The sequence below is a fragment of the Pleomorphomonas sp. PLEO genome (assembly GCF_041320595.1).
Taxonomy (GTDB): domain Bacteria; phylum Pseudomonadota; class Alphaproteobacteria; order Rhizobiales; family Pleomorphomonadaceae; genus Pleomorphomonas.
The window spans coordinates 1,006,117-1,063,787 of record NZ_CP166625.1 but is presented as its reverse complement, the minus strand read 5'-3'; the positions used below and the strand labels follow the sequence as shown (position 1 = coordinate 1,063,787).

The following is a 57,671-nucleotide window of genomic DNA, read 5'->3' as shown; positions in this document are numbered from 1 at the left end:
CATGACAGCGTGAACAGCCAGATGGCCGCCGCCGCCTCGACCCCGAAACAGACAACGATGATGAGGCGTCGCGACACGCGATCAGCCACCGCGCCGGTGATCAGAACCAGGAGGAAAGCCGGCAGGAACTGCATCAGCCCGACGTAACCGAGCGCCATGGGGTCGTGGGTCAGGTCGTAAACCTTCCAGCCGACGGCGACCACCACGATCTGAATGGCGAACGTGGCGAACAGGCGGGCCAGCCAGTAAAGGAGATAGGGCCGGTGGGCGAAGGCGTTCGTCGAGGGTTGATGGCTCATGAAGTCACTCGGGCGGGCGCGGTTGGGGGCCAACGAACGGCGACTTGTGATCTAGAAAGAGGCGCGGAACAAGCCTTCCGCGGAGCCAAGCGGTTCTGTTGCCCCGCCAACCGTGGCTCATTCACACTTCTTCGCGCCGCGCCCGCCGCACGGCGAACCGGTGGCGCCCTTCGAAGAAGGCGAGCAGCACAAGAGCGAAGATGAGCGGCACCACGAAATAGATGAGGCGAAACAGGATCAGCGCGGCGGCAACATCCGGACGATGACCGATATCGAGTCCGGTGACCACCGTCGCCTCGAACACGCCGACTCCGCCGGGCGTATTGGCCGCCATGCCAGCCAGGAAAGCCAGCGAGTAGGTAACGAGATAACGAGCCGCGTCCGGAACCGCGTCGGGCGGCAGCAGGACATAAAGCGTGCCGCAGGCCGCCATGAGATCAACGGCACCAGCCAATACCATCAGGAAGGCGGGCTTTGCCCTGGGCATGCGGACCACCATGCCACTGACGCGGATTGCCCGGCGTTTCTTCGCCAGCCAGACGATGAATCCGGTCAACGCCACCAGAATGATCAGGCCGACCGACCGATCGATGTAGTGGTGGGGAAAAACGGGATATTGCGTCGTCGGCTCCAGTGTCAGGGCGAGCCCAAGCACGAACAGAATACCCGACCACATGGTCAGCCAGCTCATGACGATCAGCCGGGCGACCACCGAAAAACTGACGCCGACCATGGAATAGATGCGGTAGCGGGCACCACCGCCCGACAGGAGCGGAAAGCCGAGCGTGTTGGCGAACACATTGGCGATGAGGCCGCCGAACACCGCCCGCGTCAGGCTGATCGAGCTGGTGTAGTTGAGCGCATGGAGCGCCAGAAGATCGTAGGTGGCGAGAGCTGCTAGCCCACACAAAGTGAAAACGAAGGCCAGCACAAAGCGGTGAACCGGCAGCGCCAGAGCTGCGGTGCGGATGTCGGCGAACGATATCTTGGTCGCCATGTCCCACAGCACCCAGACCGCGCCGGCAATCAGCACCACGGCAACAACCGGGCCGGCCCACTTCAGCACGCGCGCAATACGCCCCGGCGACGCTTCCGCGCTGGTGTCATCATCGGTGGGATCGCTCAAATCCTGTCGTCTCCATCCGGGAAGGCAGCTCCCGGGGGCGCGGCCCCGGCCTCTGGTCCTTCATTTAGAACGCCGGCCCTCAAACGCAAATGCCTTTTCGGCAAGACCGTAACCATAGCCTTGCCGACTTACGATGTCGGCCTGCCTATCAGGGAAATGAGAACTTGATGCTACGTTCGTCAAAAACCTTCTTGACCAACTCACTGTAGAGCCGCCCGGTCGCCCATTGCTCGCCCGGAAGCGTCTTGATGCGCACCTTCAGGGCGACGCCCGCCGCCGAAAAAGAGACGACGCCCTGCATCTCGAGTGGCTCCAGGATGACGGCGCCGCGCGGCCCGTCCATAAGCCTGTCAAAGGCTTCCCGCATCGCCGCTTTTGCCTCATCCAGATCGGTTGGATAGGCGACGCTGACCGTCGAGGCGGCGAAGGCAAAGCCACGCATGGCGTTGGATACGCTGGTCACCGACGAAAAGGGAATGATGTGGTAGACGCCATCGGTATCGCGGATGCCGACCGACCGAATGGTCAGTCGATCGACGACGCCGGTGAGGCCGGCCACCGTCACCACATCGCCCTCGTTCATGGCATTCTCGAACTGGATGAAGGCACCGGTGATGATGTCCTGAACCAGCTTCTGCGAACCGAAGCCGACGGCCAAGCCGACGACACCGGCACCAGCGACCAGAGGCGCGATGTCGACGCCGAGCTGAGAGAGCGTCAGCATGGCGGCGATAATGATCAGCACGATCGAGAAGGCATTGCGGAACAATGACAAAAGCGTGCGTGTACGGGCATTGGTGATGCGGCCGAGCGACGGGTTGAGGCGATATTCCACCCAGCTTGACGCGGCGAGCCAAATGCTGCCGGCCGCGAGCACGATGATCGCCGCCGACAGAATGCGCCCGACCGCGTCGGTACCGCCTTCGGACTCGAACCAGGCAAGGAGATCGACAAGGCCCCAGCACTGCAGCAGCACCGCCACCACCACCAGTACCAGCACGATGCGCACGGCGCGGAAGACCATCGGCACCATCATGTTGAGCCGAGCCTCAAGCAGAGGCAGCGTCTTCTTGACGTCGGCCGGGAGGCGGACACCGCCGGAAATAGCGTTGGAGATCAGGCTGTCGACAAGGCCGCCGAGGGCAATGGTCAAGACCGTCTCGACCGTCGCCCAGGCCATGTAGTCGACGGCGTCGAACGGCCGGCTCACCCAGAGCACGAAGGCCACGGCAAGATAGACGATGACGACGACGTGCCAGGCATGGGCGAGAAGCGCCAGCGCCGTGCGCAGCACCGAACCCTTCACCGGCTCGATCAACCGGTAGAGCCCCGCCCGCACCTCGTCGCGCTTGGCCGTCACCAGCACCGTGGCGCCGACGAGGGTAATGAGCACCACTGCGAGACGGAAGCCGATGCCCACCGAAAAGCCGATCGCCTTGTTGACCAATGGGTGGGCGACCAGCACGCCATATCCGAGGAAGCCGATCAGGCGACTGAGCCAGAGGTACCAGAAACGCGCCGTCGCCGCCTTGAGATCGAACACCTTGAGGGCTGGCCGGCGATATTGCAGGACGGTGGCAAGACAGCTCTTCAGGAACTCGATCACCACGAAGGCATCGATGAAGAGGCTCTGCATCAGATCGATGCGGCCGCCGCCCGCGACGGCGATGGCATAGGCCGAAGTGACAAACCAGGCGAGGCCGATCACCGCCCAGTCGATGAAGAGCGCGAGACCGCTCCAAAGCACGCGGCGGGTTAATGGTTTATCACGGGCAACCCTCTCGACGGCGCCGAGCGGGAAACGGGCAAGAAAGCGAGCGATGGTCAACGTCGCGAAAGCGAAGACGACCAGGATCACCAGCGACACGCCTTGCTCGCGCACGCCATCCCAATTGATGTCGGCGCTGCCGTCGACAAGGCGCGTCAAGTTGCCAAGGCCACGGCCGATCTTCAACACCACGTCGACCACCTGCCGCGACAGGTCCTGCGTGACCGACCCGATCTCACGAGCAAGCGGCACCGTTGGCGTATCCGCCGCTTCCGTACTGGCCGCATCGGCGGGAGCCGCCGCCGCGTCGCCCGCCGTCGGCTGGGCCAAACGCTCCAGCTCGCCGATCAGCGCCGCCCGCGTAGCGTCATCCTTCAGGATGTCGGCCAGCGCCTTCGCCGCCTCCGGCGAGGTGACGGTCGCCGTTTCCGGCGCGGCTGGTTTGGTCGGCAAGACGAGCTTCGGCATGACAATGGCAGACGGCGTCGCCGGGGCGGCGGCCGGGGGCGCGGTCTGCGCCAGCGCTAAAGTCGGCAGAGCGAGCGTGAGGAGAAGCGCGAGGAGACGGAAAACGGACATGGTTCGCATCATTGACGACCGAAGTAACCTTCTGTCTTGCCCAAAAAACGGCAGGGCGCAAGCTAACCAAGCTACCACGGCAACGCCGCGTCAGCCCTCCAGTTCCTCGCGCAGCATCTCGAGCCGCAACCACTCCTCCTCGGCCGCTGCCAGCGCCACCTCGGTGGCGGTGAGCTTTTCGGTAGTGCCGGCAAACAGCGTGGGATCACGCGCATAGAGACCGGAATCGTCCAGCACGGCATGCAGGCGCTTGGCTTCCTCCGACAACTTGTCGATCCTACCGGGCAGCGTCTCCAGGGCGTGCTTGTCCTTGAAACTAAGCTTAGACCGGCCCTTCGCAGGGGCGGCAACGGATGAAGCCGCCTTCTTCGGCGTGGCCGCGGACTTTTCCGCCTTCCTCGCCTCGACGCCCTTCCCTCGCTGGGCCAGCATGTCGCTATAGCCGCCAGCATATTCGAGCCAACGACCATCGCCTTCGCTCATCACCACCGAAGCGACGACGCGGTCGAGAAAATCGCGGTCGTGGCTGATGGCGATGACCGTGCCGCCATAGTCGGCAAGCAGCTCTTCCAGAAGATCAAGCGTCTCGAGGTCGAGATCGTTGGTCGGCTCGTCGAGCACCAGCATGTTGGAGGGCTTGGCGAGAGCCCGAGCAAGCATCACTCGGCCGCGCTCGCCACCCGACAGCGCCGAAAGCGGCGTCCGTGCCTGTTCGGGCGCGAACAGGAAATCCCGCATATAGCCGACGACGTGACGTTTCTCCTCGCCGATCACCACCCAGTCGCCCTTGCCCTCGGTGAGCGCATCGGCGAGCGTGGTCTCGGGGTCGAGGCTGTCGCGCTTCTGCTCCAGCGTTTGCATGTCGAGGGAGATGCCAAGCTTGACGGTGCCGCTGTCCGGTTCAAGATCACCGGTCAAAAGTCTGAGCAGCGTCGTCTTGCCGGCGCCGTTGGGGCCGACGATGCCGATGCGGTCGCCGCGCGCCACCCGGATCGAGAAATCCTGCACGATCGGCCGGTCGCCAAATGACTTGGAGATCGATTTCGCCTCGATCACCAGCTTCGATGATGCCTCGGCCTCGGCCGCCACCATCTTCACAGATCCCTGCGGCCCGCGATGCTCGCGCTTGTCCTTGCGGAGATCGGCGAGCATGTCGACGCGGCGGACGTTGCGCTTGCGGCGGGCGGTGACGCCGTAGCGCATCCAGTGCTCTTCGGCTTCGATCTTGCGGTCGAGCTTGACGAGATCGCGCTCTTCCTCCTCTAGCACCTGATCGCGCCAAGCCTCAAAGTGTGAAAAACCGCGATCGAGCGTGCGCGTCACGCCGCGATCGAGCCAGACGGTGGTGCGCGACAGGTTCTCAAGGAAGCGACGGTCATGCGAGATCAGCACCAGCGCCGATTTCATGGTCTTGAGTTCGCTTTCCAGCCATTCGATGGCCGGCAGGTCGAGATGGTTGGTCGGTTCGTCGAGCAACAGGATGTCCGGCTCGGGCGCCAGCACATGGGCAAGCGCCGCCCGTCGCGTCTCGCCGCCCGACAGCGACGTCGTCGGCTCGTCGCCGGTCAGCCCAAGTTCATTGAGGAGATAGAGCGCCCGGTAATGAACGTCGCCAGGCGCCAATCCTGATTCTACATACTCCAGCGTCGTCTTGAAGGATGTGAGATCAGGCTCCTGTGGCAGGTAGCGCACCGTCTTGCCCGGTTGGAAGAAGCGCTCGCCGTCGTCGGCTTCGACGAAACCGGCGGCAATCTTGAGCAATGTCGACTTGCCTGAACCATTACGGCCGACCAGCGTTATGCGATCGCCCTCGCCGACCGTGAGGTCGGCACCGGTCAGAAGCGGCGTCGAGCCAAAAGTAAGGTGGATGTTCTTGAGGAACAGAACCGGGGGGAAAGCCATGTCCGATATCGTCTCCGTCAGCCGCGCAGCGCAAAGGCTTCGTCGGCAAGGCGCGCGACGATCTCTCTAATTGCCTTCTTGGCAGGACCGGCCGCCGCCACCTGCCGCGACACATTGGGCAACGTGCGCCTGGCCGCTGCCCGCCCGAAACGCGACCGGAGATCGGCCATGGTTGCACCCTGCGCACCGATGCCGGGAGCGAGGATCAGCGAGGTCGGCAGTCGTTCGAGTACCTTGTCGGCATCGTCGAGCGTCGCACCGACCACGGCGCCGCAAGGACCGTTGCCCGACTTGGCGAGCACGCCCCGATTGAAAGCCGTGAGATCGTCGGCCAGCGCGTTGGCCACCGTGCGATCGTCCTCCTGCCGGGCGGTCTGGAGCAGGATGCCATCCGGGTTCGATGAGCGCACGACGACGAACAGACCGGCTCCGTACTCGGCGGCACGCTTGACCACCGGCGCAAGCGATCCCGAGCCCATGTAGGCGCCAAGCGTGATGGCATCCACCGGCGTGCCCGCGTCCTCACCAATCCAGGCGCCGGCATAGGCCTCGATGGTGTGGCCGATATCCATCCGCTTAATGTCGGCGATGACCAGAGCATCGGCCGAACGGGCGTGGCCGATCACCTCGGCCGCCGACTTCAGACCCTGCCAGCCGAAGCGCTCGAAGAAAGCGATCTGCGGTTTGAAGATACCGACAAGATCACCCACCGCCTCCACCATCTCCAGGCCGAATACGCGCACGCCCTCGGCATCATAGGGCAGATCCCAGGCCTTCAGCACTTCCGGCGCCGGGTCGATGCCGACGGTGAGCGACGAGCGGCGGTCGGCAATCGCCTCGAAACGGTCGGCGAAGGGAATGGCGGACATGACGGATCTCCGGAAAATCACTTGGCAGGCGATATAGCGCATCGTGCGGAAAAGTGGGAACCGGTTTTCCGCGAAAGCGATCCGACAAGCCAATAACAGAGAGCGCATGGCGCTCTCGTCGGCATGAACGGTCGGAGAAAGCCTTTCGAGCGATCGCGCCTACTCGGGCGCTTTGCGGACATACCAGCTCTTCGGCCGCGTCAGGCCATGGAAGCCAAGCGGCGACAAGGCTGCGCCACGGCCGGTATCCTTGACGCCGGTCCAGGTCAGCGCCGGATCAAGGTAGTCACAACGGTTGACGAAGACGGTGCCGGTCTCCAGCTCGCGGCCGATCGCCTCGGCGGCATCCAGATCTTCGGTCCACAGCGAGCAGGTGAGTCCGTATTTGGAATCGTTCATCAAAGCCAGCGCCTCGGCATCGTCACGCACCTTCATGATGCCGACCGCCGGGCCAAAGGTCTCCTCGGTCATGAACGCCATCTGGTGGTTGACCGAGGTCAGCACCTGCGGTGCGATATAGGGCGTCCCCTCCCGATCGGCAGAGAACAATTTCGGATCGATGTGAGCTACGGCGCCGCCCCGCAGCGCCGCTGCGATCTGCTCCCGCACCGTGGCGGCACCGCGGGCGCGCGCCATCGGGCCCAGCGTCACTTGGGGATCGGTAGGATTGCCCAGCACGTATTTCTTGGTAAGATCGACGAGGCCGGCGACAAAGTCGTCATAGACCTTCTCATGCACATAGACGCGCTCGATGCCACAGCAGCATTGGCCGGCATTGAAGAAGGCACCGTCGGCGACGTTTTCAATGGCAAAATCAAGCTTGGCATCCGCCCTCACGTAGGCCGGGTCCTTGCCGCCGAGTTCGAGATTGATGGCGATGAAGGTACCGACGGCCGCCTGTTCCATCGCCGCGCCGCCAGCCACCGAGCCGGTGAAGGCGACCATATCCGCCTTGCGTCCGGCGATCGCCGTCGCCGTCTGGTCGTGGCTGAGCACAATATGCTGGAACACCCCCTCCGGCAGGCCGGCGGCGTCGAACGCATCCTGGAAGCGCTCGGCAACCAGAAGCGTCTGGTCGGAATGCTTCAGCACAACTGTATTGCCGGCCATCAGCGCCGGCATCACCGAATTGACGGTCGTGAGATAAGGGTAGTTCCAGGGCGCCACCACGAAGACCACGCCAAGCGGTTCTCGGCTGATAGTGCGGTGAGCGCCATGGTCGCCGAACTCGAGACCGCTATCGAGGGTACCAAGGCTTTCGGCGGCGATCTTCGCCATGTAACGGGTGCGCTGTTCGACACCGTTGAGTTCGAACGGCGTATAGCGGATCGGCCGGCCCATCTGCCACGTCAGTTCCTCAGCAATGCGCGGCCGCAGGACCAGCATGGCATCAAGCGCCTTGAGACAATAATCGATGCGCGTTTCGAGCGGCAGCTTCGCCCAGGCCTTTTGAGCATCGCGAGCAAGACGGAACACGCGGCTCATCTCCGCTTCCGTGGCAATTGGGCGCTCGGCATAGACCGAGCCGTCCACGGGGGAGACGAGCGTCATGACGTCGGACATGATGGGTGCTCCATTTGCTCTGGGGCGCGCATCTTGGGCGAGCCCCGTAAGTTTCCATCTCTGCACGCGGACGCCTGGCAATCAAGAGACAGACGGAACATACGACATGGGGCGCCCGATGAAGGCGCCCCATGTTTTTTGCGTGTTCTGGAATAAGGACTTATTCGGCCGGAGCAGGCTCCTCGGCATCCGGGCCAGCGCCGCCTGCGTGAGCGATGGCAAACTCTTCCTCAGGCGAGAGGATCAGCTTGTGACGGCCGATGAACGCAAAATAGGCGATCGCCGCGGCAAACCACACGGCCACCCAAAGCACGCCCTTGGAGAAGTTGGGGTCCTGCACCTGATAGTAGAGCGTGACCACCGCGATGAGGATGGTCAGAACCGCGCCGGGTATGCCGAGCGGGCTCTTGTAGGGGCGCTCGATATCCGGCTGATTGACCCGCAGCAGGATGAAGGAAATCGCCTGCATGATGTAGGAGAACATGGCGCCGAACACCGCCATGTTGAGCAGCACCGAGCCGATCGCCGAGCCGCCTTCTGTCGCACCGAGCGCGAACCAGATCACCATCATGACGAGAAGACCGACGATGGAGCCGCTGACCATGGCGACATGCGGCGTCTTGTACTTGGAATGCGTCAGCGAAAGCGCCGTTGGGAAGTACCCGGCGCGCGACAGAGAATAAACCTGCCGACCCTGGGCGTAGAGAATGGTGTGGAAGGAGGCAATCAGACCGGTGAGTGCCACGATGCCAAGGAGTACCACACCACTGTCGCCGTACACGGCGCGGAAGCCATCCAGCAACGGCTCGAGCGACGAGCCGAGATGAAAGGCGCCGACGCCGACAACCGACGGATTCAGCAGGACGATCATGAACGCCGAGAGGATCAGCGTCGAGATTCCCATGATGAGGCCTTTGGGCATGTCACGCTTGGGATCCACCGATTCCTCGGCGGCAAGCGGCAACTGCTCGATGGCGAGGAATAGCCACACGGCAAACGGCAGCGTGGCGAGTACGCCCGAGAAGCCGAACGGGAACCATTTGCCACCGCCCTCAGGCAGTTCGATCGCCGCGCCATCAGGTCCAACACCGATGTTGAGCGCCCAACGCGAGAAATCCATGTGCGGGATGGCGCTCACCCAGAAGAACACGAGGACGGCAAGCGATAGCACCGTCACCACCAGCGTCACCTTGAACGACAACTCAAGGCCGAACACGTTGAGCGCGAGGAAGATCGCATAGAAAACGATCCAGACGAGTGGTGAATAGGCAGCATCGAGGCCAAGAATGGAATTTACATAAGCAGTGATGAAGGTGACGATCACCGCCGGGGTAAGTACATATTCAACATTCTCGCAGAGGCCGGTGACGAAACCACCCCACGGGCCCATCGCCGTCCGGGCAAATGAATAGGCGGCGCCGGTATGCGGCAGCGCCGGGCTCATCTCGGCAATCGACAGTGAAAGGCCGAGATACATGACGGCGATAATGGCCCCGGCGGCCAGCATGCCACCCCAGCCGCCTGTGGCAAACCCAAAGTTCCAGCCGGAAAAATGGCCGGAAATCACGGCGCCGACACCCAGCGCCCATAGCGACCAGATGCCGGCATAGCGCGACAGATGCCGCTGCTCGAAATAGCTGGCGTCGGCTTTCTTGTAGCTGACGCTTCCTTCGGAGGTGGACATTGAGTTCCCCTTTTCGTGCTTTTAGGCTCCCCACGCACAGCGCTCATCACGATCGGCGCCCGTTCCCCGCCGAGGCGGTCCCTGCGAACGGTGCGGCGCGGAAGCTGCGATGCGCTTTGCAAGGATCATGCTACTTTCGGCCAATAGTCCCTGACCGCCGACTTGCGCAAGACCTGCCTGGTTGCTAGCCGATGGCATCGCGGTTCTCTACGGAAGGAACAAGCCATGGCACCGATCATCTTCGTCTTGGGCGGGGCCCGTTCCGGCAAGAGCCGATTCGCCGAACAGCGAACGCGCGCCTTCGCAGCGCAAGAGAAGATCTACATCGCCACCGCCGAATGCCGCGACGCGGAGATGGAAAGCCGGATTGCCCAACACCGGTCGAGCCGAGGCCTCGACTGGCAAACGATCGAAGCGCCATACCGCCTCGCCGAGATACTGATTGCCGAAGCTCGCGGCAATCGGGCCGTGCTCGTCGATTGTCTGACGCTTTGGCTAACCAATCACCTGCTGTCAGGAGCGGACCTTGAGGCCGAGTGCGAGGGCCTCGCTTCTGCTCTCGCCGGTGCCGGCGGACCAGTGGTGTTGGTGTCCAATGAAGTTGGGCTATCCATCGTCCCCGAAAATGCTCTCGCCCGCCAATTCCGCGACGAGGCCGGCCGGCTCAACCAAAAAATCGCCGCGGTTGCCGACGAAGCTTGGTTCGTTGCCGCCGGCCTGCCGCTGCGGCTGAAATGATCCTTATCGGTATTCTAGAAATTTGATCACGGGACCAGTCGGAAACGAACGGGTTGCCCTCAGACCAAGGATTCGTTTCGATTTCAGGTGAGTGTGATATAAGTTTAATCAAAATTAACTATATAAGGGCGCGAAAGCTCGAAGTGGTATTATCCGGTGTCCGATTTCAGCACGAAATCGGCTGTTTTCGTATGGCATGGCGTTTGCATTTTGGCATTTGCGAGTTCGCAGTTTGGGTTAAGCATTGCATTAAACGCATAGGCTTTCTGCTTTTTCCGGCGGCCTATCGGGTTGCAGGACTAGGGGAAATCCACTAGCTTGGTAAACGTTTTGTTATCTCGGAGTGATAGTTGCGGCGACTTTCGCCGAACCGTTTCCGAACTGGTTTTTAGATTTCGATTTTTTTGCTTCGGGGGATGTTATGCGTCTAACGGATCTTAATAGTGATTTTTCCAGGGGCGGCGCCGAAAGCTCGTCCGGATTGCACGAAGCCTCACGCGTGATGCAGTCGTCGACTTTTTCGCCGAGCCAGTCAGCGGCTGTCGCGGCGCCATATAGCGGTTTCGCCATCAACGATGGATGGTCTGAAGTCGAATACAATTGGCGGCCGGCCCATCTCGCAGCGAAAAGGTTGGTCGATTTCTTCGGTGCCGCCTTCGGATTGCTGCTGCTGTCGCCGCTGCTCATCGCCGTGGCCGCGATCATCAAGATCACCAGCGCAGGCCCGGTCTTCTTCCGGCAAGAGCGGACGGGACTGGATAACAAGCCGTTTCAGATCTTCAAGTTCCGCTCCATGTACACGGACCGGTGCGATCTGTCTGGCGTAGCCCAGACGGTTGCCGGCGATGCGCGTATTACGCCGATCGGTCGGATCATCCGTAAAACCAGCATCGATGAGTTGCCTCAGCTCATCAATGTTCTACTGGGCGACATGTCATTGGTCGGACCGCGTCCGCACGTGCCCGGCATGCTGGCGGCGGGCGTCCGCTACGAAGAGCTGGTTATTGGTTACGAGCGTCGCCACGCCATGCGCCCCGGGATTACCGGGCTCGCTCAGGCCGAAGGTCTGCGCGGACCGACAATCGAGGTGGAGCCGTCGGTCATGCGGGTCGTGCGCGATATCGAGTACATCCGCAGCTTCTCGATCTGGCTGGACATCCGCATTCTCTTCCGTACCGTGATTAATGAAATCGTGCGCGGACAGGGGTTCTAGTCTGGCCGATAAAGCAGAATAGAACGCCCTCCACCATTCAGGGAGGACGTTCTATGGAGCGATGCCGAGCAAATATCCCGCTTAAGTCGGGTTACAGTTTAACCCAGATACGGGGGTTAGTGGGCGACTGCATCGTCACAAAACGGTATCCAGTGCTATTCCATGGCTTGACGATTTGGTTGAGGTTGTCGAGCACGAAGTCGCCCCGATCAGTACGAACCATCAAGACGGCATGCGATTCACCCCGCCCAGTAACCACCGTAGTCATTAGTAGTGCCGAAGTTGGGAATCCCTTGCGCAGCAAAGCTGCCCGCTTAGTCAGAGCATAATCCTCGCAATCACCGGACGCGCCGCCGATTTTCCAGACGTCAGCGGATCCGATTTCTGGCTGCGGGTTCATAGCACCGTTGACTTCACGATTAACGCGGTCAAGCAGCGCTAAAGTTTCGACCGTGAGCTGGACATCACCAGCCGTTGAACCGACATTCTTGGCGCGTTGGACCTTGCAGGCGGACGGTATAACCGAACACATCACATAAAAGCCGGTCGGGCCAACTGTAAGCCCCTTTGTGTTGACACGGCCAGCGGTAGGCAGATCCAAACTCTGCTTTGGGATATTTAGAAAGCCAGCCGACGCCACCTGAGGAAGGAGAGCGGCGGCGGCCAGGACGATCATAAGGCGGACCAACTTGTTCATGGCGGCAAACTCCCGTCGAACTTTATGTGGACCGAGTACACCAGATTTTCTTTGAGAATTGGTTAGGCTAGATGGCCAATCAATAAGCAACGATGGTCACCGGAATTGAAGCAAATACAGCTCAAATTCTAGCCATTATCGCTTAGGTCCCATTAACCATGGAACGGGAGGGGGAATGCAAGTAGACTTGGATATGCTCAATCCTTCATTGCATCTCGGCCGCCACTCCGTAGACGCGGCGCCCCCTTACGGCAATATGCAATCTTTCTGCAATATCCAGCGGAAGTCCGTTGCAAATTGACCATATGCTTGAAAATTCGTTGAGAGCGGGAAAGTCCCCCTTGCATACCCACAACTACTTAATGTAATTTGTAAGAAAATGTGGCGACAGGCGGGGGCAATCGCTCCAATTTGATACAACTCGATAGGAGATAATAAATATGACCAGATCGTTCCTTTCGGCGTCGCTGGGTGCCGCCTTGGCACTTTCAAGCGCAACCGGTGCCTTTGCGACTGTGAATGAGAGCGCCGCGAATGCTTTGATTAGCTCGCTTTCGTCAATGCCCGCCTCAAGCGCGAGAGACGGCTTGATCGCCGAAATTCAGAGTCTTTCCGGCGCGTGCGGTGGGTCGAATTCGGGTGTGTGCATTGTTGCTCTGCAAAAGGTTGTCGCCGCCGCAAAAGCGGTCAGCCTGACCAGCACGATGAAAGCGGATGTTGCTTCGCTGACCCGCGATACGGCCGCGAACACCAATGGTGTTCTGACAAATGACCAGTACGCGGCCCTTTCTTCAGACGTTGATAGCTTGTCGCCCACGTCTCCGACTGGCTCGACCGGTGCGACCGGCGGTCCTGGTGCTGGCGGTGCCGGTGGTGGCGCGACGGGTGGTGGCCCGGGCGGCGGCAACGGTGGCGGCAGTTTTGGCCCGCAGCAGGCTGATGGCGCGGCTAGCCCAGGCGTCACTGGTTAACATATGCAGTCTGCATAAGAAAATGGCCGTGGTCTAGGTATCCAGACCACGGCCTTATTTTGAGCGCTGCATCCTCTCCGATAATGCGCACGGCTTTTCAGAGCCAGAACTACTTCCGGGTCGGAAGGTGGTTGGGAGGCGGAGCACTCTTTGAGCTTCCGAAAGCTCGGCGTAGTTAACCAAACAAGGCTTTTTCTAATGTTTCGTCGCTAGGCGACACCATGGAGCATCTTGTCCGCTTGGTTGGCGGCGCGATTTCGGTCATAGTGATAGCGTCGAAGTAGGTTCAAGGAAGTTTTCTCCAAATGGATTCATCCGAATTCGATGTTCGCAACGCAATTGGTCTCGTCCGCCGCCAGATTTGGCTTATTGTATCAACCGTACTGATTATCGTCGGCTTGGCAGCCGTCTACGTTTTCCTCCAGACGCCAACCTATACCGCCTCGACACTCATTCTGGTCGACCCCCGACAGAAAAACGCGCTCGACCCAGAAAGCCAGATGTCGCTTATGCCCACCGACAACGCGCGGGTGGAAAGCGAAGTCGAAATTTTAAAATCTCCATCGACCCAGCTCCAGGCTATTTCTCGTCTCGGACTGGTCAAGGACCCGGAATTCGGCGTTAAGCTCGGCACCGTCGATCGTCTGATGGTTTTCCTGAAAATCAAGACGATGGAAAACCTGCTGGCCGATACCGATAGTCAGCTGCAGTCGGTACTGGGACGCTTTTCCAACAATATTTCGATCGCGCGCCGTGGACTGACCTACGTTATCAGCGTCTCTGCCACTTCGTCTGATCCGGCCAAGGCGGCATTGATCGCCAACACCGTATCCAGCACCTACATCGACGCTCAGGTTGATGCCAAGATCGCCAATGCCCTGACCGTGCGCGATGCGCTCAATCGTCGCCTCGCCCAGGCTTCGACGACGATCAACGAATCCGAGAATCGGATCGATACCTTCGTCAACGAGAACATCGAGAAGGTTTCCAACGAAAGCGCGCGCGCCGACATTACAGCCATGCGCGCCAATCTTGACGCATTGAAGGCTCAAAGCATATCCGCTCAGTCGCTGCAGTCGAGCGTATCTACGCTCGCCGCCAACAAGGACTGGGACAGCATCGCGGCGCAGCTGAAGTCCGACACCGTCAGTCAGATCAAGGCCGAACGCGACAAGGTTCTCGCCGACATCGGCAACGCCGCGGCGGGGTCGAACCGAGAAAGCAACCTGCGCGCCAGCCTCTCACAGCTTGACAAGCGTCTCACCGATCAGGTCAACGTCGAACTCGGTACGCTGTCCGATCGCGTCAAAGTGGCGCAGCAGGAGCAGGATAAGCTACGGACTACCATCCGCGATACCGTACTCTCCAGCAATCTTTCCAATGACGTGATGGTCAAGATCTACGAACTCCAGCAAGAGTCGACGGTCGCCAAGACGCTCTACCAGGATCTGCTGCAACGTCTACGCGGCGTCGAGACCCAGGCCGATCTACAGCTGGCAGACAGTCGCATTGTGTCAGCGGCGCTCCCCCCGATGGGCCGAGCGCTCCGAAAACCCAACTCATTCTGACTTTGGCAATCGTCGCCGGCCTTGGCCTTGGCCTTGGCCTTGCCTTCCTCAACGAGAACTTCATTGGTGGCTTCACCTCGGACCAGCAGTTCGAGGCGGTCCTCAACGTGCCGGTCATCTCGTCCGTCCCCCTGTTGTCGCGCGCAGGGCGTTCGATTACCGAGCGATCGCAGGTGGCCAATGAACTCCTCGACCACCCCCTTACTGCCTACAGCGAGTCGATCCGGCGCATTAGGCTCGGCCTGGAAAACATGCTGAGGCGCAAGCTTCAGGACAAGAGCCGGGAAGGCGGTCTTATCGTCATGGTCGGCTCGGCCATCCCGGGCGAAGGCAAGACGACGACCGCCATCGCCATCGCCCGCGCCTTTGCCATGTCCGGCAAGCGCGTGCTGCTGGTCGACTGCGATCTACGCCGGCCTTCGATCGCTCCTTCTCTAGAGTTGACCCCGGAGAGCGGCCTTGCCGACTACCTGACTCTATCGCTCGATTCCCAATCGATCCGTCAGTTCGTCACCAAGGACAAGGTGCCCGGCCTCGACATGATCGTCGGCAAGAACACCCACAGAACGTCCACTGACAGTCTCATCGAAACCGCGCAGTTCAATCTTCTGATGGAACTTGCCAAAGAGCGGTTTGAGATCATTGTGCTTGATACGCCGCCGATCCTGCCCGTCGTCGATGCCCAGTATCTCGCCACGCGCGCCGACATCGTCACGCTGGTTGTCCATTGGGCCTCCACCTCCCAGCGCGACGTACGCTCGGCGATCAACGATCTCAGGACCACCGCCGGCGACGATCTGCCGATTGCCGCCGTGTTGTCCAAGGCCGAACTCGGCGTCGGCTCCTACCGCAACAAGTACAACAGCTATTATTACTACGCGCCTGAAAGCTGATCCGGCGCGCGGGGAATAATTTCAAGACGTAATCGGGAAAGGCGGCCGTCTCAGCAGAGGCGACCGCCTTTTGCTTAACAACAAAAACGCGGGAGCCTGCCTGACGCGTTGGTCTTCATTGACCTCCCGGTTGGTCGAGACTAAACCTGATCATCCCAAGCGTCTGACGGAGATCGTCGTGAGGCTTCTGCTGTCGTTGATCGCTGCGTGTTCCATCCCTTTTTCATCCGCATTCGCCGACGAGCCGCTCGCTAGCGTCAGCAAACCCGTTGCCGTCAGGGTTACGACGGCTAGGTTGGTGCCCCACAGCGAGACGCTTGCGCTAACCGGCGAGGTTCGGGCCCGCGCTTCGTCCCAGCTTTCCTTTCGTGTTTCCGGCCGGATCGCCCAACGCTTCTTCGAGGTCGGCGATCACGTGAAGAAAGGCGACCTTCTCGCTCGTCTCGATCCTAGCCAGCAGCAGGCTGACGTTGCCAATGCCGAGGCGGCACTGGCCGCCGCCGAAGCTGGCGCCCGGCAGGCGGCGTCAGCCTTTGACAGGCAGAAGACATTGCTCGACAAGGGTTTTACGACCCAGTCGGCCTTTGACGCAGCGACGAAGGCGGTACGGACCACGAGTGGGACAATCGATTCGGCGAAGGCCGCTCTCGACATCGCCCGGGCCAATCTCACCTACACCGAGCTTCGGGCGGATGCCGACGGCGCCGTTACCACTCGTAATGCCGATGCCGGTGAGGTCGTCGCCGCCGCGCGACCGATCTTCATCGTCGCCACTGATGGTCCGCGCGACGCCGTCTTCGACGTCTACGAACAGCTATTCCTACTGATTTCCACCCTGCCGGACATAACAGTTGGCCTCGTCAAGGACCCATCCGTGGCCGTGCCCGGCAAGGTGCGCGAAATATCGCCAACCGTCGAAACCCGGACTGGAACGGTGCGAGTCAAGGTCGACATCGGCAATCCACCGGCCATCATGAGTCTTGGTGCACCGGTCACCGGTCGCATCGCCAGTCGGCAAACGCGCGCCGTGCTTTTACCCGCCCGCGCGCTGAACGAAAACGACGGAGCCGCCGCTGTATGGGTGATCTCCTCCAATGGCGCCAGCGCCGAACTTCGGCCGATTGGTATCGCCGCCTACACCACCGACGGCATCGTGGTTGATTCCGGCCTTGCGGATGGCGACCGTGTGGTCACCAGCGGCGGCAAACTGCTCCGCCCCGGTGCCAGCGTGGAAATCGTCGGGGAGGACGCGCCATGATCCGCCAGTTGGCCATCGCAGCTCTCGCCGGCCTTGCGCTCGTCGCCTGCCAGGAGAAAGCCCAGACGCCGCCGGCGGTGCGACCGGTCATGTCGGCGCGTGTCGCTGTTGGCGACATCGACCAGCAATCCTTTGTTGGCACCATCGAGGCGCGCGACAAGACCGACCTGAGCTTCCAGGTGCTTGGCCGGCTGATGACGCGCAACGTTGACGTCGGCGATCTGGTGCAATCCGGTGACCTCATCGCGACCATCGACGCCACCACACTCGATCTCACCGCCCGTTCCGCTGAGGCAGCTCTTGGAAACCGCCGAGCCGAGCGGGAAAATGCCGCCGCGACAGTTGCTCGCGTCGAGGCGCTTCGGACGAGCGGCACCGCAGCCGAGTCTAGCCTTGACGACGCCCGAGCCGCTTTTGACGCCGCTGATGCCGCCGTTCGCCAGGCGGAGGCTGATCTCGCCAAGGCGCGCGACGCTCTTGGTTATGCCGAACTCAGGGCCGGCTTTGGCGGCGTCGTCACTGCAACCGGGGCAGAACCCGGTCAGACGGTGTCCGCCGGCCAAAGCGTCGTCACCATCGCCAAGCCCGACCCGCGCGATGCCGTCATCGACATGCCCGACTGGATGGCAGGCGCACTGGCGCCAGCGACACCTTTCATCGTCGCCCCCCAGATCGCGTCCGACCAGCCGATCGCTGGCCGACTGCGGGAAATCGCGCCGGAAGCGGACCCCGTCACCCGGACGCGCCGCGTCAAGATTGCCCTTTCCGACCCAACCAGCCTGTTCCGCCTCGGCTCCACAGTGGAAGTCCGCGCCGATCAGCAGGCAACTCCCGCCATCACGCTGCCGGAGGCGGCCGTACTGACACGCCAAGGCGGCAGCTTTGTCTGGGTGGTCAAGATCGACGAAGCGAGCCGCGCCGCACGGCGCGAAGGCAGCGTCGCGCTCCGGCCGGTGAACACCGCGCCAGCCGGCGATGGACGCCTCCGTATCGTATCGGGTCTTTCAGCGGGCGAGCGCGTGGCCATCGCCGGCGTTCACAGTCTTGAAGACGGACAAAAGGTTTTGGTACTGGCGAACGACCGTGATGATGCCCAGGGAGATGCATCGTGAAGAGGTTCAATCTCTCGGACTGGTCGCTCGATCATAAATCCCTCGTCTGGTATTTTATGATCGTCTTCACGCTGTTCGGCGTGTTCTCCTATATCAACCTCGGCCGCGAGGAAGATCCATCTTTCAGCATCAAGACCATGGTGGTCCAGGCCTATTGGCCGGGCGCTTCGGTCACTGAGATGACCCGGCAGGTCACCGACCGAATCGAGAAAAAGCTGCAGGAGCTGCCGAGCCTCGACTTCACGCGCAACCTGACACGGCCGGGCGTCACCACCGTGTTTGTCAATCTTCGCAGCGACACCAAGGCTGCCGATGTCGACGGCACATGGGTGAGGGTGCGCAACCTGATCTCCGACATCCGCTCCGAAATGCCGGACGGCGTGGTCGGCCCGTTTTTCAACGACGACTTCGGCGACGTCTACGGCAACATCTATGCGCTGACGGCTGATGGCTTCACCCCGCGCCAGCTGCGCGATTATGCCGAGGATATCCGCACCCGCATTCTCTCGGTGGAGAATGTCGGCAAGGTGGAGATCATCGGCGCCGAGGACGAGGTGATCTATCTTGAGTTTTCACCGCGTCAGCTGGCCGCCTACGGACTCGATGAAAAGGCGGTGCTGACGACGCTCGCCGAGCAGAACGCCGTCAACCCGTCCGGTACGATCGAGACGGGCTCCGAGCGGGTATCGGTGCGGGTATCAGGCGAATTCCGATCGGAAAAGAGCCTCGAAGCGGTCAACCTCCGCGTCAACGGCCGCTTCTTCCGGCTGTCCGACGTGGCAAAGATCAGCCGTGGCTATGCCGACCCGCCAACCGAGCTGTTCCGCTACAACGGCGAGCCGGCCGTCGGCATTGCCATCGGCATGAAGTCCGGCGCCAACCTCTTGAAGTTCGGCGACGCGCTCCGGGCCGAGATGGCCAAGATCGAAGCGGAACTGCCCATCGGCATCGCCGTGCATCAGGTCGCAGACCAACCCAAGCTGGTCGAAAAAGCGGTCTCCGGTTTCACGCAGGCACTGTTCGAAGCGATCGCCATCGTCTTGCTGGTCAGCTTCCTCAGCCTCGGTCTTCGCGCCGGGGTGGTCGTCGCGCTGTCTATTCCGCTGGTGCTCGCCATTACTTTCATGGTGATGGAGACCTCGAACATCTCGCTGCAGAGAGTGTCACTCGGCGCGCTGATCATCGCCCTCGGTCTTCTCGTCGACGACGCCATGATTGCCGTCGAGATGATGATCGCCCGCCTCGAAAAGGGAGATTCGCTCAGAACGGCGGCGACCGCCGTCTACACATCCACCGCCTTCCCGATGCTGACGGGCACACTGGTGACGGTGGCCGGTTTCGTTCCCGTCGGCCTCAATTCATCGGCGGCCGGCGAGTTCACCTTCACCATGTTCGTGGTCATCGCCGTGTCGCTGGTGGTCTCCTGGATCGTCGCTGTGGTGTTCACGCCGTTGATCGGCGTTACCGTGCTGCCGGCCAAGCTGAAGCATCAAAAGACGGAGAAGACCCGCTTCGCGCGCGGTTTCGAGCGCCTGCTGGTTGTCGGTCTGCGCAACCGTTTCATCGTCATCGGCCTGACGCTCCTTGTCTTCGGCACCTCGCTCTATGGCCTCACTCACGTCCAGCAGCAATTCTTCCCGGACAGTGATCGCTCCGAACTGATCGTCGACTTCACGTTGCCGCAGAACGCCTCCATTGAGGAAACAGGGCGGGTAATTGCCCGCTTCGAAAAGGATATGTTGGCTGGCAAGGACGGCGTCGACCATTGGTCGTCTTATATCGGTCGTGGCGCGGTGCGCTTCCTGCTCACCTTCGACCAGGAACCGGCAGCCCCCTATTTCGGCCAGCTCGTTGTCGTCACGCGCGACGAGGAGACACGCAACCGCCTCAGGGCGGAGTTCTCCGATTATCTCCGCCGCACGTTCCCCGGCGTCGATAGCTTCGTTCGCCTCTTGGAAATCGGCCCGCCGGTCGGCCGCCCAGTCGCCTATCGCCTGTCCGGGCCGGACATCGAAGGCGTACGCGACGCCGTCGGGCGGCTCGCCGCCGTCGTTGCCAGCAATCCTCATGTCGACAATGTCGCCGCCGACTGGGGCGAGCCGGGACGCGTCGTCAAGGTCGACGTCATGCAGGACAAGGCACGCCTGCTCGGCGTCTCATCGCAGGATATTTCCAACGCCCTCTATGGCATCATCGGTGGCGCCACCGTGACCAAGATCCGGGACGACATCTATCAGATTGATGTCATCGGCCGTGCCGTGTCGGAAGAACGCAATTCCATCGAGACCCTCAAGAACCTGCAGCTCGCCAGCCAGACCGGATCCAGCGTGCCGCTCGCCGCCGTCGCCAACCTCCGCTACGAGTTGGAGCAGCCGGTGGTGTGGAGCCGCAACCGCCTGCCGACCGTCACCGTCAAGGCCGCGCGCGCCGACGCCACGCAAGCCGACACCATCGTCAAGCAACTCAAGCCGGCGATCGATGCCTTTGCCGCCACGTTGCCGGCCGGCTATCGGCTAGCAATTGCCGGATCGGCCGAGGAATCGCAGAAGGCGATGACGCCGATCATTGCCGTCGTACCGCTGATGGCCTTCCTGATGCTCACCGTGCTGATGATTCAGCTTCAGAGCTTCAGCCGTCTCGTGCTGGTGGTGGCGGTAGCGCCTTTGGCGCTGATCGGCGTGGTGGCGGCGCTTCTCCCAACCGGCGCGCCGCTGGGCTTCGTCGCCATCCTCGGCGTGCTGGCCCTGATCGGCATTCTCATCCGCAACTCCGTCATCCTGGTTGACCAGATCGAGCGGCTGAGGGCGGAAGGTATGCCCGCCTGGAACGCGGTGATCGAGGCGACGGAGCATCGCTTCCGGCCGATCGTTCTGACGGCGCTGGCGGCCAGCCTTGGCCTGGTCCCGATTGCCAACGAAGTATTCTGGCAACCGATGGCCTTCGCCATGATCGGCGGCATCATCGTCGGCACTGCCCTGACGCTGATCTTCCTGCCGGCGCTCTATGTCACCTGGTTCGGCATCCGCGAGGAAAAAGCCCCGCCCGCGGTGTAGTCAGCCCGACAACGTGGTGCGAAAAGCGTCGAGGACCGCCTCAAGCGCTGCGATGCGGCGAATTTCCGCTTCCACATAGGCATCGTCCCTGAGGCGGGCTGGCCGGTCGATGGAAAGGCGGGCGACAATGCGCCCCGGCCGTCCCGCCAGCACCACCACCCGATCGGCAATGCGCACGGCCTCTGAGAGATCGTGGGTCACCAGCACCACCGTCACCCCACGCTCCTGTGCGTCGAGGCGAACAAGCTGCTGCATCTCGCGCGACAGACCGACATCGAGTGCTGAAAAGGCCTCATCGAGCAGCAAGACGTCAGGCTTGACGGCAAGGGCTCGCGCCAGCGCTACCCGTTTCTTCATGCCACCGGAAAGCTGATGCGGGTAAAGATCAGCGGCGCCCTGTCCCAGGCCGACCTTGACCAGCATCGTCCGCGCCTGGCTGAGACGCTCGGCGCGGGTAAGCCGCAGGCCGGCAAGACCGAAGGCGACGTTGCCGCGCGCCGTTCGCCAAGGCAGGAGAAGCGGATCCTGAAAAACGAAGGCCGGCCGGCCAAACGGCAGGTCGAGGCGGCCACTGTCGGGGTTTAAGAGGCCGCCCAGGATATGGAGCAGCGTCGTCTTGCCGCCACCGGACGGCCCAAGAATGGCGAGCACGCCGCCCCTTGGGACTTGCAGGTCGATCCTGTCGAGCACTTTTGTACCGGCAAAGCCATGCGATACGCCGCTGGCAACGAGCGCCCCCGCCTCGCTCATGCCGCCTCTCCCGGCAGACCGCGCCGCCATGTCTCGAAATACCGGCGCACCGGTTCGATGAGGAGGCGTTCAACGATCAACAGCAGCGCCACCACCACGACCACCCAGGCCATGGTCTTGGCCGTGTCGACCTCGGCCCGCGCCGCCGCGAGGCCGTCGCCGATACCGCCGGCCCCGGACAGCAACTCGGCCATGACGGCCACCTTCCAGCTCATGGCGAGCGCCGTGCCGAGCGCCGGCAGCAGATGGGACAGGACATGCGGCAGATAAACGTCGACGATCCGAGCGCCAAGCGGCACTCGGAAAGCGCGCGCCATGGTGCAGAGGCTGCCATCGACGGTGCGGGTGCCCTGCGTCGCGGCGGCAAACACCAGGGGACCGACCGCGACCGCGACTGAAAACGTGGCGGCAAGCCCCGAGCCACCGAACCACAAGAGCGACAGCACCACCCAGGCGATGGCCGGCACACCGATCAGGATAGTGGCAATCGGCTGCAACATGGCCCGCACCGACAACGAGCGGCCAGCAAGACCACCCAAGAGCGAACCGATCAATGTCGCCGCGAGAAAGCCGCTGAACGCATCGCGCGCCGTCGTCACCACCGCCGGCCAGAGATCGCCACCAGACGCCAGCCGCCCCAACGCGAGAACCGTCGCCAACGGCGAGGGCAGCACGAAGTCACCATAAGCGCGATGTCCGATTTCCCAGAGCGCGACAACACCGGCAAGCCCGAGCATCGCCCAGCGGCGCTCGCCACCGCCACCGGCCAGCCGGTGCCAGGGGATCCTCGGCATGGTCTCAGCTTCCCCAATAGAAGGCTGGTTCCGGCAGGCGTCCGGCGACGATGTCCGGCGAAAGGGTCATCAGTGCCTGGAAGTAGGCTTCGAGATCGGCCTTGGCGTCCCACGCCGACATCACTTTCAGGCGGAAACGCGGCAGTGAGGCCTCGATGATCGGCGCCGGCAGCTTCAACTGATCGGCGATGAGCCCCGCCGCGGCTTTCGGATTGTCGCCGACCCAGCCGGCCGCCTCCACCGAAGCGGCATGCAGCGCCGCGACGACGTCGGGATGGGCCTCAAGAAAGGCGTCCGTCACCGCGAGGCCGGCCTGCGGAATGCCGGCGGGACGGCCGCTGCGGACTGCGTAGAGCTCGGTAACGTCGAGGGCGCGCGTGACCGCAACGCCTGCCTGCTTTGCCCTGATCTCGGCGGCGCTCGCAGCCGGCTCCGGCAACACGGCGGCATCAGCCTTGCCGGCCAGAAGCAGCGGCACCGCCTCGGCCGACGTGCCGACATAGGAAAGGCTGACATCCCGGTCCGGATCGAGCCCTGCCGACTTGAGCACGAAGCGGGTGAGAAGATCGGGGGCATCGTTCTTGGCACCGACCAGCAACGTCTTCCCCCGAAGGTCTTCGATCCGTTCGAGGCGCACGCCCTGCCCGGCGAAGATGTAGAGCAGACCCCAGGTCAGAACGTTGACGAGACGGACGCCGGCACCACGGTTAAAAAGGTTGGCGGCGGCATAGCTCGGCGCGGCGAACAGTGAAATGTCGCCCGAGACGACCCCGGCCCGCATCTGATCGGCCGTGCGCCAGACATCGAAGCGCGCCTCCCCCACCAGCTTGGAGAGCGCACCCGAAGCCACAGCCCGAGCCAGCACCACCGATGGCGAAGCCGGCATACCCCATACCGTCAAGCGGTCGAGGGGCGCGGCAGCCTGAGCCGGCAGCGCAACGAGGGCAGCGGCGGTGGTCAGGCACTCGAGGAAGCGCCGGCGGCTCATGCCAGCTGGCATGGAGGGAACTGTCATGATGGAACCTGGATTTAAGCGGCGAGGCCGCGTCATTGGCAACACTAGACCAATTCGCGACCTGGGGGAAATTGCCGAACCCCAATGGGCGTCCGGAGCAAAAACCGATTGGAAACCAAGTTATTCCGAAGAGATACGGATGGGTTTCACCCATATACGCGATAACCCGTAATACGAAAGCTGAGAATGGGAAGCATCTAAATCGAAAAAGAGAAAAAGCAACTACATAAGATGCTTCGTTTGACTTTCCTCATTGCTGTTCACATGACAGATGCGTATGGGATGCTCGATACGGACACATTTCCCCGAAGGTCGCTCGCCTGTGACAGACTTGTGGGGGAACGCCCAACCAAATGGGGGTGGCAGCATGGCACAGGTTGTTTATGGCGTGTGGGACGGCATCGTCCACGATTATCGCCAGGGAAGGGTCGTGGAGGGCACAACGCCTCCCGACCTCAAGGATTTCGAGGTGTTCGACGAAAACAACCCGATCCGTGCCTTCGTGGCCGATCGCGGCTTCTTCGTCTTCGATGAGAAGGTCAATCTCATCGACACCTTCTGGCAGTATCTCAGCAAGGCTGCCGACGAGTCCTGCGGCAAATGCACCCCCTGCCGCATGGGTACCGTGCTGGTACGCGACGCGCTTGGCGCCATGCGCCGCGGCCTTGAAGGCGACCTCAGCCTCGACGAGATCGCCACCATGGCCGAGCAGATGCGCGCCACCTCGCTCTGCGGCCTCGGCCAGTCCTGCGGTACGGCCCTAGGCAAGGCGATCGCCGCCTTCCGCGACGAGTTCGAAGCGGAACTTGCCAAGAAAGAGCCGGCCCGTCCTCAGAATTCCATGAGCTACATGACGGCGCCGTGCATCGAGGCCTGCCCGTCCAAGGTCAACGTCCCGCGCTACATCGACTACATCCGCGACGGCAAGCCCGAGCATTCGCTGGGCGTCATCCTGCAGAAGTATCCGATGGCCGCCACCTGCAGCCGCGTCTGCGTCCGCTTCTGTGAGGCGGCCTGCCGCCGCAAGATGGTCGACGAAGCCGTCGGCATCAAGATCCTGAAGCGCTACGTCGCCGAATACCAGACCGGAGCGCATCCGCTGGTGTTCTCCAAGGACATGATCGCCAACATTCTGCCGGAAGATCAGCGCGTCGTCGTCGTCGGTGCCGGCCCGGCTGGCGTTTCTTGCGCCTATCATCTTCTGATGCGCGGCTATCACGTCGACATCTACGAAGCCCAGGGCGAGATGGGCGGCATGGCCGCCATCGGCATCCCGTCCTACCGCCTGCCGAAAGACGTTCTTCTCAACGAGATGAACGCCATCACCAAGCTCGGCGGCCGCTTCTTCTTCAACCAGCGCCTCGGCACCGACTTCTCGGTCGATGACCTGATGCAGCGTGGCTACAAGTCGGTGTTCCTCGCCCTCGGCTGCCAGGAAGGCACCAAGATGGGCTGTGAGAACGAAGACACCAGCCTGCAGGGCTACGAGTCCGGCATTGGTTTCCTGCTCAAGGTCCACGACCACGTCGCCGGCATCAAGACGCACAATATCGAGGGCGAAGTGGTGGTGGTCGGTGGCGGCAACGTCGCCATGGACTGTGTCCGCTCGGCCATCCGCATGGGGGCCAAGAAAGTCCATCTGGTCTACCGCCGCACCGAAGCCGACATGCCGGCCGATCGTGAGGAGGTAGTGGCTGCCCATGACGAGGGTATCGAGTTCCACGTACTGACCAATCCGCTGGCCATCGTTTCGGAAGACGGCAAGGTCGTCGGCGTCAAGCTGACCAAGATGGAGCAGACCGAGGTCGACGCCAAGGGTCGCCGCAACGTGCGGCCGATCCCCGGCAGCGAATACGTGATGCCCTGCTCGGTGGTGATCGCCGCCATCGGCCAGCAGGTCGACACCGGCTCGGTCAAGCCCGAAGACGGCGTCGAGATGAGCAAGTGGAACTGGGTGGTCGCCAACAAGGAATCGCTCGCCACGTCGCGGCCGGGCGTGTTCGCCGGCGGCGACTGCTACCTCGGACCATCAACGCTGATCGCTGCCATGGCCGACGGCCTCAAGGCCGCCCGCAATATCGACGACTACCTGCGGCGGGGCTCGACCCGCTTCTTCCCGCGCTCGCGGATGCGCAAGATCCTGGACAACAACAAGCTGTTCTCCAACGATTGCATCGAAGTGCCGGTCAAGAACGAGTACCGCGTCCACCATCCGGAACTGTCACCGGAAGTGCGCAAGACCATGTTCGGGGAAGTCGAGCAGATCATCAGCTCGGAGGACGCCTACAAGGAGTCCATGCGCTGCATGCGCTGCTACCGCATCTATTCCGTGATCACCGAACATTCCATCCCCGAAGGAGCGGCGTGAGACCATGTGCAACGTCGAAACCCTCATCCCCGTCGGCGCCGAGGCCACGATCAGCTTCAAGATCAATGGCAAGGCTATCACGGCCTATCCGAACGAGACGATCCTGTCGGCCGCCCGTCGGCATGACTTCTACATTCCGACGCTGTGCGAGTTGGCCGATATCGACCACACGCCCGGCACCTGCCGCGTCTGCCTCGTCGAGATCCAGATGCCGGACCAGACCGGCACCCACATGGTGACGGCCTGCAATACGCCGGTGAAGGAAGGTCTCGCCATTGAGACCCGCACCAAGAAGGTGCGCGAGATGCAGAAGCTGCAGGTCGAGCTGTTGATGGCCGACCATTTGCAGGACTGCGCCACCTGCACCCGTCACGGCTCCTGCGAGCTGCAGGACGTGGCGCAGTTCGTCGGCCTGAAGGAGAACCGCTTCTTCGATCCGATCCGCCTCACCTCCCGTGAAGTCGATCATTCGTCGCCGGCCATGGTCCGCGACATGACCAAGTGCATTCGCTGCCAGCGCTGCATCGCGGTCTGCCGCTACCACCAGGAAGTCGACGCGCTGGTCATCACCGGCACCGGCCTCAACACCTCCGTCGGGCTTCGTCACGGCAAGAACCAGAAGGACTCGACCTGCGTCACGTGCGGCCAGTGCGTCCTGGTCTGCCCGACCGGCGCACTTGCCGAGAAGGACGAGACCGATCGCGTCCTCGACTACATCTACGACCCGGAGATCACCACCGTTCTCCAGTTCGCACCGGCCATCCGCGTCGGCTTCGGCGAAGAGTTCGGCATGCCGCCGGGCACCAACGTCGAGGGACAGATCATCGCCGCCGCCCGTAAGCTCGGCGTTGACGTGGTGCTCGACACCAACTTCGGCGCCGACGTGGTGATCATGGAGGAAGGCACCGAGCTTCTGCATCGCCTCGCCGAGCGCAAGAAGCCGACCATCACCTCCTGCTGCCCGGCCTGGGTCAACTTCGCCGAGATTCACTATCCGGAGCTGTTGCCGCTGCTGTCGTCCACGCGCTCGCCGCAAGCGGTCGTCGGCGCCATCGCCAAGACCTACCTGCCGGCCAAGATGGGGCTCGATCCGAAGAAGATCCGTGTCATCTCCATCATGCCCTGCACGGCCAAGAAGGACGAGATCGTCCGGCCACAGTTGGGTGAGGACAACACGCCGGATGTCGACGTCGTGCTGACGACGCGCGAGTTCGCCCGTCTCCTGAAGCGCGAGGGACTTGATCTCTCCACCATGGAGAAGTCGACCTTCGACAACCCCTATATGAGCGAATACACCGGCGCCGGCGCCATCTTCGGCACCACCGGCGGCGTCATGGAAGCGGCGCTGCGCACCGTCTACAAGGTCGTCAACGGCAAGGAGCTCGACAAGATCGAGCTGACTCAGCTGCGCGGCTTCGAGGGCGTGCGCTCGGCCACCGTCGACCTCGGCGGCAACATCGGCGAAGTGAAGATCGCCATGGCCCATGGCCTCGGCGAGACCCGCGCCCTGATGGAAGCGATCAAGGCCGGCGAAGCCGACTTCGACTTCATCGAGATCATGGCCTGCCCCGGTGGCTGCGTCGATGGCGGCGGTACGCTCCGCTCCAAGAAGCAGTACCTGCCCTACGCCCTCAAGCGGCGCGAGACGATGTTCGGCATCGACCGCAACGCCAAGGTGCGTCAGTCGCACAACAACGAGCAGGTCAAGGCCCTCTATCGCGACTTCCTGGGTTCGCCGAACTCCGAGAAGGCGCACCATCTCCTGCACACCTACTACACCGACCGCAAGGCCGAGCTGGAGCTGACGGTCAAGGAGATCTGGGGCGAGATCAAGATGAGCACCATGATCTATTGAGATCTGGCGCTTTTCCAAACCTGAAAACCGGGCGGCGGGGCAACCTGCCGCCCGGTTTTTCATGATGCGTCAGTGCCCGACCCAAAACTCGCTGGGGCGCGGCAGATGGCGATGGTTTCGAGAACCGGAGCGGAGCGAACTTTGAGCAACTCCAGCAAAAGTGTCCGGCGGTTTTGCGTCCGGAGTTGCGTCGAACAGGAGACAGGGCATTGGCGGTGAACCGCCAATGCCTAGGGGTTCGTGAGCACCGGAAGCGCAGAAATCGAAGCTAGATGCCCGCCCCAGTAGAGTTTTGGGTCGGGTACTCAGGCAAAGCGGGAGAACACCAGCGCCGCGTTGACACCACCGAAGCCGAAAGCATTGGACAACACATGGTCAACGCCGGAGGGGCGAGCCGCGGCGCCAATGAGGTCGAAGCCCTCCGCCTCAGCCATCGGTCGCTCGATATTGAGGCCCGGCGGCAGCAGCTGGTTGCGGAGCGCCAACACCGAGAAGATCGCCTCGATGGCACCGGCCGCGCCCAGCATATGCCCGGTGGCCGACTTGGTGGAACTCACCGGCACGCCGCCGCCGCCCACCCCGAATACCGTCATCAGCGCGGCAAGCTCCGCCGCGTCGCCGACCGACGTCGAGGTGGCATGGGCGTTGACATAGCCGATGGCGCCGGGCTCGAGACCGGCCATGCCGAGGGCCAGCCGCATGGCGCGGGCCGCTTCCCGACCGTCCGACCAGCCAGCGGTGACGTGATGGGCGTCGGTGGTCGTGCCGTAGCCCGACACGATGGCGAGCGGTGTCGCCCCGCGTGCCTCGGCATGCGACAGGCGCTCGATCACCAGAGCGGCGGCGCCCTCCGACAGCACGAAGCCATCGTGATCGGCATCGAATGGCCGCGACGCATGCGTCGGCTCGTCGTTGAAGTTGAAGGACAGCGCCTTGGCCGCCGTGAAACCGCCGATGGCCACCGGGTCGACGCAACCCTCGCTGCCACCGCACAGGGCAATGTCGGCTTCGCCATTTCGGATCATGCGCACCGCATCGCCGATCGCCTGGGCGGAGGCGGCGCAGGCGGTGACCGGCGCGCCCGATGGCCCGCGAAAGCCGAAGCGGATCGATACCTGGCCGGTTGCAAGGTTGGGCAGGAAGGACGGCACCACGAACGGCGAGAGTCGCCGGACGCCGTCGCTCCGAACGGTCTCGCTCGCCTGGGTGATCGCAGGCACGCCGCCTACGCCGGTGGCAATCACCGTCGCCGTGCGCATCTGTTCGGCCTCGGTGTCGGGATGCCAGCCTGCCTGGTCAAGCGCTTCCGATGCCGCGGCCATGGCGTAATGGATGAACAGGTCGCTACGTCTGAGGTCGCGCGGGTCCATCACCGCCTCGGGATCGAAGCCGCCGGCCTCCTCTCGTCCGGGAACGAGACCGGCGATGCGACATTTCCAACCCTCGGTGTCGAAGCGATCATTTCGCCGGATGCCGCTCTCGCCAGCGATCAGGCGCCGCCAAGTGGTTTCAACGCCGGCGCCAAGCGGCGTCACCGCTCCCATACCCGTCACGACGATAGGCTCTTGCATGTCGGCCTCCATGTGTACAAACACTGTGCATATACACTCTTCGTTCGGCAGGCAACCCGACGCCCCTGTCAGTGGGAGAACCGCCGACTGATCTTGAGATAGGTTTCGGTCTCTTCCGGCGAGCTGCCGCGCATTAGGCCAGCCTGCGCCGTCTGCCATTCGACGATCAGCCGATCAAGCAGCGCATCGCCCTCGCCGGTGAGTTCGCTGACCCGCATATTACCGCCCGCGCCGTCCATCCGCCGCACCAAGCCCTTCAGTTCGAGGCGGTCCAGGTTGCGGATCAGACTGGTGCGATCAAGATGGATGCGGGACGACAGCGCCGCCGCCGTGGCGCCGGGATTGTAGCGGACGGCAGCAAGCAGCGAGAACTGCTGCACCGTAACCCCGAAGGGCTTCAGCTTGGCGTCATAGCGACGGACCAGCGCGCGCGCCGCCGCGACGGTGTTGAGAACGAGGCAGTTCGAAAGATCGTCGGGAAGCGACATGGTGCCATGCTTGCACGTGCCGGCCGCCGAAAGTCAAGCGCGCGAGCCGATACCAAAAGCCCCCGGCCACGGGGACCGAGGGCTCGTTTCATCAAGGTTTAGCCAGATCAGTTGGCGTTGAGTTCCAGCACCCGGTTCACCGCCGACACCACGGCGGAGAGCGATGCCGTGACGATGTTGGTGTTGATGCCGACGCCGTGCAACTTGCCGCCGGGATGCTTCAGCTCGACATAGGCGATGGCCGAGGCATCCGAGCCCTGCTGCAACGAATGTTCGGAATAATCGGCCACCGATACCGGTATGCCGACATAGACCGAAAGGGCGTGCACGAAACCGTCGATCGGGCCGTTGCCATGGCCTTCGATGGTGCGCGCAACGCCGCCATCGACGATCTCGGCGACGCAGATGCGCCGGCCCTTCACTTCCGTATCGGGGTAGGTGTGATGGTCGACGAACTTGAGGCGGCTCTCCGACTGGTCGACATAGAGCTGCATGAAGCGCTCGTAGATGCGCTGCGACGACAGCTCCCTGCCCTCACGGTCGGTAATCGCCTGAATGTCTTCGCGGAACTCCACCTGCAAGGCACGCGGCAGGTTGATGCCGTGATCGTTCTGCAGGAGATAGGCGATGCCGCCCTTACCCGACTGCGAGTTGATGCGGATGATCGCCTCGTAGGAGCGGCCGACGTCCTGCGGATCGATCGGCAGGTAGGGCACTTCCCAGACGCCGGTATTCGACGCCTTCATGGCCTTGAGGCCCTTGTTGATGGCATCCTGATGCGAGCCGGAGAAGGCGGTGTAGACGAGTTCGCCGACGTAGGGGTGCCGCTCGGGCACCTTCATCTGGTTGGAATACTCGAACACGTCGCGGATGCGCTCGATGTTCGAGCAGTCGAGGCCGGGATCGACGCCTTGCGTGAACATGTTGAGCGCCATGGTGACGACGTCGACGTTGCCGGTGCGCTCACCGTTGCCGAACAGCGTGCCCTCGACGCGGTCAGCGCCAGCCATCAGCGCCAGCTCGGCGGCGGCAACGCCGGTACCGCGATCGTTATGCGGGTGCAGCGAGATCAGCACGCAGTCGCGCCTGTCGATGTTGCGGCTCATCCACTCGATCTGGTCGGCGTAGATATTGGGCGTCGCCATTTCGACGGTGGACGGCAGGTTGAGGATCAGCTTGTTGTCCGGCGTCGGCTTGATGACCTCGATCACCGCGTTGGAGATCTCCAGCGCCACGTCCAGTTCGGTGCCGGTGAAGCTCTCCGGCGAATACTCGAAGCGGAAACCGCCACCGGCCTTGGCCGCCATGTCGGCGATCAGCTTGGCGCCATCGACGGCGATCTGCTTGATGCCCTGGACATCCTTGCCGAACACCACGCGCCGCTGCAGGTTGCTGGTGGAATTGTAGAAATGGACGATCGGCCGCTTGGCGCCCTGCAAAGCCTCGAAGGTGCGGACGATCAGCTCCGGCCGGCACTGCACCAGCACCTGCAGCGATACGTCATCCGGCGCACCGCCCTCTTCCACGCACCAGCGGGCGAAGTCGAAGTCGGTCTGCGAGGCGGAGGGAAAGCCGATCTCGATTTCCTTGAAGCCCATCTCCAACAGCAGATGGAACATGTGGGCCTTGCGGTCGTGCCCCATGGGGTCGACCAGCGCCTGATTGCCGTCGCGCAGATCGACCGAACACCAGATCGGCGCCTTGTCGATGACCTTGCCTGGCCATGTGCGGTCTTGGAGATTGATGGGCGTGAAGGGGCGGTACTTGGCGGATGCCTGGGGCATGCCTACCCGGTCGCGGCCCACTCCGTTCTGAAACGTATCGGTCATGATGGTGTCACTCGTCTGTGGCTGGCGCTTTAAACCGGCCGCGTCATTCTGCTGACGTCGACACAGGGCGTAAGGCGCAATTGGTCATGCGAAGGGTTGAGAACGAGAGAGCTCATGGCCAGCGGCGGGCTATCGGCCGCCGGGCGCTCCCTCACTGGACCCGGCAACCGCTGATAAGGCCGAGACGAAGAAGCGAGCCGAGCATCCGTGCGCGATCCCCGGGGGCGGTGCCCTCGGCGGAGATATGGCGCGAGATGTCAGGCGTCGTAGTCATGTAAACGGCTATACCCGTAGAAATGCGAGCTGACAAGGGCTCAGAGCCCCTGCCAGCGCGTCAGCGCTTCGCCAGGATCGACGCCGAGCCAGGAAAGCACCCGCGCGGCCATCTCCCTAATCATATCGTCGATGGTTTCGGGCTTGGCATAGAAGGGCGGCACCGGCGGCGCCACCATCGCGCCCATCCGGGTCAGCGCCAGCATGGAATTGAGATGCGCCTCGGTCAACGGCGCCTCGCGCGGCAAAACCACCAGCCGACGTCGTTCCTTCAGCATCACGTCACCGGCCCGCGTCAGCAGATTGTCGCCAAAGCCATGGGCGAGTGCCGAAAGCGTCCGCATCGAACAGGGCACCACCGCCATGGCGTCCGTGCCGAACGAGCCCGAGGCGATCGATGCGCCGAGATCGCCGATGTCGTGCACGAACGTGGCGAGCCGCCGTACCCCGGCAAGGCCATCCGGTCCGAGCTCGTGAGCGATGGTGCGTTCGCCGCCCGGGGTGACGACAAGATGCGTCTCGACGCCCGCCACGCCGAGCTGGCGCAGCACCTCGCTGCCGAGCGCCGCGCCCGAGGCGCCGCTGATGCCGACGACAATCTTCATGGCGCTGCCCCGAACAATTCGGCCCAACGGCTATCGACCGATTTCTTGACCGCCTCGTCCATTGCCATCACCCGCCCCCATTGGCGGCTCGTCTCGGCGCCGATCTTGTTGGTGGCATCGATACCGATCTTGCCACCGAGCCCTTCCAGCGGCGAGGCGAAATCGAGATGGTCCATCGGCGTGCGATTGAGAACCAGCGTATCGCGGGCCGGATCGGCGCGCGTCGCCACCGCCCACATCACGTCGGACCACGAGCGCACGTCGATATCGTCATCAACGACAATCACCATCTTGGTCATGGTGAACTGCGGCAACAGCGACCAGAAGCCCATCATCACCCGCCGCGCCTGACCGGGGAAGCGCTTGTCGATCGAAATGACGGCCACACGATAGGAACAGGTCTCCGGCGGCAGCCAAAGATCGCGGATCTCCGGGATCGCCTCGATCAACAGCGGCTTGAATACATCGGCCAGCGCATCGCCCATCACTGCCGGCTCATCCGGCGCACGCCCGGTAAAGGTTGTGAGGTAGGGTGCCCCCTCGCGCGCCCGTATCGCGGTAAGGCGGAACACCACATGCGGCTCGGGCGGATTGTAATAGCCGGTGTGGTCGCCGAACGGCCCTTCCATCGCCGTATCGCCAGCGGTGATCGTGCCTTCGAGAATGATCTCGGCCGAGGCCGGGACATGAAGGGGAATGGTGCGGCAGGGCGCCATCGGCAGTCTTGCTCCGGCGATCAGGCCGGCCAGCGACAGTTCCGTCACCCCCTCCGGCGCCGGCATGACGGCGGCGAGAATGGTGGCCGGATCGGCGCCGATCACCACGGCAACGGGCATCGTTTCACCGGCTTTCAGCCATTGCCGGTGATGCTGGGCACCGCCACGCATCGGCAGCCAGCGCATGATGGCGCTCTTCTCGTCAAGCACCTGCATGCGATAGGAGCCGAGATTATAGGTGTTGAGGTCGTCAGGCCCGGGCGCGCGGGTGACCACCAGCGGCCAGGTGATCAAGGGACCGGCGTCACCGGGCCAGCAGGTCTGGATCGGCAGGGCGGAGAGATCGACGGGAAGGTCGCGCCAACGACCGCGATCGCCGACGATCTTCGGCCGAGCGTTGAGCGCCGCCCGCGCCACCGGCCAGAGGCTGGCAGCATCGCCGAGCGAACGCGGCGGCTTGGGCGAGCGCAGGAAAGCCATCATCCGGCCGAGCCGGGCAAGGCCGGCCTCGTCGGTGCCGAGACCGGCGGCGACGCGCGCGCGGGTACCGAACAGATTGGCGATCACCGGCATCGCCGATGGTCGGCCGCCAACGGTAGGCGCCGAAAAGCGCAGCACCGGCCCGCCGGCCTCGATCACCCGCCGATGAATCTCCGTGACTTCAAGGCGCATGTCGACCGGTGCCGCCACATCGCGGACGTCGCCTTGTGATTCCAGGAAGGTGAGAAAGCTCGAGAGATCGGGAAAACGCGGCAGACTGCGGCTGAACATTCGATTTCCGACCTCTCGCTCGGCGCGCTCGAAGACCTTCGGTCTTTCCCCCAACTGGCGCCGGGCGCCGCTGAGACATAACACCCTTTCGCCAATCCGATAGATTGCCATACGAAAAAGCGGCGCGTCTTTGAGCTATGACAAAAACATGAGCGGTGGACTGTCCTAAGCTCCTCGTCTTCGAAATGGACATTGCGATGGCTGAACATTTTCGGGGCGAACTGCCCAAACTTCTCCGCTTGCTGGCGTCGCCGGCCGGCTTTCTGCCGCTTGGACCCGCGCTGACGCTGGCCGTTCGCCGATTCGCCCGTCGCAAGCCGGCCATCTTCGACCGGCTCGGCGACTACGGCAAATGCTCGTTCCTGATCGCGCCGTCCGATCTCGACGTCAGCTTCCTGATGGTGCCGGACGGGGTGCGCGCCGAGGTGAAATGCCTGCGCCGCCGCGCCAGCCAGCCGGCCGACGTCACGGTGCGTGGGCCACTCCTGGTGCTCCTCGGACTGCTCGACGGCACCTTCGACGGTGACGCCCTGTTCTTCAATCGCGCCATTTCCGTCTCCGGCCGCACCGACGCGCTGGTCGCGCTCCGCAATGCCATCGAGGACGCGGAACTCACACCAGCCGATTTCGTCGGCGCCACCGGCGGCCTCGGCCGTCTGGTCGACCGCTCGGTGATCGGCGGCCTTGGCCTTGCCCGTCGCTTTACCGGCTCGCCGATCTCCGGAGAATCTTCATGAGTCTGGAACTGGTCTGCCCAGCCGGGACACCGTCGGCCCTGCGCGCCGCCGTCGAAGCGGGCGCTCACTCGGTCTACTGCGGCTTCCGCGATGAGACCAACGCCCGCAACTTCCCGGGCCTCAACTTCTCGCCCGACGAACTCGTGGAAAGCGTCCGCTTCGCCCATGCGCATGGCACCAAGGTGCTGGTGGCGATCAACACCTTCGCCAAGGCCGGCGCCATGGATGCCTGGAAGGCAGCGCTTGCCAATGCCGAAAAGGCCGGCGCCGACGCGGTGATTCTCGCCGATCTCGCCGTGCTCGACCACGCGGCGACCCATCATCCCAACCTGCGCCTGCACCTCTCCGTGCAAGCCGCCGCCGCCACCCCCGAGGCGATCGCATTTTACGCCGATACCTTCGGCGTCAAGCGCATCGTCATGCCGCGCGTCCTCTCCGTCGAGGAGATCGCCAAACTCAACGCGGCGATCAACGTGGAGACTGAGGCCTTCGTGTTCGGCGGTCTCTGTCCAATGACCGAAGGGCGCTGTTCGCTGTCGTCTTATGCCACCGGCAAGTCGCCCAACCTCACCGGCGTCTGTTCGCCACCCGAGCACATCGCCTACTCCGAGGACAAGAACGGCACGGCGACCCGCCTCAACGGCTTCACCATTGACCGCTTCGGCGCTGGCGAGCAGGCCGGCTATCCGACGCTGTGCAAGGGCCGTTTCGTGGCCGGTGGCAAGACGTCCTATCTGTTCGAGGACCCGGTCAGCCTCAACGCGGCCAGCCTGATGGCCGCCTTGGCGAAAGCCGGCGTCACGGCGCTGAAGATCGAAGGTCGCCAGCGCGGCAAGGGCTACGTCGCCGAAGTCGTGCGCACCTTCCGCGCCGCCGTCGAGGCGATCGACGCCGGCGGCACCGAAGTCGAGGTGGGGCGCCTGCTGGCCGGCCTCGTCGAAGGCGGCCGCCAGACCTCCGGCGCCTACAAGAAGGCCTGGCGCTGATGCCCGAAACCAAGAAGTCGATTTCCATGACCAAGACCGGCCTCACCCTCGGCCCCGTACTCTTCAACTGGTCGCCCGACCGTCTTCGCGATTTCTACGCCCGCATCGCCGACGAAGCGGATGTCGATCGCGTTCACCTCGGCGAAGTGGTCTGCGGCAAGCGCCAGCCTTTCACCGACGGTCTTTGGCCGGAACTGATCGAGCGTCTTCAGGCCGCCGGCAAGCAGGTCGTGCTGTCGACGCTCGCCCTCCCCTATAATCCGCGCGAACGCGCCGCCGTTATCGACTTCTGCCAGATCGGCGAGCTTGCCGAGATCAACGACCTTACTGCCCTGCCGACCGTTGCCGGCAAGCCCTTCCTGGTTGGCCCCTTCGTCAACGTCTACAACGAGGGCGCGGCCGGCTTCCTGGCTGGACGCGGCGCGACCGGCATCTGTCTGCCGGTGGAACTGCCGATCGCCTCGGTCGCCGTCATCACCGCCGCGCTGCCAGAGGTGGAGTTCGAGCTCTTCGCCTTCGGCCGCCTGCCGCTGGCGCTGTCCGGCCGCTGCTACCACGCCCGCCTGCACGGCCTGCACAAGGACGGCTGCCAGTTCGTCTGCGATCGCGATCCGGACGGCCTGCCCGTCGACACACTGGACGGCCAGCGTTTCCTGGCCATCAACGGCATCCAGACGCTGTCGAGCGGGGTCGAAGCTTTCTGCCCGACGCCGGACGATCTAGCCAACCTCGGCATCCGGCGGCTGCGGCTGTCGCCGCACACCGTCGATATGGTGGCGGTCAGCCGCCTTTACCGAGCGCTGCTCGATGGCCGTGCCAGCCGGACCGAAACCCTTGCCGCGCTGAAGGCGCTCGACCTTCCCGGCGAACTCGTCGATGGCTTCACGCGCGGCCAGCCTGGGAGTGCCCGCGTGGAGATGGCATGACGAGGCCCGACCCGTTCCGCGTCGCCTTTGTCCTGGCGGCGCTGACGGCCATCAGGGCGATCGGACCTGGAATCGGCGACATTGCCACCCATCAGAACGAACTTATCTTCGGCTTCTTCAGCATCCAGCTGTTCGGCTTTCTGACCGTGGCGCTGCCGCGCTGGATCGGCAAGCCGATCACACCCATGCCGGTGCTCTGGGCGGTACTTGCCGCGCACACCGTCGCCTTTTTCTGGGGCTGCGTCGATCTTGAAACCGGCGGCGTTCTGCGGGCTCTGGCAACGCTGTCCGGCGTCGTGCTGCTGCTCTCCACAACGCCGCCCGGCAAGACGGCGGAGACGCTGCCGATCCTCGCTCTCGCCGCCCTCCATGCCGTGATCGGCATCGCCGCCTTCCTGCACAGCTGGCCTGAGGCCACCATGGCCGGCCTCGCCGTGATCGTGCTGATCTGCATTGAGGTGTCGAACCGCATCGGCATTGCCGTGCTGGCGGTGGCGCGTGAACGCGCCGGCTATCCCAAGCTTGCCCCCGTGCCGGCTTTGATCGCCCTGCCACAACGCGCTTTCACTATCCTGGCGCTCGCCCTCTGGGGCCTTGGCTGGAACGCCGGCTGGCCGGCGCTCGCCGCCTTCCTGTTCGGCATGGCCTGGTTTGTCCATATAGAGCCCTGGCGCATCAAGCCTTATGCCGGTTGCGTCATCCTGGCGGTCGGCCTCCTGTGGAAACGACTGGCCTTCCTGCTGCTGGCGCTGATGGATCTCGGCGTCGCCGACATCTCTCCGTTCGCCGTCATTCACGCCTTCGCAGTCGGTGGTCTCGCAACGCTGGCCATCGGCATCGCCACCTCGATCGTTCGCAAGAAAGACAAGCGATCGTTGATGCCGTCGCTGCTTGCCGACGTCATTTATGTGGCGATCGCTGGCGCGGCCATTGCTCGCGTCGGCGCGGCCTTGGATTTCGCGCTTTACGAAACGCTGATCCCACTGGCTCGCTGGAGCTGGGCGGTCGCGTTTTTGGGATACATCCTGTTCACGCTACGCGGCGCCATCTGGTCACCGCCTACGACCAAAGTATAGGGCCGGCGACATCTGAGGAGCCCGGCAAGCCTCACCATGCAAATACGGTAACCCAGACCATGAAAAACCAATGTCTGGAATAACATAGCCAAACTTGAAACGCTGAGCGGCTTCGGACTATTCTCTTTAGTAAGAGACACGTAGTTTGCCGTATGCGACACTGTTCCAACACGCGCACGTCCGAGCCTGTCCCTGGAAAGCCATGCAGACCGACAATCCGCTCATCGCCATCGTCGAACGCCTTCTGAAGGACGGCCATGGCCGCCTGCTCAGTCAGCGGTCGATGCGCGCTGGTCACATCGTCTACAGCGGTGATGAAGCAGCCGATGGCGATCTGCTGATCGTTCGCTCCGGCCGTCTGCGCTGCTTTACCTCCTTCGAAGGCAAGGAGCTGACGCTCTATATGCTCGAAGCTGGCGATGCCATCTACCTCAACTCTGGCACCATGCTGGAGGTGCGCACCGCCGCCGACATTGTGCTCGCCTCGCCCGCCGCCTTCCGCCAGTTGGCGCTGGCCGAGACGGAGTTGGCGCTGGCCGTACTGCCGGCCCTTGACCGTCTGGCTCAGAAATCGGTCCGAATGATCGAGGACATTGCTTTCCATGGCGTCAAGCACCGCCTGATCCGCGCGCTTTGCGATACCGCCGACCGGATCGGTCGTACCGCGGATGAAGGCATCGTCATCGACCAGTTGCCCAACGCCGAAGATTTTGCCATGCAGATCGGCGCGACGCGGCAATCAGTCTCCACCGTTATCGCCGAGCTTGTCCGCTCGGGCATCCTCTACCGCTTCGGCGGCGGCTCAATGGTGATCTCCGATCTCGGCCGCTTGCGCCGTGAACTCGCCGACGTCCGCTGACGCCCCATTTCAGGAGTTTTCCGATCATGTGCAGCGACTGCGGCTGCGGCAACAAGGCCGCCACCACCACCATTCCCGTCGTCGAGAACCTCTTGTCGGAGAACGACCGGATCGCCTCCCACGTCCGCGAGCATCTCAACGCTCACGGCGTGCTGTCGATCAACCTGATGTCGTCGCCCGGCTCTGGCAAGACGCAACTTCTCGAGGCGACCATCGCCGCGTTGCCGAAGAACATCCGTATCGCAGTCATCGAGGGTGACCTCGAGACCGAAAACGACGCCGACCGTATCCGTCGCCATGGCGTACCAGCGGTGCAGATCACCACCGGCGTCACCTGCCATCTCGACGCGGTGATGATCCACGACGCTCTGCACGTTCTCGACCTCGATAACATCGACGTGCTGTTCGTGGAAAATGTCGGCAACCTCGTCTGCCCCGCCGACTTCGACGTCGGCCAGCATCATGACGTGGTGCTGCTGTCAGTGACCGAAGGCGACGACAAGCCGGACAAGTATCCGGTGATCTTCCGCAAGGCAGAACTGGTGCTGATCACCAAGACCGACCTGTTGCCGGCCATCGAGGAATTCTCCACCGAACGGGCCCGCGCCGCCATCGGCCGCGTCCACGGTCCCGGCCCGGTCCTGGAAGTGTCGGCCAAGAAGGGCGACGGCCTCAACGCCTGGACACAATGGATCGTCGATCGCCTCGCCGAGCGGCGGCAGGCGACGGGCCACTCCTGATCGGTCGTCAGAGACCGTTTCGAAATTCGCTCCGGGGAGTCGGCTGGCGCGGCTTTCGAGAACCGGAGCGGAGCGAACTTCCTGTTCGTGAGCACCGGAAGCACAGAAAGTCGAGCTAGAGCAATTTCAGCAAAAGTGGGAACCGGTTTTGCGTTCGAAATTGCGCCCAGACAAAGAGCTAGAGCATTTCTGGTGAACCTGTTTTCACCAGAAATGCTCTAGACGACCGCCGGAGTAGAATTTCCAAACGGTCTCTCAGGTCTTCGCCGCCTCGAAGCTCTCGATGTAGAGCTCACGTCCGGTCAGCACGTCGGCGTCCGAGCCACCGCAACCCGAACAGACGAAGTGGTATTTCTCCACTTCGAACACGGTGCCGCAAGTTCGGCACTTCGCCGTCACGGCGACATCGTCGATGTCGAGCCGAGCGCCCTCTGCCAGCGTACCCTCTGCGAAGATCTCGAAGGCCAGCCGGATCTGGCGGCTGTCGATGCCGCGCAGGCGGCCGATCTTGAGCTTCACCGCGACGACCCGGTCGACGCCGTTCTGCTTGCCATGCTCGGTCAGAATGCGCATCAGGCCCTCGACCACCGCCGTTTCATGCATCGGCAATTCCTTTCAGATCCAGTCCATTCATCTATCCCAATCGCCATCGCGGGGGAAATACTTGTCCGTGAAATGACGGATTTTTTCGCCGCCTGCTGCAAGTCACTCGCAAATAAAGGGAATCCCGTGGATTCCGCATAGCGGGGATGCACAAAGATGTATCGGACATACTACTTAGAAAACCGCCGCAAACAGCCGTTTAAATCCTTTTGGAAGCCATCACATTCTCATGCCGGCCATCGGCTCCGCCCGGGCATAATACTGATTTTACTGATTATTTCAGATCGACAATATGTTGAGTATAATTATCAATTTTACTTTAGTCTACAAAGCATTGGCGCCGTGCAAATGCGTATATGTCGGCTAGCCGACATACCCTAGTGGATGCTGCGATTAACGTCATCTCTGACAGCTAAGATGCATGCCTGCGGAAGGATCTCCACTCATGCTATCCCTCACTCAGATCGACCCGACGGCGCTGGCCTGGATGGGCGCGATCTTCTTGTTCTTCGGCGAAGTCGCCGCTCTCATGAGTCTGCCGAGCCTGACGCGTGTCGTCATTTGGTCGACCGTCGCCGAGATCGGTTACGTCCTGATCGGTGTTGGCCTCGGCGGTGAAGCCGGCCTGACCGGCGCCTACATGCACTTCGGCTATCAGATCGTCATGCGCGGCCTCGTGGTCGCCGCCGGCTGGTACATCATCCGCCGCACCGGCTCGTCGCGTCTCGACGACCTCGCCGGCTCCGGCCACCGCATGCCGGTGGCCTCGACGCTGTTCGGCTTCGGGATGTTCTCGGTCATGGGGCTGTCGCCGTTCAAGGGATCCTTCTCCAAGTTCCTGGTGCTCTACGCAGCCATCGAGCAAGGCCATTGGGCCATTGCTCTGGTCGGCACCGCCGCCTCGATCGTCGCCGCCTACTATTATCTGGTGGTGATCCAGCGCGTCTGCTTCGAGCATCCGGCGCGCCGCATTGAGCTGAATGCCGCTCCGACCATCGCATTGCCGATCGCCTGGGCACTCGCCGCCGTCACCGCGCTGATCTCGGTGTTCCCGCTGCCCTTCCAGCATGTAGCTGAAGCGCTGGCCGGCGCCGTCGCCGGGGTTCCCGAATTCGAGTCGCCCTGGTCGCTGCTCGTCCTGGTGCCCTACATCGGCGCCTTCGCCGTCTACGGCCTCGGCCACGTCTCGATCCGCGCCCGCGACATCGGCGCCGTGATCCTCGCCATCGCGACGCTGGCCCTGGTGGTGTTCGACACCAGCCTCGACCCGGCCTCGCGCGTCTTCGCGCTGGTGTTCGCCGTCATCTCCGCCGTGATGATCATCTACTCGATCGGCTACATGGCGCGCGCCGAGTGGACCAATCGCTACTACTTCTTCGCCTTCCTGATGATCGGCTCGCTGCTCGGCCTCACCACCGCGCACGAGATGGGCAACTTCTACGTCTACTGGGAGCTGATGACCTGGACCTCCTACTTCCTGGTCATTCACGAGCAGAACCAGAAGTCGCTGCGCGCCGGCCTGATCTACTTCATGATGTGCGCCTCCGGCGCCTATCTGATGCACTTCGGCATCCTGCTCACCCACGCCCAGATCGGCTCGTTCGAGTTCGCCGCCTTGGCCGAAAAGGCCGGCACGATCTCGCCGCTCGCCGGCCTCGTCATCGCGCTCTGCTTCTTCGCCGGCTTCGCTGTGAAGGCGGGCATATGGCCGGTACATAGCTGGCTGCCGATCGCCCATCCGGCCGCGCCGTCGTCGATCTCCGGTCCGCTCTCCGGTATCCTGACCAAGGCCGGCGTGTTCGGCATCGTCAAGGTGCTGTTCATCGTCATCGGCGTGCCGGCGCTCTCAACCTTCACCGGTTGGGGCCTTAGCCTCAAGGTCGTGCTGATTAGCCTCGGCCTGATCACGCTGCTTTACGGCGAGATCCGTGCCCTGTTCGAGACCGAGATCAAGCGGATGCTGGCCTTCTCGACGCTCGCTCAGGTCGGCGAGATCGTCGCGGTGCTCGGCATCGGCACGGCGCTCGCTACCGACGCCAGCCTTCTGCACGTCACCAACCACGCCGTGATGAAGACCTTGCTGTTCTTCGCAGCCGGCGCCTTCATCATGCAGACCGGCCGGCGCAACATCGCCGACCTCGCCGGTATCGGCCGCGTCATGCCGTTCACCGCCGGCTGCTACGCGCTCGCCACCGTATCGATCATGGGCCTGCCGCCCTTCTCGGGCTTCGTCTCGAAGTTCCTGATGGTCTACGCGGCGGCCGACGCCGGCCACTATGAGGTGGCTGTCGGGCTGCTGGTCGGCGGCATCATCGCCGTCGTCTACTATCTCCGCGTCGTCGGCATGCTGTTCTTCCATCCGTGGAAGGGCGAAGCCGGCGTCAAGGAAGCCCCGCTTCCGATGCTGATCGCCGTCGGCGTTCTCGCCGCTGCCATCATCTTCGGCGGTTTCGTGCCGTCCTTCCAGCTCAACCTCGTCGGTGCCGTCGGTGCCGAAGTGGCTGCCCGCAGCGGCCTTGCCGCCGCCGTGCTGCCGTCGTTGATCATGAGTTGGACGCTGCCGGCCACCATCGCCTTCTTCGGCGCCGTGGTTGTCTGGCTGGTTGGCCGCAAGTCCGTCCAGCAGGCCGGCTGGCTCGCCGTGGCGGTCCTGGTCGCGGCTTTCTTCGCGGTGATCTTCACCGCTCCGGCCTACGACACGCTGTCCTTCTGGTTCGCCGTGCTGATCGCCGGTGTTGGCGCGCTCAACATGCTGCACGCCACCGCCTACCTCGCCCACAACCACGCCCAGCCGCGCTTCTTTGCCGCCTTTGGCATCATGATCGCCGGCCTTCTGGGCATGACGGCGGCCAAAGACATCTTCACCTTCTTCGGTTTCTGGGAGTTGATGTCGAGCTGGGCACTCTGGGCGGCCATCGTCCATGAGGAGAACGACGAGGCGCGGAAGGAAGGCTTCAAGTACTTCTTCTTCAACACCATCGGCGCCTCCTTCATGTTCCTGGGCGTCGCAGTGCTCGCCGCTCACGCTGGCACCTTCGATCTCGTCGGGATCGGCCAGAAGGCGCTGGACATGCCGCTCGCCACGCTGGCCCTCGGCATCATCCCGGTGTTCATCGGTCTCGTCATGAAGGCCGCCATGCTGCCCGTCCGTATCGACGTGCAGATGCACCCGGCCCTCGCGCCAACGCCGGTCTCGGGCTACATCTCGGCAGTCCTGCTGAAGTCGGGTCCGTGGGGTGTTCTGAAGCTGTTCAGCCTGTTCGGCGGCAGCGCGGTGTTCCTGCGCCTTGGCGGCGAGATCGGTGGCGTTCCGGCGCTGATCGACATCATCGCCATCATTGCCGGCATCACCGTCGTCTATGCCGGTGCCATGGCGGTGGTTCAGAACGGCATCAAGCTCTTGCTGATCTACTCCACCGTCAGCCAGCTCGGCTACGTGCTGATGGCGCTCTGCCTCGGCACATCGCTCGGTGTCGCCGGCGGCCTGTTCCACTTCGTCAACCACATGTTCCTGAAGGACACGCTGTTCCTCGTGGCCGGCGCCGTCATGGTCAAGAGCCATGCCAGCCAGCTCGATGAACTGGGTGGCCTCGGCCGGAAGATGCCGATCACCTTCGGCTTCTTCCTGTTCGCCGGCCTGTCGCTGGCCGGTGTGCCGCCGCTCAACGGCTTCTCCTCGAAGTGGATGATCTTCTCAGCCGCCTTCGAGAGTGGCCACTGGGCGCTCGCCACCGGTGCCATGGTGTCGTCGCTGTTCACCCTGGCCGCCGTGCTGAAGTTCGCCCACGCCGCCTTCATGGGCGCGCCGACCCAGAAGGCCCTCGCGGCCGAGGAAGCGCCGCTGTCCATGCTGCTGCCGATGGGCGTCTTGGTAGCTGCCAGCGTTCTGCTCGGCTTCTTCCCGGGCCTTGCCCTGGTGCCGATCGCCAAGATGCAGGCCGAACTCGGCCTCACCCCGATCGACGCCTCGCTGTTCGGCCCGCTGCCGGGCGCCGGTGGCTGGAGCCCGTTCGCCCTGAGCCTGCTGGTGCTGATCGTCGCCGCTGTCTTCATCCCCTGGATGCGTCTTGCTCATCGCGGCATCCAGAAGAGCGGCCTGCACTTCGCCGGCGCCACACCCAACGACTTCCTGCCGGAAGCCGGCGGCCGTGTTGGCACCGCCAACCTGTTCGAGTCCCCGACCGCTGCCATCCGCGGCCTCCTGGTGGCTAAGCCCACCAAGGCCAAAGAGCAGCATTGACGGGAGAGGAGAGACCAACAATGTCCAACCAGATCGCTATCTTGCTGGCGGTGCTCCTCTTCCCAGGTGGAGTGTTCGCCCTCGTGTTCGGCCTCGCACTGAAGGGTGTCGACCGTCGCGTCGCCGCCCGTCTTCAGAGCCGTGTCGGACCGCCGCTGCTGCAGCCGTTCTTCGACATCGTCAAGCTCGGCTTCAAGCGCACCATGGTGCCGGCCGCCGCCAACCAGACGGTGTTTCTCTACACCCCGCTGGTCGGCGTCGTTTCGATGCTGATCGCCGCCGCCCTGGTGCCGATCACCTCGGTCTATGCGCCGGATGCCGCCATCGGCAATCTTCTGGTGCTGCTCTACCTGCTGATGATCCCCGGCATCGTGCTGATGATCGCCGGCTCGGCCTCCGGCTCGCCCTATGGCGCCATCGGCTTCTCCCGCGAGATGGCCCTGATGATCGCCTACGAAGGCCCGCTGGTGCTGATCGCCGCCGCCGTTGCCATTCGTACCGGCGTTGGCATGGGCGGTTGGGCCACCTTCTCGCTGAACGACATCATCGCCTATCAGCAGGCCCACGGTTCCTTCCTGTTCGATCCAGTGATGTGGCCGGCGGTCGCCGCCTTCTGCTTCTTCTATCCGGCCAACCTCGGCATCGTTCCCTTCGATATCCCGGAGGCCGAGACCGAAGTGCTGGAAGGCCCGCTGCTTGAGTACTCCGGCCCCGTGCTGGCGCTGTTCAAGATGATGTCGGCCCTGAAGAAGGTCGTTGTGCTCGGCCTCGGCATCGCACTGTTCTTCCCGGCGGCGCCCTCGCTGTTGATCGGTGGCCTCCTGGTATGGCTGATCAAGATGGCGGTGATGATGCTAGTCGGCATCACCGTGGTACGCCTTTCCATGGGCCGCATGCGCATCGATCAGGCCTTCGTGTTCTTTCTGAAGTGGCCGCTGCTGCTCGCCGTGGCGAGCCTCGCAGTCGTCGTTGTGGTCTGAGGAGGGCTAGATGGGCCTGATACCCGATTTCAAGAAGATCGCCACGCGGTCGCCCTGGCTCTACCGGATCAACGCCGGCTCCTGCAACGGCTGCGACGTGGAGATGGCGGTCACCGCGCTGATCCCCCGCTACGACGTCGAGCGGCTTGGCTGCCAGTACTGCGGTAGCCCCAAGCACGCCGATATCGTGCTGATCTCCGGTCCGCTCACCGTCCGCGTCAAGGACGCGGTGCTGCGGCTCTATGAGGAGATCCCCGATCCGAAGGTAACGGTGGCGGTCGGCGTCTGTCCGATCTCCGGCGGCATCTTCCGCGAAAGCTACGCCGTGCTGGCACCGATCGACCAGTACATTCCGATCGATGTTAACGTGCCCGGCTGTCCGCCCCGGCCGCAGGCGATCATCGCCGGCGTCGCCAAGGCCATCGAAATCTGGCGCGAGCGTCTCTGAGGAAAGGTCCCAAGATGAACTTCCTGACGATTTTCGCCCGCAACCTGATACAGGGTCCGCAGACCGAGGCCTTCCCCTTCGGCCCGGCCTTCACGCCTGACCGTTTGCGCGGCCGTATCGAATTCAAGGCGGAGAGCTGCGAGGGTTGCCGCATTTGCGAGCGCGTTTGCCCGGCCAACGCCATCCGCTTTGCCAAGACGTCCGACGGCATGACCTTCGATTGCTGGCACAACACCTGCGTGTTCTGCGGCAATTGCGAGTTCTATTGCCCGACGGACGCCATCCACCAGACCAACGACTGGAACCTCGCCCACGCGAACGCCGACAAGTTCGAGATGGTCGAGCACGGCCTGATCCCCAATCAGACCTGCGTGGACTGTGGCGCCACCGCGCTCAACACGGCGCCGATGGTCAAGAATGCCAAGCCGCCGCTCAGCCCCGAGGAATATAGTGAGGTGCGCGCGCGCTGCCCGAAGTGCCGCGCCAAGTATCTCAAGAACCGGAAGGTCCCAGCATGAGCCGCTTACCGCAAGACCTGGAAGCCCGCCTCACCGCCGCGGCGCCGGCCGGCGTCGAGTATTCCGCCGAGACCGACAGCCATGGTGTCACTGTCGCCTGGCTCGGCCTCGCCGACACCGCCGACCTCAAACCCGTCGCCGCCCTGCTGCTGGAGATGGGTGCCCGCCTGTCCATGATTACCTGCGCCCAGCCTTCCGTCCCCGAAGAGGAGGAGGAAGAAGACGAGGATAGCGAGGACGGCGAGGAAAAAGCCGAGGCAGCGCCCAAGGAGACGCCCAAGACGTTCGGCGGCACGCCGTTCGACGGCACCTCCTACGAGATCGACTATCACTTCGATATCGCCGGCGACGCCCTCACCATCATCGCCTACGTGCCGCAGGGCGGCAGCATCCCGTCGCTGACACCTCTGTTCCGCAACGCCGACTGGCATGAGCGCGAGATGATGGAACTCTACGCCGTCTCGGTGACCGATCATCCCGATCCGCGTCGCCTGTTCCTCGACGCGTCGGTCGATGGCGCCGTCCTCGAGCGGCTGATCCCGTTCTCGACGCTGGTCAACGCCGCCAGCACCAAGGGCCTGTGGGAACGCCTCCTCGCCGGAAAGAAGGGTGCAGCATGAGCACGAACAACGTACCCGAGACCTTCAGCATTCCCGTCGGCCCGCTGCATGTGGCCCTCGAGGAACCGATGTATTTCAAGATCGACGTGCATGGCGAAACCGTCAGCCATGTCGATATCAACGCGGGGCACGCCCACCGCGGCATCGAGTATCTCACCACCAAGCGGACGATGTACCAGAACGTGGTGCTGACCGAGCGCATCTGCTCGCTCTGCTCCAACAGCCATCCGCAAACCTTCGCCATGGCGGCCGAGAAGATCGCCGGCATCGAGGTACCCGAGCGCGGCATCTACCTCCGCGTCGTCGCGGACGAGATGAAGCGCATCACCTCGCACCTGTTCAACGTGGCGCTTCTGGTGCACCTCGTCGGTTACGAGACCTACTTCATGCACATGATGCAGGTCCGTGAGATCGGCCAGGACATGGTGGAGTCGATCTTCGGCAACCGCCAGGACATCGGCGCCATGTGCATCGGTGGCGTCCGCTACGACCTCGACGACAAGACGATCGCCTATATCAAGGGCGCCATCGACAAGATCGAGACCGAGACGAAGGACATCATCAAGACCTTCAAGTCCAACGGCTCCATCCTGCGTCGCACCAAGGGCGTGGGCGTGCTCAGCCATGCCGACGCCATCATGTGCGGCGTCGTCGGCCCGGTGGCCCGCGCGTCTGGCATCGAATATGACGTGCGCCGCGCCGCGCCCTACGCCGCCTACGATCGCCTTCCGCTCGTGGTGCACAGCGCCACCGACGGCGACGTCTGGTCGCGCGCCATGGTTCGTCTCGAGGAGATTCTGACCTCGATCAACCTGCTGCGCGCCTGCCTGCGCGACCTGCCCGGCGGCCCGACCAACATCAACGACCGCCCCGACATCCCGCCGGGGCAGGCGGTCACCCGCAGCGAAGCACCGCGCGGCGAGGTGATCTACTATCTCCGTACCAACGACACGCCGCAGCCTGAGCGCGTCAAATGGCGTGTGCCGACCTTCATGAACTGGGACGGCCTTCGCTTCATGCTGCAGGACGCCAAGGTCGCGGATATCGCCATGATCGTCAACAGCATCGATCCCTGCCTTTCCTGCACGGAACGCTGAAAACAGTCATCCGGAAAGCTGCAGACTTTCCGGATCAAGCGAATGTGGGAAAACTGAAGCCGAGAGCAAGGACTGCTTGCTCCGGCATTATGAGATCGGGGCCGCACATAAAACGGACAACCGCGACCCCGTTGGACAACCAAGAGGAGTGACACCCATGGCCTTTATGATTGAAACCTCCACCTGCACGGCTTGCGGCGCTTGCGAAGACGAATGCCCCAACAAGGCGATCAGCCACAAGGGCAAGGTCTATTCGATCAACGCCAAGAAGTGCACCGAGTGCGAGGGCCATTTCGAGACGCAGCAGTGCGCCGAAGTCTGCCCGTCGGGCTCGTGCATGCAGGCCGCCTGAGCACGCATTTCGGAAGGCGCCGCGACCCGGCGCCTTCCCACAATAGCGAAGGGAGCGGACGCCAGTTGGCACCGCTCCCTTTTTTTATCGAAACCGTGCCGATGAATGGAAGAGCCCAGCCGGTTACTCGACGCCGACCCAGTGCGCGGTATTGCCGAAGTGCCGATCGAGGCGATGGCTGAACCAGCGACCACTCAGGACCTTCTCGATCAGATGCTTCTTGTCCGACTCGGGGACTGACCGGTCGGCTTCCATCTGTGCGAGGACGTCGTCATAGCGCGTGCGCTCCTCGGTCATCGTGAAGGTCGCCTTCCGCGTGTCGGCGTCAACGACCATCTGGGTCGGCCCGCTTGCCGCCGATTCCCATGGCTTCCACGCGACGAGGCCGTCTCCGTTGGGATTGCCCGTCCGGAGGAAGTTGGCGACATAGCGTCCCAGCTTGTCGGTGATGTCCTTGGCACCGGGATTGTCGAAGGCAGCGGGGAAAGTCGACGAGAAGCCCGTCGTCGTCGACGTCACGAATGGGATCCACACGCCGTGGAACGAGCCGTAGAGCTTGGCCATGCGCTCGCCGACAATCCCGGCATCGCCGCCCCAGGCAAAACGCAGCGTGTAAATCGGCGCCTTGTAGCTGCCGAGCATCGCCTCGGCCGAACCCTGCGCGTTGAACAGCTCGTAGAGCTTGCTGCCATAGGTGTTGACGAAAGCATAGTTGCCAAGGCTCGCAGCGTTGGCCATCAGCGCATCGTCCTTCAGGCCAGAAAACTCGGCGTCGCTACGCGCAAAGAGCGAGAACTCCTTCGAGCCGGTCAGCATGAGCAGCGGCACCGAGTTGTAATTCGTCGTGGCAAAGCCATCCTTGGGCAAGACCACACCGTCGTTGAAGAGATGTGGAAACACCGCCATGCGGATGCCGGCATTGGTCATCAGCCCGGCAAGGCGGTCGGCGGTGAGCCCACGCAGATAAGCCCCAACCTCCGGTGAGGCGGTCAGCAGCCACTCGGTGGCCTGCGTCTCGTCCGCCTTGACCTTGTCGGCCACCACCAGCGGCGCGAGCGCCTTGGCCGCGAGCTTGGCGCTCGCTTCGGCGTCGGCGATCGTCATGCCGCCGCTGAGTGAGATCGCCTTCTGAAACTGTCCCTTGAAGATCGGCGAAATCAGCATCGCCATGACGTCGCGGCCACCGGCCGAGAAGCCCGACACCGTGACATTGCCGCCGTCACCCCCGAAAGCCGCGATGTTATCCTTGATCCAGGCCAGCGACTGCGAAATGTCGAGCAGCGAGAAATTGCCGGAATTCTCCTCGGCATTCCCCGTCTTGAGCGCCGGCAGGCTGTTGAAGCCGAGCAGACCCAGCCGGTAGTTGACGGAGACGATCACCGCGTTGGCGGTGACGGCGAGGCGCTTGGCGTCGATCTCCTGGCTGGCACCGCCCTGGTTGTTGCCGCCGTGAATGTAGACCAGCACCGGCAGTCCGGTCTCCGGGCTATTGGGGCGATAGACGTCGAGCGTCAGGCAGTCTTCGCTGCCGACCAGCTTGCCGGCGGACAGTTGCGGGCAGAGAGCGCCCCCTTTTGTCGCGTCAAAGCTATCCGATGATGCCACCACCGGCTCTGGCGCCTTCCAACGCAAGGCGCCGACGGGAGGCTTGGCATAAGGAACGCCCAGCCAGAGCAGGGTCGCACCTTCGTTGGCTTCGCTACCCGAAACCTTGCCTGATACCAAATCCTGGACAGCCCCCTGGCGGTAGGCCGGCTCTGCTGCGACCGATCCAACCCAGACCGTAGTGGTCAGCAGCAGCGCCCCGAACAGGGTCGCGACAAGCCGTGGCGCGGCCATCGATTCTTTGCGTAATTGCATTGTTTGGTCCTCCCGGATCGGCGTGCCCTCCAGCACCGCCTGTGGTCTCGGCCGGGGCCAGCTCCGCATTGGAGACCGCCCCGGGACTTATCGGAAGACGCGGCGCGGCCACCAGAGGAGACCGCGCCACTTTTTGCCCGACGGCGAAGATGGGTCCGATCAGACCTTTTTCTCGGCCTCGAGCATGCCGTCGTTGTAGCCGAACAGATAGGTGGCGATAGCGGCTCCGAAATAGGCGACGGCAACGGTGATCAGGAAGGTGACGAAGCCATCGCCCATGAACACCGGCAGCGTCAGGAGGCCCGGAGGCGCCATGGCATGCGACGCCGCGCCAGCCACTGCGACGACGGCGCCGCCCAGCACGCCGGCAATGACACCGATGACGAACGGTCGCTTGAAGCGGAGATTGACGCCGTAGATCGCCGGCTCGGTGATGCCGAAGATGCCGGACGCGGCAGCCGCGGCGGCGATCGCCTTCATCTGCGGGTCCTTGGTCTTCAGGAACACGCCGAGCGCGGCGCCGGCCTGGGCGAAGATCGCCGGCGTAACCGATGCGGCGAGGCCATCTTGCTTGAACACACTCAGATTGTTGAGCATCACGGGCACCAGACCCCAGTGCAGACCGAAGATCACCAGAATCTGCCACAGACCACCGAACACGGCACCGGCCAGGATCGGATTGACCCCGAACATCCAGGTATAGGTGCTGGCGAAAGCACCGCTCAGCATGGTGGCCGCCGGACCGATGATCAGCAGCGTCGCCGGGACGACGACGCCAATGGAGATCATCGGCGACAGGAAGGGCCGGACCGAGCTGTGCAGGACGCCGACCGAGAACTTCTCGAGTTTCGACATCGCGTAGACGGCGAGAATGATCGGAATGACGGTCGAGGTGTAGTTGATCGGCACGAAAGTGATGCCGAGCAGGGTGGTCGCCGTTCCCGCCTTGGCGAGCGCCAGAATGTCGGGATAGATCAGCGCACCGGCGATAACCATTGCCACATAGGGACTGGCTTCGAAGCGGCGCGCCGAGGTAACCGCGAGGATCATCGGCAGGAAGTAGAACACGCTGTCGGAGGCGGCGTTGAGCACGGCATGGGTGCCGGAGGCCGAGTCCAGCCAACCGGCCGCCATCAGCACCATCATCAGGCCCTTCAACATGCCGCCGCCGCACAGCGCGGTCAGCATCGGCGCGAAGATGCCGGAGATGGTGGCGATCGCCATGTCGAGCAACTGCTTGGGCGTCTTGCCGACAGCGGCCTTTTCGCCCGGGACGGCCGCTTCGGTGGCCGCGACCTGGGCCGGCTTCGTATCGGCGTTGATGCACGTCACATTGCTGATGGCGTCGAAAACGTCCGGCACGGTGTTGCCGATCACCACCTGGTACTGGCCACCGCTCTGGACGACGGCGACCACCCCTTTGATCGCCTGAAGAGCCGCCTTGTCGGCCTTGGCCTCGTCTTTTAGCGTGAAACGGAGCCGCGTGGCGCAATGCACCAGCGCGCTCACATTGGCCTCGCCGCCGACACCGGCGACGATGGACCTTGCCATATCCTTCAGATCGTTCGACACGAAAATCCCCCCATCGACGTTTGCTTGCGCAGCCTCGCCTCAGCGCGTTCGATGGCCGGGGGATGTCGGTCCGGAAAAAGGCAAAAAAAAACCCGAGCCGACCGATATCAGGTCGAACCCAGGTTTTGCCCGCGATCGCGGTTACAATCCCGTCTCCCATCTGGCGCACCGCCAGCGTGCATCAAGGCTAATTGTCGGTTTACGGGGCGTCAAGTAAGCACTTGTCCGTGGAGTGCGGGATGGAGTCGAACAAGATCGCAACCGCGCCCCGGCTGTACTTTCGTCCGGAAATAACGCGTTACGTTTGATGCCCCTACGACTTGGCAAGCCACACTTCGGATACTCGCGCGTGGGATTGCGCCGGATTTTGCGACGAGATATGTTGGCAACATGGATTGTAACCGCTTCGGCGGGCAAAACCTGACACTGCGCCGGGAGAGCGCGGAGTCGGGTTTTTTTGTATTTGCCGGGCTTGGCGGCGAGACAATCCTGGAGGGAATGCAACGGAGCGGCGGGAGGGGGATTTCGTGCGGATCATCAAGGTATTCAACAACAACGTCGCCCTCGTCAGGGACGACACCGGCCATGAGCTGGTGGTACAGGGACGCGGCCTCGCCTTCCACGCCCGGCCGGGCGATCGCCTGGATCAAGCTCTCATCGAACGTCGTTTCCTGCCGGAGGCGACCGGAACGCCCGAACAGCTGGCCGAGCGAATCGCCGACATTCCGCCGGAGCTGATCACTGTGGCCGAGAAGATCCTGGCGCTCGGCCCCGACTTCGGCCTCGAACTCGATCGCCGCGCCACAGTCGCTCTCGCCGATCACATCTCGATCGCCCTGAGGCGAGCCGTCGCCGGCCAGTCTCTCGACAATCCCCTGGAGTGGGAAGTGCGCATCCTCTACGGGCGCGAGATCAATCTGGGCCTGCATGCGCTCGACGTGATCCATAAACACTCGGGAATCTGCCTGCCGCAGGCCGAGGCGGTGCCGCTTGCCCTGCATTTCGTCAACGCCCAAGCTGGAGCGCAGGTCCTCAGCGAAGCGGTGCGCACCGCCCGGCTCATCCGCGACATCCTCGCCATTATCGCCGGCGAATACGGCGCCGCCTTTGCCGATAGGCCACCCTACAGCGAAGCTCGCTTTGCAACGCACCTTCGCTATCTGTTCCTGAGTCATCTTTCCGGCAGCCGGCACGCACCGCTGATTGCCGAACTGGCGAAATCCTACCGGCAGGAGGAGCCACGTGCCTTCACCTGCGCCCAGCGCATTGCCGATTATCTCACCGAGAAGATGCGCTGGCACATCGGCGACGACGAAACCGTCTATTTGGCGCTGCATATCCAGCGCATGACCACCGCGAGCGGCGCTGGCGTTGCCTGACGGCCAAGGCGCATGGGACCCCTCCGGCGAACTGCGGATGGCCCGCCCTCTCCCTTGACAGCCCCGCCTCGCCGCCATTAGCTCTGAGGCACATAGCGCGGCGCCAGTCGCCGATACGGGATTGTGACCGCTTGTCGCGGGCAACACCTGAGCCAGCCAGAGGGATCCGGCTGCTCGGGTTTTTTTGTGCCCAAAGCCTCGCCCGTTATCGGCCAGACCGGACGCCTCGCCGCCCGACACGAACGTAAAGACGAGGACTCCATCATGACGGCTCTGAGCTTTCCGAACGATTTTCTCTGGGGCGGCGCCATCGCTGCAAATCAAGCCGAGGGCGGCTGGAACGAAGGCGGTAAGGGCCTGTCGCTGTCCGACCTGACGCGTGGCGGCCTCCTGCACGGCAAGATCGACGCCGCCGTCGATCCCGCTGCCTATTACCCGTCACATCAAGCGATCGACTTCTACCATCGCTATCCCCAGGACATCGCCTTGTTCGCCGAGATGGGCTTCAAGTGCCTGAGGACGTCGATCGCCTGGAGCCGCATCTTCCCCAGGGGTGACGAAGTTGAGCCGAACGAGGCGGGCCTTGCGTTCTACGAAGGCCTGTTCGACGAAATGCTCAAGCATGGCATCCAGCCGGTCGTCACCCTGTCGCACTACGAGACGCCGGTTCACCTGATCCGGACCTATGGCGGCTGGACCAACCGCAAGCTGATCGAGTTCTTCGAGCGCTATGTCCGCGTCATCTTCAAGCGCTTCGGTGGCAAGGTCGGCCACTTCATGGGCTTCAACGAGATCAACATGGCCTCGGTCATCCCGCTGGCCGCCGCTGCCGTCGAGATCCCCGAAGGCATTTCGGAAACGGCCAAGCAGACAATGATCTTCCAGGCAACGCACCACATGTTCGTTGCCTCGGCGCTCGCCGCCAAGGCCTGCCACGAACTGGCGCCGACGGCCAAGTTCGGCTGCATGCTGCAGATGGGCGGCATCTATCCCGCCACCTGCAAGCCCGAAGACGTGTTCGCAACCATGCAGGTGCGCCGCCGCACCCTGCTCTACTCCGACGTTTTGGTGCGTGGTGCCTATCCCAATTACGCCTGGCGCCTGTTCGATGAGGCCGGCATCAAGCTGGAAATCGCCGACGGCGACCTCGAGATCATCAAGGCCCATACCGCCGACTTCTTCGGCTTCAGCTACTACTCCACCACGACCTTCACCGCCGATCTGCCGGTGATGGGACATACGGGCGGTATCGACGGCATCGACAACCCCTATCTCACCAAATCCGACTGGGGCTGGGCGATCGACCCCAAGGGTCTGCGCTATGTCTGCAACGAGCTGTGGGACCGCTACCAGAAGCCGCTGTTCATCGTCGAAAACGGCCTTGGCGCCGTCGACGTCGTCAAGGAAGACGGCACAATCGAGGACGACTATCGCATCGCCTACCTCGACAGCCACCTGCGCGAGATCGCCGAGGCCATCGCCGACGGCTGTCAGATGATCGGCTACACCTGGTGGGGGCCCATCGACATCGTCAGCGCCGGCACCGGCGAGATGAAGAAGCGTTACGGCTTCATCCACGTCGATCGTGACAACGACGGCAACGGAACGCTGGTACGCCGCCGCAAGAAGAGTTTCCACCACTACAAGGACGTGATCGCCAGCCATGGCGCCTCGATCCTCGGTAGCTGAGACCTTCCCCTGACAGACCCGACCAGCACATGAGGCCCGACGTGTCCGCTCTAGCCCTGCTTTCCCCGCTCACCGGCCGTGCGATGCCGCTGACCGACAGTCCCGATCCCGTGTTTTCGGCCGGTCTGATTGGCGCCGGCATCGCGATCGATCCGAGCATTGGCGAGCTGAGAGCGCCCTGCGCCGGTACCATTGCCGCCGCCCATGCTTCGGGGCACGCCGTGACGGTCAGGGCCGACAATGGCGCCGAGATATTGATTCATCTCGGCGTCGACACCGTCAACCTCGGCGGTACCGGCTTCACGGTGCATGTCGCCGAGGGGCAGAAGGTGACCGCCGGCGATCGGCTGATCAGCTTCGACATCGCCGCCATCGCGCCAAAGGTCACCTCCATGGTGTCGATGATGGTGGTGGCCAACGGCGACGCCTTCTCCATCCTTTCCGCTGTAACCAGCGGGAATGTCGCCTTCGGCGAGCCGGTGATGACGATCGAGCCGGTGGGCGGCAAGGTAGCGGACACCGTTGCCGAAGATGAGGTGGCGGAACTGTCGCTGCCGCTCTCCATCGCCCATGGCCTGCACGCCCGCCCGGCCGCCGTGCTCGCCAACGCCGCCAAGGCGCATGCCGGACCGGTCACCGTCACCTGTCGCGGCAATACCGCAAACGCCAAGAGTGTGGTGGCGCTGATGGGCCTCGGCACCCGCTTCGGCGACCTCCTGGAGATTCGCATCGAAGGAGCGGGCGCCGATGCGACCGCCGACAGGCTGCTCGATCTCGTTCTCTCCGGCCTTGGCGATCCGATCGCCGACGGACCAGCGCCGGGGGAGGAAACCGCACTCGCGAATGCCTCCCAAACCGCGCCACAGTCCGGTGTCGCGAACGAGCCGGAATTCGAACTTGGGGCAAATGCTATCATCCGTGGTCGTTCCGCCGTGGTTGGCCTGGCTGCCGGCCCGGTGACGCGGCTCAGCCACGACGTCGCCGACCTGCCCCGCAACGGCGGCGATCCCGCTACCGAACGCGAGCGCCTCAAGGCCGCACTGACCAAGGTGCGCGCGCGTCTTGCCACCGAAGCCAACGGCCCGCACGGCGCCATCGCCACCGCGCACCGGGAACTGCTCGACGATCCGGTGCTGATCGAGGCGGCGGAAGCCGATATCGCCGCCGGACGTTCGGCGGAATGGGCCTGGAACGCGGCCTGCGTGGGACAGGCGGAGTTGCTCGCCTCGCTCTCCGACGCCCGCATGGCCGAGCGGGCCGCCGACATGCGCGACATTGCCGCGCAAGGGCTGGCGGCTCTCGCTGGCCGTTCCGGCGTCACTGGCTTGTCGGCGCTACCCGCCGGCTCCATCGTACTGGCCGACGAGGTTCTGCCGTCGGAGATGGCTGGCCTTGCGATCGGCCACATCGCGGCGCTCCTGATGAGGAACGGCGGACCGACATCGCACGCGGCGATCATCGCCGCCGGCCTCGGCATACCCACCGTGGTGGCGCTGGGCGCCGACGCCGACCGCGTGCCGAATGGTGCCGCCGTCGTGGTCGACGCCGGTCTCGGCCAGATCACGGTTTTCCCAAGCGATCAGGCGCTCGCGGCCGCGACCAAGCGGATCAGCGACTGGACGGACAGCCGGGCGATCCAGCGGGCCAATGCCCACGCGGATTGCCGCTTGGCCGATGGCACCCGCATCGAGATCTTCGCCAATCTCGGCGAGGTCGGCGAAGGCGCGTTGGCCGTTGGCGAGGGGGCCGAAGGCTGTGGCTTGCTACGAACCGAATTCCTGTTCCAGAAGCGATCCTCGGCGCCCAGCGAAGACGAGCAGTTCGCCCAGTATCAGGCCATTGCCGATGAACTCGGCGGCCGGCCACTGATCATCCGCACGCTGGATGTCGGCGGCGACAAGCCGCTCGCCTATCTGCCGCTGCCCAAGGAGGATAATCCGTTCCTCGGTCTGCGCGGCGTACGTGTGTCCCTGATCCAGCCTGAGCTGCTGCGAGCGCAAGTGCGCGCCATTTTGCGGGTGAGGCCCTACGGCATAGCCCGCATCATGGTGCCGATGGTCGCCTCGGTCCTGGAAATGGTCGCCGTCCGCGCCATCGTCGATGAGGAAAGGCTGGCTCTCGGCCGCACTGAGCCGATCGAAGTTGGCGCCATGATCGAGATCCCGGCCGCCGCCGTCGCCGCCACCCAACTGGCCGAGGTCTGCGACTTCTTCTCGGTCGGCACCAACGATCTCACGCAATATGCGCTGGCCATGGATCGTGGCAACCCGGCGGTAGCCACCGGCATCGATGCCCTGCATCCCGGCGTGCTCGGCCTGATCCGGCTGGCCGCCGACGGCGCTGCGACACGCGGGCGCTTGCTGGCGGTTTGCGGCGGCGCGGCCTCCGATCCGGTCGCGGCGCCGATCCTGGTCGGGCTCGGGGTGCGCGAACTCTCCGTCGCCCCCGCCGCCATTCCCGAGATCAAGGCAACTCTGTCGAGGCTGACGCTCGCCAAATGCCAGACGCTTGCCTCAGCCGCTCTCCGCGCCAAGGGAGCCGACGAAGTCAGGGCGATGTCCTCGCTCTAACGTCATCCGCTCAAGGCTGCAAAGCCGGTCGGCTCGATCGGCTTTGCCCTATCTGTCGGGGTCTATCGCGTCGAGGAAGGCGGTCATTTCA

The 57,671-nt window shown here is 63.3% G+C and carries 46 protein-coding genes (2 of these 46 only partly in view); 26 read left to right on the top strand and 20 right to left on the bottom strand.

What is annotated here, in order from left to right:
• The 7 genes from AB6N07_RS04660 to AB6N07_RS04630 all read right to left on the bottom strand — a co-directional run.
• Positions 1–299, bottom strand: partial view of an MFS transporter gene (locus AB6N07_RS04660; RefSeq protein WP_370676648.1) — the 5' portion only. The gene continues 922 nt to the left of window position 1, outside the view; the window shows 299 of its 1,221 coding nt (coding positions 1–299); it begins with the start codon at positions 297–299; its stop codon lies off the left edge, out of view.
• Between the two features lie 121 nt (positions 300–420).
• Positions 421–1,425: a hypothetical protein gene (locus AB6N07_RS04655; protein ID WP_370676647.1), complete on the bottom strand. Its 1,005-nt coding sequence runs from the start codon at positions 1,423–1,425 to the stop codon at positions 421–423.
• 148 nt (positions 1,426–1,573) lie between these two features.
• On the bottom strand, positions 1,574–3,772 hold the full coding sequence (locus tag AB6N07_RS04650; protein WP_370676646.1) for a mechanosensitive ion channel domain-containing protein: 2,199 nt from the start codon (positions 3,770–3,772) through the stop codon (positions 1,574–1,576).
• Positions 3,773–3,862: 90 nt separating this feature from the next.
• Complete coding sequence (locus tag AB6N07_RS04645; protein WP_370676645.1) at positions 3,863–5,674, bottom strand: ABC-F family ATP-binding cassette domain-containing protein; 1,812 nt, start codon at positions 5,672–5,674, stop codon at positions 3,863–3,865.
• Positions 5,675–5,691: 17 nt separating this feature from the next.
• Positions 5,692–6,543, bottom strand: coding sequence for an orotidine-5'-phosphate decarboxylase (gene pyrF / locus AB6N07_RS04640; protein ID WP_370676644.1), 852 nt, complete (start codon positions 6,541–6,543; stop codon positions 5,692–5,694).
• A gap of 159 nt (positions 6,544–6,702) precedes the next feature.
• Positions 6,703–8,106 carry an aldehyde dehydrogenase family protein gene (locus AB6N07_RS04635; RefSeq protein WP_370676643.1) on the bottom strand — a complete coding sequence of 468 codons (1,404 nt, stop codon included), beginning with the start codon at positions 8,104–8,106 and terminating at the stop codon, positions 6,703–6,705.
• 160 nt (positions 8,107–8,266) lie between these two features.
• Positions 8,267–9,790, bottom strand: coding sequence for an amino acid permease (locus AB6N07_RS04630; protein WP_370676642.1), 1,524 nt, complete (start codon positions 9,788–9,790; stop codon positions 8,267–8,269).
• A 225-nt stretch (positions 9,791–10,015) separates the two neighbouring features.
• On the opposite strand from AB6N07_RS04630, the gene cobU reads away from it, so the two are divergent.
• Complete coding sequence (cobU, locus tag AB6N07_RS04625) at positions 10,016–10,528, top strand: bifunctional adenosylcobinamide kinase/adenosylcobinamide-phosphate guanylyltransferase (RefSeq protein ID WP_370676641.1); 513 nt, start codon at positions 10,016–10,018, stop codon at positions 10,526–10,528.
• Between the two features lie 421 nt (positions 10,529–10,949).
• Positions 10,950–11,741, top strand: coding sequence for a sugar transferase (locus AB6N07_RS04620; RefSeq protein ID WP_370676640.1), 792 nt, complete (start codon positions 10,950–10,952; stop codon positions 11,739–11,741).
• 91 nt (positions 11,742–11,832) lie between these two features.
• On the opposite strand, the gene AB6N07_RS04615 is transcribed toward AB6N07_RS04620, so the two are convergent.
• The gene (locus AB6N07_RS04615; protein WP_370676639.1) at positions 11,833–12,438 is read right to left on the bottom strand and encodes a transglutaminase-like cysteine peptidase; all 606 of its coding nucleotides are present in this window, start codon (positions 12,436–12,438) and stop codon (positions 11,833–11,835) included.
• 440 nt (positions 12,439–12,878) lie between these two features.
• Here AB6N07_RS04615 and AB6N07_RS04610 point away from each other — a divergent pair, with 440 nt between their 5' ends.
• The 6 genes from AB6N07_RS04610 (at position 12,879) to AB6N07_RS04585 (ending at position 21,293) form a co-directional block, all read left to right on the top strand.
• Positions 12,879–13,409 (top strand): hypothetical protein, encoded by a 531-nt coding sequence (locus tag AB6N07_RS04610; RefSeq protein ID WP_370676638.1) that lies wholly within the window; start codon positions 12,879–12,881, stop codon positions 13,407–13,409.
• 305 nt (positions 13,410–13,714) lie between these two features.
• Entirely contained in the window at positions 13,715–14,977 is a 1,263-nt protein-coding gene (locus tag AB6N07_RS04605) for a GumC family protein (RefSeq protein ID WP_370676637.1), read from the top strand.
• Between the two features lie 2 nt (positions 14,978–14,979).
• Positions 14,980–15,870, top strand: coding sequence for a CpsD/CapB family tyrosine-protein kinase (locus tag AB6N07_RS04600; RefSeq protein ID WP_370676636.1), 891 nt, complete (start codon positions 14,980–14,982; stop codon positions 15,868–15,870).
• Between the two features lie 178 nt (positions 15,871–16,048).
• Positions 16,049–17,128 carry an efflux RND transporter periplasmic adaptor subunit gene (locus tag AB6N07_RS04595; protein WP_370676635.1) on the top strand — a complete coding sequence of 360 codons (1,080 nt, stop codon included), beginning with the start codon at positions 16,049–16,051 and terminating at the stop codon, positions 17,126–17,128.
• On the top strand, positions 17,125–18,240 hold the full coding sequence (locus AB6N07_RS04590) for an efflux RND transporter periplasmic adaptor subunit (RefSeq protein WP_370676634.1): 1,116 nt from the start codon (positions 17,125–17,127) through the stop codon (positions 18,238–18,240). Before AB6N07_RS04595 ends, AB6N07_RS04590 begins: the two co-directional genes overlap by 4 nt.
• On the top strand, positions 18,237–21,293 hold the full coding sequence (locus tag AB6N07_RS04585) for an efflux RND transporter permease subunit (RefSeq protein ID WP_370676633.1): 3,057 nt from the start codon (positions 18,237–18,239) through the stop codon (positions 21,291–21,293). Before AB6N07_RS04590 ends, AB6N07_RS04585 begins: the two co-directional genes overlap by 4 nt.
• Here the strand turns inward: AB6N07_RS04585 and AB6N07_RS04580 are convergent, their stop codons facing one another.
• The 3 genes from AB6N07_RS04580 to AB6N07_RS04570 are packed head-to-tail and all read right to left on the bottom strand — an operon-like array spanning position 21,294 to position 23,852.
• Complete coding sequence (locus AB6N07_RS04580) at positions 21,294–22,043, bottom strand: ABC transporter ATP-binding protein (RefSeq protein ID WP_370676632.1); 750 nt, start codon at positions 22,041–22,043, stop codon at positions 21,294–21,296.
• Complete coding sequence (locus AB6N07_RS04575) at positions 22,040–22,837, bottom strand: ABC transporter permease (RefSeq protein ID WP_370676631.1); 798 nt, start codon at positions 22,835–22,837, stop codon at positions 22,040–22,042. The genes AB6N07_RS04580 and AB6N07_RS04575 overlap by 4 nt, the downstream gene beginning before the upstream one ends.
• 4 nt (positions 22,838–22,841) lie before the next feature.
• Positions 22,842–23,852, bottom strand: coding sequence for an ABC transporter substrate-binding protein (locus AB6N07_RS04570; protein ID WP_370676630.1), 1,011 nt, complete (start codon positions 23,850–23,852; stop codon positions 22,842–22,844).
• Between the two features lie 367 nt (positions 23,853–24,219).
• Between AB6N07_RS04570 and AB6N07_RS04565 the strand changes: the two genes are divergently transcribed.
• Entirely contained in the window at positions 24,220–26,220 is a 2,001-nt protein-coding gene (locus tag AB6N07_RS04565) for an FAD-dependent oxidoreductase (RefSeq protein ID WP_370676629.1), read from the top strand.
• A 4-nt stretch (positions 26,221–26,224) separates the two neighbouring features.
• Positions 26,225–28,075: a [FeFe] hydrogenase, group A gene (locus AB6N07_RS04560; RefSeq protein ID WP_370676628.1), complete on the top strand. Its 1,851-nt coding sequence runs from the start codon at positions 26,225–26,227 to the stop codon at positions 28,073–28,075.
• A 305-nt stretch (positions 28,076–28,380) separates the two neighbouring features.
• On the opposite strand, the gene fabF is transcribed toward AB6N07_RS04560, so the two are convergent.
• From fabF to AB6N07_RS04535, 5 genes are all read right to left on the bottom strand, one after another.
• Positions 28,381–29,646 (bottom strand): beta-ketoacyl-ACP synthase II, encoded by a 1,266-nt coding sequence (gene fabF / locus AB6N07_RS04555; protein ID WP_370676627.1) that lies wholly within the window; start codon positions 29,644–29,646, stop codon positions 28,381–28,383.
• 68 nt (positions 29,647–29,714) lie between these two features.
• Positions 29,715–30,134 (bottom strand): MarR family winged helix-turn-helix transcriptional regulator, encoded by a 420-nt coding sequence (locus AB6N07_RS04550; protein WP_370676626.1) that lies wholly within the window; start codon positions 30,132–30,134, stop codon positions 29,715–29,717.
• Positions 30,135–30,241: 107 nt separating this feature from the next.
• Positions 30,242–31,963 carry a 2-isopropylmalate synthase gene (gene leuA / locus AB6N07_RS04545; RefSeq protein WP_370676625.1) on the bottom strand — a complete coding sequence of 574 codons (1,722 nt, stop codon included), beginning with the start codon at positions 31,961–31,963 and terminating at the stop codon, positions 30,242–30,244.
• A gap of 314 nt (positions 31,964–32,277) precedes the next feature.
• A complete protein-coding gene (locus tag AB6N07_RS04540) occupies positions 32,278–32,841 on the bottom strand; it encodes a UbiX family flavin prenyltransferase (protein ID WP_370676624.1) in 564 nt (187 codons plus the stop codon).
• The gene (locus tag AB6N07_RS04535; RefSeq protein ID WP_370676623.1) at positions 32,838–34,328 is read right to left on the bottom strand and encodes a UbiD family decarboxylase; all 1,491 of its coding nucleotides are present in this window, start codon (positions 34,326–34,328) and stop codon (positions 32,838–32,840) included. Before AB6N07_RS04535 ends, AB6N07_RS04540 begins: the two co-directional genes overlap by 4 nt.
• A 197-nt stretch (positions 34,329–34,525) precedes the next feature.
• On the opposite strand from AB6N07_RS04535, the gene AB6N07_RS04530 reads away from it, so the two are divergent.
• From AB6N07_RS04530 to hypB, 6 genes are all read left to right on the top strand, one after another.
• Positions 34,526–35,065, top strand: coding sequence for an SCP2 domain-containing protein (locus AB6N07_RS04530; RefSeq protein ID WP_370676622.1), 540 nt, complete (start codon positions 34,526–34,528; stop codon positions 35,063–35,065).
• Complete coding sequence (locus AB6N07_RS04525) at positions 35,062–36,051, top strand: peptidase U32 family protein (protein WP_370676621.1); 990 nt, start codon at positions 35,062–35,064, stop codon at positions 36,049–36,051. The genes AB6N07_RS04530 and AB6N07_RS04525 overlap by 4 nt, the downstream gene beginning before the upstream one ends.
• Positions 36,051–36,977, top strand: coding sequence for a U32 family peptidase (locus AB6N07_RS04520; protein WP_370676620.1), 927 nt, complete (start codon positions 36,051–36,053; stop codon positions 36,975–36,977). The genes AB6N07_RS04525 and AB6N07_RS04520 overlap by 1 nt, the downstream gene beginning before the upstream one ends.
• Positions 36,974–38,053, top strand: coding sequence for an NnrS family protein (locus AB6N07_RS04515; protein WP_370676619.1), 1,080 nt, complete (start codon positions 36,974–36,976; stop codon positions 38,051–38,053). Before AB6N07_RS04520 ends, AB6N07_RS04515 begins: the two co-directional genes overlap by 4 nt.
• Before the next feature lie 202 nt (positions 38,054–38,255).
• Positions 38,256–38,912, top strand: coding sequence for a Crp/Fnr family transcriptional regulator (locus AB6N07_RS04510; RefSeq protein WP_370676618.1), 657 nt, complete (start codon positions 38,256–38,258; stop codon positions 38,910–38,912).
• A 26-nt stretch (positions 38,913–38,938) separates the two neighbouring features.
• Positions 38,939–39,652 carry a hydrogenase nickel incorporation protein HypB gene (gene hypB / locus AB6N07_RS04505; RefSeq protein ID WP_370676617.1) on the top strand — a complete coding sequence of 238 codons (714 nt, stop codon included), beginning with the start codon at positions 38,939–38,941 and terminating at the stop codon, positions 39,650–39,652.
• Between the two features lie 255 nt (positions 39,653–39,907).
• Here hypB and hypA read toward each other — a convergent pair whose 3' ends face one another.
• The gene (gene hypA / locus AB6N07_RS04500; protein WP_370676616.1) at positions 39,908–40,255 is read right to left on the bottom strand and encodes a hydrogenase maturation nickel metallochaperone HypA; all 348 of its coding nucleotides are present in this window, start codon (positions 40,253–40,255) and stop codon (positions 39,908–39,910) included.
• 445 nt (positions 40,256–40,700) lie between these two features.
• Between hypA and AB6N07_RS04495 the strand changes: the two genes are divergently transcribed.
• The 7 genes from AB6N07_RS04495 (at position 40,701) to AB6N07_RS04465 (ending at position 48,510) form a co-directional block, all read left to right on the top strand.
• A complete protein-coding gene (locus AB6N07_RS04495) occupies positions 40,701–44,495 on the top strand; it encodes a proton-conducting transporter membrane subunit (protein ID WP_370676615.1) in 3,795 nt (1,264 codons plus the stop codon).
• 20 nt (positions 44,496–44,515) lie between these two features.
• Positions 44,516–45,475, top strand: coding sequence for a respiratory chain complex I subunit 1 family protein (locus tag AB6N07_RS04490; protein ID WP_370676614.1), 960 nt, complete (start codon positions 44,516–44,518; stop codon positions 45,473–45,475).
• Positions 45,476–45,485: 10 nt separating this feature from the next.
• The gene (locus AB6N07_RS04485; protein ID WP_370676613.1) at positions 45,486–45,923 is read left to right on the top strand and encodes an NADH-quinone oxidoreductase subunit B family protein; all 438 of its coding nucleotides are present in this window, start codon (positions 45,486–45,488) and stop codon (positions 45,921–45,923) included.
• A 14-nt stretch (positions 45,924–45,937) separates the two neighbouring features.
• A complete protein-coding gene (locus tag AB6N07_RS04480; RefSeq protein WP_370676612.1) occupies positions 45,938–46,441 on the top strand; it encodes a 4Fe-4S binding protein in 504 nt (167 codons plus the stop codon).
• A complete protein-coding gene (locus tag AB6N07_RS04475; protein WP_370676611.1) occupies positions 46,438–47,061 on the top strand; it encodes an NADH-quinone oxidoreductase subunit C in 624 nt (207 codons plus the stop codon). The genes AB6N07_RS04480 and AB6N07_RS04475 overlap by 4 nt, the downstream gene beginning before the upstream one ends.
• Entirely contained in the window at positions 47,058–48,158 is a 1,101-nt protein-coding gene (locus tag AB6N07_RS04470) for a nickel-dependent hydrogenase large subunit (RefSeq protein WP_370676610.1), read from the top strand. The genes AB6N07_RS04475 and AB6N07_RS04470 overlap by 4 nt, the downstream gene beginning before the upstream one ends.
• 157 nt (positions 48,159–48,315) lie before the next feature.
• Positions 48,316–48,510, top strand: coding sequence for a 4Fe-4S binding protein (locus AB6N07_RS04465; RefSeq protein WP_370676609.1), 195 nt, complete (start codon positions 48,316–48,318; stop codon positions 48,508–48,510).
• Between the two features lie 123 nt (positions 48,511–48,633).
• Here the strand turns inward: AB6N07_RS04465 and AB6N07_RS04460 are convergent, their stop codons facing one another.
• The gene (locus AB6N07_RS04460) at positions 48,634–50,370 is read right to left on the bottom strand and encodes a carboxylesterase family protein (RefSeq protein WP_370676608.1); all 1,737 of its coding nucleotides are present in this window, start codon (positions 50,368–50,370) and stop codon (positions 48,634–48,636) included.
• 159 nt (positions 50,371–50,529) lie between these two features.
• On the bottom strand, positions 50,530–51,942 hold the full coding sequence (locus AB6N07_RS04455; protein WP_370676607.1) for a PTS transporter subunit EIIC: 1,413 nt from the start codon (positions 51,940–51,942) through the stop codon (positions 50,530–50,532).
• Between the two features lie 527 nt (positions 51,943–52,469).
• Between AB6N07_RS04455 and AB6N07_RS04450 the strand changes: the two genes are divergently transcribed.
• The 3 genes from AB6N07_RS04450 (at position 52,470) to ptsP (ending at position 57,580) form a co-directional block, all read left to right on the top strand.
• Complete coding sequence (locus AB6N07_RS04450; RefSeq protein ID WP_370676606.1) at positions 52,470–53,321, top strand: PRD domain-containing protein; 852 nt, start codon at positions 52,470–52,472, stop codon at positions 53,319–53,321.
• A gap of 264 nt (positions 53,322–53,585) precedes the next feature.
• On the top strand, positions 53,586–55,010 hold the full coding sequence (locus AB6N07_RS04445) for a glycoside hydrolase family 1 protein (protein ID WP_370676605.1): 1,425 nt from the start codon (positions 53,586–53,588) through the stop codon (positions 55,008–55,010).
• Between the two features lie 41 nt (positions 55,011–55,051).
• Entirely contained in the window at positions 55,052–57,580 is a 2,529-nt protein-coding gene (ptsP, locus tag AB6N07_RS04440; protein ID WP_370676604.1) for a phosphoenolpyruvate--protein phosphotransferase, read from the top strand.
• A 48-nt stretch (positions 57,581–57,628) separates the two neighbouring features.
• Here the strand turns inward: ptsP and AB6N07_RS04435 are convergent, their stop codons facing one another.
• Positions 57,629–57,671, bottom strand: the 3' end of a protein-coding gene (locus AB6N07_RS04435) for a hypothetical protein (RefSeq protein ID WP_370676603.1). 1,259 nt of this gene lie beyond the right edge of the window; 43 of the gene's 1,302 nt are visible here — the last part of the coding sequence; its start codon lies beyond the right edge, outside the window — the gene reads right to left on this strand; the stop codon is at positions 57,629–57,631.

Bases quoted from the DNA above. Each gene is read 5' to 3' on its own strand.
- AB6N07_RS04650 (WP_370676646.1), bottom strand. From the start codon at position 3,772: ATGTCCGTTTTCCGTCTCCTCGCGCTTCTCCTCACGCTCGCTCTGCCG.
- AB6N07_RS04645 (WP_370676645.1), bottom strand. From the start codon at position 5,674: ATGGCTTTCCCCCCGGTTCTGTTCCTCAAGAACATCCACCTTACTTTT.
- pyrF (WP_370676644.1), bottom strand. From the start codon at position 6,543: ATGTCCGCCATTCCCTTCGCCGACCGTTTCGAGGCGATTGCCGACCGC.
- AB6N07_RS04635 (WP_370676643.1), bottom strand. From the start codon at position 8,106: ATGTCCGACGTCATGACGCTCGTCTCCCCCGTGGACGGCTCGGTCTAT.
- AB6N07_RS04630 (WP_370676642.1), bottom strand. From the start codon at position 9,790: ATGTCCACCTCCGAAGGAAGCGTCAGCTACAAGAAAGCCGACGCCAGC.
- cobU (WP_370676641.1), top strand. From the start codon at position 10,016: ATGGCACCGATCATCTTCGTCTTGGGCGGGGCCCGTTCCGGCAAGAGC.
- AB6N07_RS04620 (WP_370676640.1), top strand. From the start codon at position 10,950: ATGCGTCTAACGGATCTTAATAGTGATTTTTCCAGGGGCGGCGCCGAA.
- AB6N07_RS04615 (WP_370676639.1), bottom strand. From the start codon at position 12,438: ATGAACAAGTTGGTCCGCCTTATGATCGTCCTGGCCGCCGCCGCTCTC.
- AB6N07_RS04610 (WP_370676638.1), top strand. From the start codon at position 12,879: ATGACCAGATCGTTCCTTTCGGCGTCGCTGGGTGCCGCCTTGGCACTT.
- AB6N07_RS04605 (WP_370676637.1), top strand. From the start codon at position 13,715: ATGGATTCATCCGAATTCGATGTTCGCAACGCAATTGGTCTCGTCCGC.
- AB6N07_RS04590 (WP_370676634.1), top strand. From the start codon at position 17,125: ATGATCCGCCAGTTGGCCATCGCAGCTCTCGCCGGCCTTGCGCTCGTC.
- AB6N07_RS04580 (WP_370676632.1), bottom strand. From the start codon at position 22,043: ATGAGCGAGGCGGGGGCGCTCGTTGCCAGCGGCGTATCGCATGGCTTT.
- AB6N07_RS04575 (WP_370676631.1), bottom strand. From the start codon at position 22,837: ATGCCGAGGATCCCCTGGCACCGGCTGGCCGGTGGCGGTGGCGAGCGC.
- AB6N07_RS04570 (WP_370676630.1), bottom strand. From the start codon at position 23,852: ATGACAGTTCCCTCCATGCCAGCTGGCATGAGCCGCCGGCGCTTCCTC.
- AB6N07_RS04565 (WP_370676629.1), top strand. From the start codon at position 24,220: ATGGCACAGGTTGTTTATGGCGTGTGGGACGGCATCGTCCACGATTAT.
- AB6N07_RS04560 (WP_370676628.1), top strand. From the start codon at position 26,225: ATGTGCAACGTCGAAACCCTCATCCCCGTCGGCGCCGAGGCCACGATC.
- fabF (WP_370676627.1), bottom strand. From the start codon at position 29,646: ATGCAAGAGCCTATCGTCGTGACGGGTATGGGAGCGGTGACGCCGCTT.
- AB6N07_RS04550 (WP_370676626.1), bottom strand. From the start codon at position 30,134: ATGTCGCTTCCCGACGATCTTTCGAACTGCCTCGTTCTCAACACCGTC.
- leuA (WP_370676625.1), bottom strand. From the start codon at position 31,963: ATGACCGATACGTTTCAGAACGGAGTGGGCCGCGACCGGGTAGGCATG.
- AB6N07_RS04540 (WP_370676624.1), bottom strand. From the start codon at position 32,841: ATGAAGATTGTCGTCGGCATCAGCGGCGCCTCGGGCGCGGCGCTCGGC.
- AB6N07_RS04535 (WP_370676623.1), bottom strand. From the start codon at position 34,328: ATGTTCAGCCGCAGTCTGCCGCGTTTTCCCGATCTCTCGAGCTTTCTC.
- AB6N07_RS04530 (WP_370676622.1), top strand. From the start codon at position 34,526: ATGGCTGAACATTTTCGGGGCGAACTGCCCAAACTTCTCCGCTTGCTG.
- AB6N07_RS04525 (WP_370676621.1), top strand. From the start codon at position 35,062: ATGAGTCTGGAACTGGTCTGCCCAGCCGGGACACCGTCGGCCCTGCGC.
- AB6N07_RS04520 (WP_370676620.1), top strand. From the start codon at position 36,051: ATGCCCGAAACCAAGAAGTCGATTTCCATGACCAAGACCGGCCTCACC.
- AB6N07_RS04515 (WP_370676619.1), top strand. From the start codon at position 36,974: ATGACGAGGCCCGACCCGTTCCGCGTCGCCTTTGTCCTGGCGGCGCTG.
- AB6N07_RS04510 (WP_370676618.1), top strand. From the start codon at position 38,256: ATGCAGACCGACAATCCGCTCATCGCCATCGTCGAACGCCTTCTGAAG.
- hypB (WP_370676617.1), top strand. From the start codon at position 38,939: ATGTGCAGCGACTGCGGCTGCGGCAACAAGGCCGCCACCACCACCATT.
- hypA (WP_370676616.1), bottom strand. From the start codon at position 40,255: ATGCATGAAACGGCGGTGGTCGAGGGCCTGATGCGCATTCTGACCGAG.
- AB6N07_RS04495 (WP_370676615.1), top strand. From the start codon at position 40,701: ATGCTATCCCTCACTCAGATCGACCCGACGGCGCTGGCCTGGATGGGC.
- AB6N07_RS04490 (WP_370676614.1), top strand. From the start codon at position 44,516: ATGTCCAACCAGATCGCTATCTTGCTGGCGGTGCTCCTCTTCCCAGGT.
- AB6N07_RS04485 (WP_370676613.1), top strand. From the start codon at position 45,486: ATGGGCCTGATACCCGATTTCAAGAAGATCGCCACGCGGTCGCCCTGG.
- AB6N07_RS04480 (WP_370676612.1), top strand. From the start codon at position 45,938: ATGAACTTCCTGACGATTTTCGCCCGCAACCTGATACAGGGTCCGCAG.
- AB6N07_RS04475 (WP_370676611.1), top strand. From the start codon at position 46,438: ATGAGCCGCTTACCGCAAGACCTGGAAGCCCGCCTCACCGCCGCGGCG.
- AB6N07_RS04470 (WP_370676610.1), top strand. From the start codon at position 47,058: ATGAGCACGAACAACGTACCCGAGACCTTCAGCATTCCCGTCGGCCCG.
- AB6N07_RS04465 (WP_370676609.1), top strand. From the start codon at position 48,316: ATGGCCTTTATGATTGAAACCTCCACCTGCACGGCTTGCGGCGCTTGC.
- AB6N07_RS04460 (WP_370676608.1), bottom strand. From the start codon at position 50,370: ATGCAATTACGCAAAGAATCGATGGCCGCGCCACGGCTTGTCGCGACC.
- AB6N07_RS04445 (WP_370676605.1), top strand. From the start codon at position 53,586: ATGACGGCTCTGAGCTTTCCGAACGATTTTCTCTGGGGCGGCGCCATC.